45 protein-coding genes are annotated in these 50,865 nt (G+C 35.3%); 26 read left to right on the forward strand and 19 right to left on the reverse strand.

Going from position 1 to position 50,865, the window contains the following annotated elements; translation table 11 throughout:
• Positions 1–757 precede the first annotated feature (757 nt).
• Both scrK and FD26_RS05105 read right to left on the reverse strand, forming a co-directional pair.
• Positions 758–1,630 (reverse strand): fructokinase ScrK, encoded by an 873-nt coding sequence (gene scrK / locus FD26_RS05100; RefSeq protein WP_057867350.1) that lies wholly within the window; start codon positions 1,628–1,630, stop codon positions 758–760.
• Between the two features lie 95 nt (positions 1,631–1,725).
• Positions 1,726–2,202 (reverse strand): nucleoside deaminase, encoded by a 477-nt coding sequence (locus tag FD26_RS05105; RefSeq protein ID WP_057867351.1) that lies wholly within the window; start codon positions 2,200–2,202, stop codon positions 1,726–1,728.
• A 130-nt stretch (positions 2,203–2,332) separates the two neighbouring features.
• On the opposite strand from FD26_RS05105, the gene FD26_RS05110 reads away from it, so the two are divergent.
• A complete protein-coding gene (locus tag FD26_RS05110) occupies positions 2,333–2,596 on the forward strand; it encodes an MFS transporter (RefSeq protein ID WP_257787259.1) in 264 nt (87 codons plus the stop codon).
• 75 nt (positions 2,597–2,671) lie between these two features.
• Here the strand turns inward: FD26_RS05110 and FD26_RS05115 are convergent, their stop codons facing one another.
• From FD26_RS05115 to FD26_RS05125, 3 genes are all read right to left on the reverse strand, one after another.
• Positions 2,672–4,282, reverse strand: a complete 1,611-nt coding sequence (locus FD26_RS05115) for a putative polysaccharide biosynthesis protein (protein WP_057867353.1) — start codon at positions 4,280–4,282, stop codon at positions 2,672–2,674.
• Between the two features lie 48 nt (positions 4,283–4,330).
• Positions 4,331–4,702: a DUF1304 domain-containing protein gene (locus FD26_RS05120; protein WP_057867354.1), complete on the reverse strand. Its 372-nt coding sequence runs from the start codon at positions 4,700–4,702 to the stop codon at positions 4,331–4,333.
• 100 nt (positions 4,703–4,802) lie between these two features.
• Positions 4,803–5,114, reverse strand: a complete 312-nt coding sequence (locus tag FD26_RS05125; protein WP_057867355.1) for a nucleoside triphosphate pyrophosphohydrolase — start codon at positions 5,112–5,114, stop codon at positions 4,803–4,805.
• A gap of 150 nt (positions 5,115–5,264) precedes the next feature.
• Here FD26_RS05125 and FD26_RS05130 point away from each other — a divergent pair, with 150 nt between their 5' ends.
• Positions 5,265–5,618, forward strand: coding sequence for a hypothetical protein (locus FD26_RS05130; protein WP_057867356.1), 354 nt, complete (start codon positions 5,265–5,267; stop codon positions 5,616–5,618).
• Positions 5,619–5,747: 129 nt separating this feature from the next.
• Positions 5,748–7,226 (forward strand): IMP dehydrogenase, encoded by a 1,479-nt coding sequence (gene guaB / locus FD26_RS05135; protein ID WP_057867357.1) that lies wholly within the window; start codon positions 5,748–5,750, stop codon positions 7,224–7,226.
• A 98-nt stretch (positions 7,227–7,324) separates the two neighbouring features.
• On the opposite strand, the gene FD26_RS05140 is transcribed toward guaB, so the two are convergent.
• Together FD26_RS05140 and FD26_RS05145 are read right to left on the reverse strand one after the other, a co-directional pair.
• Positions 7,325–8,716 (reverse strand): amino acid permease, encoded by a 1,392-nt coding sequence (locus tag FD26_RS05140; RefSeq protein WP_057867358.1) that lies wholly within the window; start codon positions 8,714–8,716, stop codon positions 7,325–7,327.
• Positions 8,717–9,013: 297 nt separating this feature from the next.
• Positions 9,014–9,952 (reverse strand): AEC family transporter, encoded by a 939-nt coding sequence (locus FD26_RS05145; RefSeq protein WP_057867359.1) that lies wholly within the window; start codon positions 9,950–9,952, stop codon positions 9,014–9,016.
• A 205-nt stretch (positions 9,953–10,157) separates the two neighbouring features.
• Between FD26_RS05145 and FD26_RS05150 the strand changes: the two genes are divergently transcribed.
• Both FD26_RS05150 and FD26_RS05155 read left to right on the forward strand, forming a co-directional pair.
• Positions 10,158–11,576: an NAD-dependent succinate-semialdehyde dehydrogenase gene (locus FD26_RS05150; protein WP_057867360.1), complete on the forward strand. Its 1,419-nt coding sequence runs from the start codon at positions 10,158–10,160 to the stop codon at positions 11,574–11,576.
• A 96-nt stretch (positions 11,577–11,672) separates the two neighbouring features.
• Positions 11,673–12,320, forward strand: a complete 648-nt coding sequence (locus tag FD26_RS05155) for a nitroreductase family protein (RefSeq protein ID WP_057867361.1) — start codon at positions 11,673–11,675, stop codon at positions 12,318–12,320.
• Positions 12,321–12,787: 467 nt separating this feature from the next.
• Here FD26_RS05155 and FD26_RS05160 read toward each other — a convergent pair whose 3' ends face one another.
• Positions 12,788–14,176 (reverse strand): amino acid permease, encoded by a 1,389-nt coding sequence (locus tag FD26_RS05160; protein WP_057867362.1) that lies wholly within the window; start codon positions 14,174–14,176, stop codon positions 12,788–12,790.
• A 257-nt stretch (positions 14,177–14,433) separates the two neighbouring features.
• Here FD26_RS05160 and FD26_RS05165 point away from each other — a divergent pair, with 257 nt between their 5' ends.
• Entirely contained in the window at positions 14,434–15,327 is an 894-nt protein-coding gene (locus FD26_RS05165) for a helix-turn-helix domain-containing protein (protein ID WP_057867363.1), read from the forward strand.
• 74 nt (positions 15,328–15,401) lie between these two features.
• Here the strand turns inward: FD26_RS05165 and FD26_RS05170 are convergent, their stop codons facing one another.
• On the reverse strand, positions 15,402–18,839 hold the full coding sequence (locus FD26_RS05170; RefSeq protein WP_057867364.1) for a Cna B-type domain-containing protein: 3,438 nt from the start codon (positions 18,837–18,839) through the stop codon (positions 15,402–15,404).
• Positions 18,840–19,000: 161 nt separating this feature from the next.
• Between FD26_RS05170 and sufC the strand changes: the two genes are divergently transcribed.
• From sufC to FD26_RS05200, 6 genes are read left to right on the forward strand one after another with little or no spacing between them, the layout of a single operon-like run.
• Positions 19,001–19,795: a Fe-S cluster assembly ATPase SufC gene (sufC, locus tag FD26_RS05175; protein ID WP_057867365.1), complete on the forward strand. Its 795-nt coding sequence runs from the start codon at positions 19,001–19,003 to the stop codon at positions 19,793–19,795.
• An 11-nt stretch (positions 19,796–19,806) separates the two neighbouring features.
• The gene (gene sufD, locus FD26_RS05180) at positions 19,807–20,994 is read left to right on the forward strand and encodes a Fe-S cluster assembly protein SufD (protein ID WP_057867366.1); all 1,188 of its coding nucleotides are present in this window, start codon (positions 19,807–19,809) and stop codon (positions 20,992–20,994) included.
• On the forward strand, positions 20,966–22,195 hold the full coding sequence (locus FD26_RS05185; RefSeq protein WP_057867367.1) for a cysteine desulfurase: 1,230 nt from the start codon (positions 20,966–20,968) through the stop codon (positions 22,193–22,195). Before sufD ends, FD26_RS05185 begins: the two co-directional genes overlap by 29 nt.
• Entirely contained in the window at positions 22,192–22,635 is a 444-nt protein-coding gene (sufU, locus tag FD26_RS05190) for a Fe-S cluster assembly sulfur transfer protein SufU (RefSeq protein WP_057867368.1), read from the forward strand. The genes FD26_RS05185 and sufU overlap by 4 nt, the downstream gene beginning before the upstream one ends.
• Positions 22,632–24,023 carry a Fe-S cluster assembly protein SufB gene (gene sufB, locus FD26_RS05195; RefSeq protein WP_057867369.1) on the forward strand — a complete coding sequence of 464 codons (1,392 nt, stop codon included), beginning with the start codon at positions 22,632–22,634 and terminating at the stop codon, positions 24,021–24,023. Before sufU ends, sufB begins: the two co-directional genes overlap by 4 nt.
• 26 nt (positions 24,024–24,049) lie before the next feature.
• Complete coding sequence (locus FD26_RS05200) at positions 24,050–24,364, forward strand: metal-sulfur cluster assembly factor (protein WP_057867370.1); 315 nt, start codon at positions 24,050–24,052, stop codon at positions 24,362–24,364.
• 306 nt (positions 24,365–24,670) lie between these two features.
• On the opposite strand, the gene FD26_RS05205 is transcribed toward FD26_RS05200, so the two are convergent.
• The 3 genes from FD26_RS05205 to trpX are packed head-to-tail and all read right to left on the reverse strand — an operon-like array spanning position 24,671 to position 27,311.
• Complete coding sequence (locus FD26_RS05205) at positions 24,671–25,420, reverse strand: ABC transporter ATP-binding protein (RefSeq protein WP_057867371.1); 750 nt, start codon at positions 25,418–25,420, stop codon at positions 24,671–24,673.
• A complete protein-coding gene (locus tag FD26_RS05210) occupies positions 25,417–26,307 on the reverse strand; it encodes an ABC transporter permease (protein WP_057867372.1) in 891 nt (296 codons plus the stop codon). Before FD26_RS05210 ends, FD26_RS05205 begins: the two co-directional genes overlap by 4 nt.
• Entirely contained in the window at positions 26,304–27,311 is a 1,008-nt protein-coding gene (gene trpX / locus FD26_RS05215; protein WP_057867373.1) for a tryptophan ABC transporter substrate-binding protein, read from the reverse strand. The genes FD26_RS05210 and trpX overlap by 4 nt, the downstream gene beginning before the upstream one ends.
• Positions 27,312–27,690: 379 nt before the next feature.
• Here trpX and FD26_RS05220 point away from each other — a divergent pair, with 379 nt between their 5' ends.
• From FD26_RS05220 to FD26_RS05235, 4 genes are all read left to right on the forward strand, one after another.
• Positions 27,691–28,758: a YibE/F family protein gene (locus FD26_RS05220; protein WP_057867374.1), complete on the forward strand. Its 1,068-nt coding sequence runs from the start codon at positions 27,691–27,693 to the stop codon at positions 28,756–28,758.
• Positions 28,758–29,501, forward strand: a complete 744-nt coding sequence (locus FD26_RS05225) for a YibE/F family protein (RefSeq protein ID WP_057867375.1) — start codon at positions 28,758–28,760, stop codon at positions 29,499–29,501. Before FD26_RS05220 ends, FD26_RS05225 begins: the two co-directional genes overlap by 1 nt.
• A gap of 98 nt (positions 29,502–29,599) precedes the next feature.
• The gene (locus FD26_RS05230) at positions 29,600–31,273 is read left to right on the forward strand and encodes a glycoside hydrolase family 13 protein (RefSeq protein ID WP_057867376.1); all 1,674 of its coding nucleotides are present in this window, start codon (positions 29,600–29,602) and stop codon (positions 31,271–31,273) included.
• A 124-nt stretch (positions 31,274–31,397) separates the two neighbouring features.
• Positions 31,398–31,985 (forward strand): helix-turn-helix domain-containing protein, encoded by a 588-nt coding sequence (locus FD26_RS05235; RefSeq protein WP_057867377.1) that lies wholly within the window; start codon positions 31,398–31,400, stop codon positions 31,983–31,985.
• A 4-nt stretch (positions 31,986–31,989) separates the two neighbouring features.
• Here FD26_RS05235 and FD26_RS05240 read toward each other — a convergent pair whose 3' ends face one another.
• The 4 genes from FD26_RS05240 to FD26_RS05250 form a co-directional block, all read right to left on the reverse strand.
• On the reverse strand, positions 31,990–32,841 hold the full coding sequence (locus tag FD26_RS05240; protein ID WP_057867378.1) for an NFACT RNA binding domain-containing protein: 852 nt from the start codon (positions 32,839–32,841) through the stop codon (positions 31,990–31,992).
• 75 nt (positions 32,842–32,916) lie between these two features.
• A complete protein-coding gene (locus FD26_RS05245) occupies positions 32,917–33,417 on the reverse strand; it encodes an NAD(P)H-dependent oxidoreductase (protein ID WP_200953664.1) in 501 nt (166 codons plus the stop codon).
• Positions 33,360–33,554: an NAD(P)H-dependent oxidoreductase gene (locus FD26_RS11460; RefSeq protein ID WP_200953663.1), complete on the reverse strand. Its 195-nt coding sequence runs from the start codon at positions 33,552–33,554 to the stop codon at positions 33,360–33,362. The genes FD26_RS05245 and FD26_RS11460 overlap by 58 nt, the downstream gene beginning before the upstream one ends.
• Before the next feature lie 128 nt (positions 33,555–33,682).
• A complete protein-coding gene (locus FD26_RS05250) occupies positions 33,683–34,603 on the reverse strand; it encodes an aldo/keto reductase (protein ID WP_057867379.1) in 921 nt (306 codons plus the stop codon).
• Positions 34,604–34,927: 324 nt separating this feature from the next.
• Between FD26_RS05250 and FD26_RS05255 the strand changes: the two genes are divergently transcribed.
• Positions 34,928–35,362: a MaoC family dehydratase gene (locus tag FD26_RS05255; protein ID WP_057867380.1), complete on the forward strand. Its 435-nt coding sequence runs from the start codon at positions 34,928–34,930 to the stop codon at positions 35,360–35,362.
• An 89-nt stretch (positions 35,363–35,451) separates the two neighbouring features.
• On the opposite strand, the gene FD26_RS05260 is transcribed toward FD26_RS05255, so the two are convergent.
• Complete coding sequence (locus FD26_RS05260) at positions 35,452–36,258, reverse strand: enoyl-CoA hydratase-related protein (RefSeq protein WP_198033229.1); 807 nt, start codon at positions 36,256–36,258, stop codon at positions 35,452–35,454.
• A gap of 374 nt (positions 36,259–36,632) precedes the next feature.
• Here FD26_RS05260 and FD26_RS05265 point away from each other — a divergent pair, with 374 nt between their 5' ends.
• The 3 genes from FD26_RS05265 (at position 36,633) to FD26_RS05275 (ending at position 40,780) form a co-directional block, all read left to right on the forward strand.
• Complete coding sequence (locus FD26_RS05265) at positions 36,633–37,385, forward strand: MIP/aquaporin family protein (protein ID WP_057867381.1); 753 nt, start codon at positions 36,633–36,635, stop codon at positions 37,383–37,385.
• Positions 37,386–37,886: 501 nt separating this feature from the next.
• Positions 37,887–39,098 (forward strand): enoyl-ACP reductase FabV, encoded by a 1,212-nt coding sequence (gene fabV / locus FD26_RS05270; RefSeq protein WP_057867382.1) that lies wholly within the window; start codon positions 37,887–37,889, stop codon positions 39,096–39,098.
• Positions 39,099–39,184: 86 nt separating this feature from the next.
• Positions 39,185–40,780: an acyl CoA:acetate/3-ketoacid CoA transferase gene (locus FD26_RS05275; RefSeq protein WP_057867383.1), complete on the forward strand. Its 1,596-nt coding sequence runs from the start codon at positions 39,185–39,187 to the stop codon at positions 40,778–40,780.
• Between the two features lie 163 nt (positions 40,781–40,943).
• On the opposite strand, the gene FD26_RS05280 is transcribed toward FD26_RS05275, so the two are convergent.
• A complete protein-coding gene (locus FD26_RS05280; RefSeq protein ID WP_057867384.1) occupies positions 40,944–41,849 on the reverse strand; it encodes a LysR family transcriptional regulator in 906 nt (301 codons plus the stop codon).
• A 158-nt stretch (positions 41,850–42,007) separates the two neighbouring features.
• Between FD26_RS05280 and FD26_RS05285 the strand changes: the two genes are divergently transcribed.
• The 5 genes from FD26_RS05285 (at position 42,008) to FD26_RS05305 (ending at position 48,868) form a co-directional block, all read left to right on the forward strand.
• Positions 42,008–42,787 (forward strand): alpha/beta fold hydrolase, encoded by a 780-nt coding sequence (locus tag FD26_RS05285; RefSeq protein WP_057867385.1) that lies wholly within the window; start codon positions 42,008–42,010, stop codon positions 42,785–42,787.
• Between the two features lie 690 nt (positions 42,788–43,477).
• Positions 43,478–44,413 (forward strand): nitronate monooxygenase, encoded by a 936-nt coding sequence (locus FD26_RS05290; protein WP_057867386.1) that lies wholly within the window; start codon positions 43,478–43,480, stop codon positions 44,411–44,413.
• A gap of 127 nt (positions 44,414–44,540) precedes the next feature.
• Positions 44,541–46,040 (forward strand): glycerol kinase GlpK, encoded by a 1,500-nt coding sequence (glpK, locus tag FD26_RS05295; protein ID WP_057867387.1) that lies wholly within the window; start codon positions 44,541–44,543, stop codon positions 46,038–46,040.
• A gap of 56 nt (positions 46,041–46,096) precedes the next feature.
• A complete protein-coding gene (locus FD26_RS05300) occupies positions 46,097–47,875 on the forward strand; it encodes an FAD-dependent oxidoreductase (protein ID WP_057867388.1) in 1,779 nt (592 codons plus the stop codon).
• A 45-nt stretch (positions 47,876–47,920) separates the two neighbouring features.
• Positions 47,921–48,868: an FAD:protein FMN transferase gene (locus FD26_RS05305; protein ID WP_057867389.1), complete on the forward strand. Its 948-nt coding sequence runs from the start codon at positions 47,921–47,923 to the stop codon at positions 48,866–48,868.
• A 63-nt stretch (positions 48,869–48,931) separates the two neighbouring features.
• Here the strand turns inward: FD26_RS05305 and FD26_RS05310 are convergent, their stop codons facing one another.
• Positions 48,932–49,930 (reverse strand): LacI family DNA-binding transcriptional regulator, encoded by a 999-nt coding sequence (locus FD26_RS05310; protein WP_057867390.1) that lies wholly within the window; start codon positions 49,928–49,930, stop codon positions 48,932–48,934.
• Between the two features lie 185 nt (positions 49,931–50,115).
• On the opposite strand from FD26_RS05310, the gene FD26_RS05315 reads away from it, so the two are divergent.
• Positions 50,116–50,838 carry a PTS mannose/fructose/sorbose/N-acetylgalactosamine transporter subunit IIC gene (locus tag FD26_RS05315; protein ID WP_057867391.1) on the forward strand — a complete coding sequence of 241 codons (723 nt, stop codon included), beginning with the start codon at positions 50,116–50,118 and terminating at the stop codon, positions 50,836–50,838.
• The last annotated feature ends 27 nt before the right edge of the window (positions 50,839–50,865 follow it).

Below are 50,865 nucleotides of genomic sequence, written 5' to 3' on the forward strand. Positions count from 1 at the left end.
CTATCAACTCTATTTATCGTACAGCCTATGTTTACCTTGATGTCTCAAGAGATTAATTAGGGTTTGCCGATCAAAAGCATATTTGAAGAAGTTCTCGACAATATCTCGATAGTTAAGCCAAATGGCCGCAAATAACCCAGCAAGTATCAGGAGACCGATAGTGATAAAGAAAATTTTATGACGAAGTTTCATGGCAATACCTCAGAATTGGAGTTAATAATTCCAACTTATCATATTTGCGAGTAAAAGTAATTGAAAAGCTAGTAATAAACCTGATATCTTAAAGTTCTTGTTTAGAATGAGGTTAAGTCGATTTCATTTTTTATATTATGGCTCTTTCTCAAGTTTGGTTATGGCATAAGTATATTTAAATTCCCGTCCTCCACAAAAAGTGGGAATGCTGTTGGAACGCTATGGGCCGGTTCGAAAGTAATTATTTTACACTTCGTGCAAAATAATGGATTTCCAAACTCGGCCTCATTGTAACCGGCAAAGCTGGTAACAATGATTTCATAGCTGAATGCATTCCCACTTTTTGCTCCAGACTGAATCCTACTTTGTTCACTAACTATTATAAAATTTAAATAGCAGATAAAAACTGCCACTGTTAAGAAATTCAAGCATAAATGTATGCCTGGAATACCTAATAGTGACAGTTTTTTTAATTTAAAATTTTCATTTAGTATATAGAGATAAAATCTCTACATTGCAAATGCAAACTTGTTCAATGTTTCCGTTAAGTAAAACTATATCTTATTTAGTCTTGTAATTCACGAATAGCCAAGGCAAAATCGCCTAGAGTGGCTGAACCGTTGTTCTTAATTTCAGGCATGGTAATGTATTTATTCAATTCAGGTACGTTGATATAGTCGTTGAGCAAATCCTTAAATTGAGCACGAACTTTAACTAAGAATGGTTCGCTCACAACGCCGCCACCGAAGACAATTTTATCTGGGCGTAAAATCATAGTAACTTGAATAGCTGCTTGTGCCAAGTAATAAGCCATAATATCCCAAACGTGGTCTGTCAATGGAACGTCTTTGCCAGGTTTGCCAAGGCGAGCATCAAAAGTTGGACCGGCAACTAATCCTTCTAAACAATCACCGTGGAATGGACAGATACCTTTAAAATCAAGGTCATCTGGGTGACGTTTTAGGAAAGTATGTCCCATTTCAGGATGACCAAGGTCACCGATAAATTTTCCATTAGAAATTGCACCGGCACCCACACCTGTTCCAATTGTGTAGTAAACTAGTGAATCAATTTTTTCATTAGATAACGTTGACATAACGTATTCTCCGTAAGCAGAACCATTAACATCAGTTGTCCAAAACATTGGTATATCAAATTCCTTTTTCATTATGCCAATGAAATTTGTGTCTTTCCAACCAGGTTTAGGAGTGTTCGTTATATAACCATACTTAGGTGAATTTTTTCGTTGTTCGATTGGTCCAAAAGATGCGATACCTAAGGCTTCAATATCGAATTTTTTAAAGTAATCAATTGCTTTTTGTAGAGTTTCCTCTGGTGTAGTTGTAGGGAAATGAATGCTATCTTTGATCCGATAATCTTCATCGCCTACAGCACAAACAAATTTAGTTCCGCCTGCTTCAATACTTCCAACTAACAAAATAATCTCTCCTCATTTTCAAGTAATCGTTTTCAATGATTTACACAATACTATTTTTTGTTTTTCTCGTCAAATGAAGTTAAATTAATTTTGATTTAATAAATTGTATGTAATGAATCGTCTTTAAAGCCTTCAAATGCCTTAATTGTCATGTCTCGATCATGCTGTTCTAAATTGAGGACTTTTTTATTCTGTAAACCTTCATTGAGGTAATTGTAAATAAAGTCATCTCTAAAACCGATTTCTTTAGCATCTTTAGCAGTATTGCCGTAATAACAAGTTTTAATATTGGACCAAATGATTGCTCCTAAACACATTGGGCAAGGATAGGCATTAGTGTAGAGTTCACAGCCTGATAAATCATGTGTCCCTAATTTTTGACAGGCTTTTCTAATCGTAAATATTTCTCCGTGGGCGGTAGGATCATCATTTGCCAGGACATGATTTCTGCCTTGAGCAATAATTTGACCGTCTTTTACGATCACAGTACCAAAAGGTCCTCCTACTTGAGTACCAACATTCTTTTCTGCTTCATCAGCAGCAATTTTCATGAATCTTCTATCATATGACATATAAAACATCTCCAATATTGTCATTATAATGCAAAATATTACAAAAATCGTAACACAGGTGATTGATATCTAAAATAAATACTTTTGTGATCACAGGAAGTAGTGAATAATATAATCATATGAGTGTATTATTGGGGATTTTAAGATGGCAATTTGTATTACGGGAACTGGTCTGGTAAATGCTCCAATACTTATTGCCGCAATGTGGCTGGCTCATTCTTTTAAATTGCCCATTATGATTGTGGCAGTATTTAAGTACTTGGATACTAACTTTGAAGCGCGGCTTTCGTCGATTTTATATTTAGGTATAATAGTTATTATTTTCTCCGTTATAGCGGTGTTCGCTTTGAAAAAAGATAATTCCCAGATGGTTAAAAATACTACGATTGAATAATTTGGAGATAGAAAAAATCCATAGTGACTTGGTTTAAAAGTCATTATGGATTTTTTAGTTAACGAAAAGTTTCTATTAGTAAATTTTTGTGTCACGAATTTCTTTCAAAATCTTTAGAGAGCCATCTTTGTAGCTCATAAATCCGTAGACGGCTACACCGATCAAACCACAGATAATGATAACAATCATAGCACCAATCTTTGTAGCGTCGGAGATAACCTTGACGACCAGAAAGTCAGCTATGGAAACGACGATTAGCATAACAATACCATCTAAAAGGATCTTTAATAAACGCTTGCCTAGTTCTTTGTCAACAATATGGAATTGCTGATTAATTAGTCTAAAGGCGAAGTAGCTCATGACTAAGAAAGCTATAGTTGAGGCCGTTAGAGGTCCGTAAACACCTAAAGCCAAAGTTAATGGCAATTGTAGAACAATCTTGATTAAGTAGGCAATAACAAGGTAGAGCATTGATTTCTTCACATGATGGGTAACCTGTAAAATGTTTTCCAAAATCATGAAGGCACAATAGAAGAAGGCTTCAAAACAGGAAACAATCAATACTTTGGAACCTAGGGCACTTTGATTATAGAAAACAAACACTGTCCATAATTGACGACTAATCGCCATCATACCGAAAGTGGCAGGTAAGATTATGAAAACAGTGAATTGAACAATATTACGCATCAATTTTTGAATTTGAGAATTTTCTATTTTTCGACTGACCATAGCCGATAAGGCGGGAATAACTGAGGCCGAGACGGAGATAGCTAGTGAGACTAAGACCATAATTAATTTGTTAGCTTGGAAACCAAACATAGCATATAAGTCATCAATAGTTCTTTGACTGGCATGGAGAATCAATTCATAAATCCAAGTAAAAGTTGTCTGATCGAATAATTGGAGCACCGTCATGATAGTGTCGACTAATAAGAATGGAATGGCCGAACGCAACATTGATGAAAAACTAATTTCTGGACCGTTTTCTGGAAGATCCTTTGTAGTTTTGACATCTTCGATAGTAACAGAACGTCTGACTTTTATTCTAATCCAAATCAAGAATAGATAAGCTAAAGTGGCACCGATAAATGAGGCTAGAGTAGACTGATTAACTGCAGTCATGTAATTGCCCTTTTGAAGAATCATGATTGTATAAGTGGCATAAAGCATATAAGCTACTCGAGCAATCTGTTCAATAACTTGAGAAAAGGCTGAATATGAAATGAAAGCATAACCTTGAATGTAGCCACGTAAAATACCAAGAGCTGGAATGACTAACATAGCTACACTCAAATATTTAATTGGAGTTACCACTCGCATATCGCCAGCGGCTAAAACAATCGCTACATACTTTGCTCCAAAGAACATAATTCCGGCACAGACTAATCCAACTAAAGACATGTAGAAAGTATATTTTTTAAAGAGCTTCTCGCTTTGATCATATCGTCCCAAAGCATTATGGGCAGCGACTTCTTTAGAAATAGCTGATGGAATCCCCGCCGTAGCAATAATCAAAAAGAGATTGTAGATGTTATAGACTTTACCATATAAGGCATTAGCGGCTCCAACAGCTAATGGTCCAATCCAAATATTCCAAGGAATAATATAGACGACTGATAAAATACGTGACAGAATTCCGCTTAAAGAAATCCAAAGGGAACTTTTGAGTAATGAATCTTTTTTCATTTTGTTATCCATTCTTATAAAATTACTTATATTATAGAAGCTTTTGAATTAATGATAAAAAGCAATCACGAATATCAAAGCAATAAAAGCAGGTAATCCCTGTAGATAAAGGATCTTTTTGGTCGCAGTAACGGCACCATAAATTGCTACGATGATAATGTAGATCATCATCATAATTAGAATCAATTTTAAAGTGTTGCCAGTAAAAAATAAGATCATCATCAAAATTAATATACCAAGCATACCGTTATAGATACCTTGATTTGCTAAGGCTGTTTGAGCCTCTTTAGTTTTTACAAAATTAACGGGCATGTCAAAGGCATTGGCTTGGGCATCTGGTTTAGCAAACATTTCTAATCCAGCGATACCAATGTGTTCCAAAGCCACCAATGCAACTAAAAATAAAGTTAAAATTTGCATTATAATCTTCCTTCTATTAAAAGTATAAGTACCATATTAAACCGTTTTGAATTGTTGTACAAATTGAATTTTCAAACAAAAAAGAAGAATCATAATTATATTACGATTCTTCATCAGGTTTCAACATTACAAATTTTTGAGCAAATTTGCCTTTTTGATGAATTTTAGCTTGGCGGAGGCTGTCCATTTCTTCGTAAGTAATTGAAGCATCAGCAAGAATAGCTCTGATAACTTCCTCCAAATCACCCAGTTCTTCAACTAAATTAGCACGAGTTTTGGCAGTTTTAACTTCCTGAGCTTCTTCAGTAATTTTTTCGCGAAGTGATGAGCGATAATCTTCGTTTGAAAGGACTTCAAATTCAGCATCATTTGAAAGTACGTCGGGTATTTTATCCCGAACCAATTTCTTCATAATATAAATTCCCCCTAAAACGTCTGTAGAGAAATCTTACCATGAAGATAGCAATCCACCAAATTATAAATTAATAAGCGTCTTATTTGATAATAATAATATTATGATGATATGATTTTTTTAAATAAAATTATAAAAGTGTTGGTTATTATGAATCTATCAAATGTAGTTTTTACGGAATTGTATGGAGGAATACTATTAATATTAATAACTGGTATAATTGCGGTTTTATTTGTTAATGACTTTATTCGCAAAAGAATGGTACTGGAATGTAGGAAAGTATTAAGAAATAAAGAACGCATATTTAAAATAGCAGTTGATAATGAAACAGCTAATTATTTAATAAATAATAGTAATCAAGAACTCTATCGGGTTGATGAAAATATTTCTAAAAAAAATAATGTGATTAGGTACAAGTTATGCCTAAAAAAGAAAAGCTTCGATTTTTATTTAAAAAAAGAAAATTTATGGAATTATAAAGTTATAGCTATAAAGATGTATTGATAATCCTGTCACGCTGGTGGTAGGATTTTTTTATTTCACAAACTTTGATTGACTATTACGGAAAAATTAGATACCATGTTTATAAATTTTACCCACTAATAGGTAAAGAAAACATTTAGGAGGAATATCATGTCGGCATGGGATACAAAATTTGATAAAAAGGGATTCACATTTGATGATGTTTTATTAATACCAGCAGAGAGTCACGTTTTACCAAATGAAGTAGATTTATCAGTTCAATTGGCTAAAAATATTAAATTAAACACTCCAATTTTGAGTGCAAGTATGGATACAGTTACTGAAGCACCGATGGCTATTGCCATGGCTCGTCAAGGTGGATTGGGTGTTATTCACAAGAATATGAGCATTGAACAACAAGCTGATGAGGTATCAAAAGTTAAGCGTTCAGAAAATGGCGTTATTATTGATCCAATTTATTTAACAGCTGACGATAAGGTCAGTGAAGCTGAAAAATTAATGGGTACGTATCGCATCAGTGGCGTTCCGATTGTAACCAATACAACTGATTTAAAATTAGTTGGAATCATTACTAATCGTGACCTTCGTTTCATTACTGATTATTCAGTAAAAATTGGTCAAGTAATGACTAGCGAAGATTTGATTACTGCTCCAGTTGGTACATCCCTTAAAGAAGCCGAAGCTATTCTCCAAGATCATAAAATTGAAAAATTGCCTTTGATTGATAAGAATGGTCGTTTAGGCGGTTTGGTAACTATCAAGGATATTGAAAAAGTTAAAGAATTTCCCAATGCCGCAAAAGACAAGTATGGCCGTTTGTTAGTTGCAGCAGCTGTTGGTGTAACAAGTGATACTTTTGAACGCGCTGAAGCACTATTAAAAGCTGGTGCAGATGCAATTATCATTGATACAGCTCATGGACACTCTGCAGGAGTTTTGAGAAAGATTTCTCAGATTAGAGAACAATTCCCTGAAGCAACTTTAATTGCTGGTAATGTTGCTACTGCTGAAGGAACTAAAGCTTTATACGATGCTGGTGTTGATGTTGTTAAAGTTGGTATTGGACCTGGTTCAATTTGTACAACTAGAATCGTTGCCGGCGTGGGTGTTCCACAATTGACAGCTGTTTATGATGCTGCCAGTGTAGCTCATGAATATGGAAAAACTATCATTGCCGATGGTGGTATTAAATACTCTGGTGACATTGTGAAAGCTTTAGCTGGTGGTGGTAACGCCGTTATGCTAGGCTCAATGTTAGCCGGAACTGATGAAGCCCCTGGTCAATTTGAAATTTATCAAGGCCGTCGCTTTAAGACATATCGTGGAATGGGAAGCTTAGCTGCCATGTCTCATGGTTCATCTGATCGTTACTTCCAAAGTGGTGTTAATGAAGCTAATAAGTTAGTTCCCGAAGGTATTGAAGGACGTGTTGCTGCTAAAGGTGCTGTTGGCGACGTAATTTATCAATTGCTTGGTGGTTTACGTTCAGGAATGGGATATGTTGGTGCCCATGATTTGAAAGAACTTCAAGATGCTCAATTTGTTCAAATTTCTAATGCTGGTTTGAGAGAATCACATCCGCATGATGTTACAATTACTAAAGAAGCTCCTAATTACTCAGTTAAATAGATTTATTTCTAAAATAAAAAAGTGCAATATTCGTATTATGAATATTGCACTTTTTGCTGCAAATTTTTATTGATAAAACAGTTTTGTTACAGTTTTTTTTAATGATTTTCTTTGCTATGCCGATATCCATAACTAAAGTAGATTACTAATCCTATAGCGGTCCAGATAGCATACATTATCCAAGTGAAATTTTGTAATTGGGTCATTAAGTAGATACAAGCTACAAAAGATATTAATGGCAGAATTGGATATAGGGGAACTCTAAAGGCCGGCGTAAGATCACGGGTATTTTTACCATGACGTAAAAAGATAACGCCGATTGAAGTGACAGAAAAGGCTAAGAGGGTTCCGATGTTAACCAGTTCAGTGATTTTTTCAATGGGAATGACAGCTGCACAACTAGCAGCTATTAGACCAACTAAAATTGTGCTCCGAATAGGGACACCTTTAGAGCTGAGTTTCTTGAATTGATGTGGCAAAAGGCCGTCACGACTAAATGAAAAAATTAAACGAGTTCCACCATAAATGACGACTAACAGAACAGTCGTCATGCCCATAATGGCACCTAAGGAAACAATTCCAGAAATCCAATTTAAGTTCAACAAATTCAAAGCATGGGAAACTGGATCGGCAACATTTAGTTTTTTGTAATTAACAGCACCAACTAAAACTAAGGAAACTAAACTGTAGAGAACAGCAACGATCAATAAGGAGGCAATAATACCAATTGGCATATTTCTTTTAGGATTTCTTACCTCTTCGCTGGCTGAAGAAACCACGTCAAATCCCAGAAAAGCATAGAATGCCACGGCAGCACCACGACCAATTCCACCGACACCAAAAGGTAAAAAGGGATTATAGTTTTTTGGTTTAACATAAAAAATAGTTACGGCAACGAACAAAAGAATAACAAATATTTTAACATAAACCATGATGGTATTTACTTTCATTGACTCAGTCATGCCTTGTAGCAATAAAACGGTAGCGATAAAGACGATCACAAAAGCAACAATATCAAATCTACCGCCGGAATTGCCAGCAGTACCAGCTGCCGATTGAAGTTCTTTGGGAAGATAAATACCAAATCCTGCAAGCAGATTTCTAAAGTAAGCCGACCAACTGACAGCCGTAGATGAGGCCGCAAAAAGATATTCTGATATTAGCGACCAGCCAACGATCCAAGCAATTATTTCACCATAGACGGAATAAGAATAGGTATAGGCACTACCTGCTAGTGGTATCGTTGAAGAAAATTCAGAATAACAAAAGGCCGCACCGATACAGACAACCGCAGCTAAAAGATAAGTTAGAATAACACCCGGTCCAGCATAATTGGCAGCAATAATTCCCGGAGTAATAAAGATACCAGAGCCGACAATAACGCCAACGCCCATAATGACTAGATCCTTGGCAGAAAGAGTTCTCTGCAAAGTGGTTTTTTCATTTAGTAAATCGTTAACGATATCTTTCTTTCTGAAAAATGAAGGCATAGTGACACTTCCTGACTGTTTAAAGGATAATTTCTTTAATCATATTATAATAAAGTTAATCTTTTAAAACAGTGATTAGTCTTATATTATTTAAAAAATTCCGCCTTCCACAAAAACTGTTGTATTATTTTTCATTTTAAATAATTAGATACGAAAAAGGCTAATGACTTTTTATATTATAGTCATTAGCTCTTTTCGCGTAGAAGCCTATATTAAAACTAATATGCAAGTTTAAATCTAATAGCTCCAACAGATGCACCTTAATCTGGAGCGCAGTGGAAGATGGCAATAAAATAATTATTTGATTAAAACCATGATGATAGGAACGACGATCAAACTTAACAAGGTAGTTTCAGTTACCATAATTGCGGCATAATCAGAATCGGCATTGTATAAGCGAGCCACAACAGGAGCGTTAGTCATAACGGGCATAGCTGCTTGCACAATGAAGACTTGTCTCATTAATGGAGTAGCTGGAATAAAGAGGAATAAGGCAGCCATGAGTAATGGAGCACAGAGAAATCTTCCAAAGAGAATAGCCAAATTATCTTTATGGAAGGAGATGTTTTTAAGACCGGCGTTATAGATGGAAATACCGATAAAAATCATCGAAAGTGGAATGGTCAAATTTCCTAAATATTGAAAGTCAGACATTAAGAAGTTTGGCAGATGGATATGAAACATAACTAGGATTAAACCAATGATAAAACCCATTAGTGGTGGAGAAAAGACTTTTTTCAAAGTTGTTTTCAATTTGAAATGTCCTTTGATTTCGCCATCCATTTGAATCAGATAAGTTCCTAATGTCCAAAAGAATGTGGTGTTAGCCATGTAATAAACTAAAACGTAAGGCAAACTTTTTTCACCAAACAAAGCCATATTAACTGGTAATCCCACGAAAACGGTATTGGAATTGAAAAACATAGAAGAGAATAGTCCCTTATGTTTAGGATCAATTTTGAGTACTTTAATGAGAATAATCGAAACAAAAATAAGAATAGTCATTGAAAGAACAGGAATACCTAAATCTGGTAATAATTTTACTAATTTTTCGGCAGTAAAATCTTTGGTAATAGTTGAAATCATATAAGTTGGTAATGCCACTTGAGTAACCAATTTAGCAATCAATTGAGTTGATTTTTCAGAAAACCAACCTAAATAACTTAAACCATAACCCACGGCAATTAAACCAATGATAATCAAAATTCCTTGAATACTAGAGAAGAAAACACCCATAAAAATACACCCTTTATATAATATATATTCACTATGGTACTCTTTTTTGAAAAAAACTGAAAAGAGACCTATTATTTTTACTATTTTCAAAATAGGTACGACCCAATAGAAAAAATGGTCGAGTTTAAATTGTTGAAATTATTGAAGCATCTTTTTACAATGAGTTTTGTAGATAAAGCCTTTACATAATTGGAGGAATTTCGAAATGGCCTATAAAACAATCAATCCATATACAAATGAACTTGTTAAATCATATCCAGATGCTACTTCAGAACAAATAGAGCATGCATTGAAAACTGGAAATGAATTATATAAAAAGTGGCGTGATGAACCCGTTATAAGTCGTGCTGCAACCTTACACAAAATAGCTGAATTATTGAGGAAAAATGCTGATGAATTAGCTAAGATCGCTACTATAGATATGGGAAAGCTTTTATCTGAGGCTAAAGGAGAAGTTGAACTTTGTGCAATTATCGCTGACTATTATGCTGATAATGGGCCTGAGTTATTAAAACCAACTCCAATAACTAGTCGTAATACAGGTGATGCCGAAATTCTCCATCAAGCTACTGGTGTTTTGATGATGGTTGAGCCTTGGAATTTCCCTTATTATCAAATTATGCGTGTCTTTGCGCCAAACTTTATGGTTGGAAATCCAATGATTTTAAAACATGCTTCTAATACACCCGGTTCAGCAGCAGCTTTCGAAAAAATTGTTCAAGAAGCAGGTGCCCCAGAAGGAAGCTTGACCAATCTATTTGCTAGTTATGATCAAGTTAGTGAGATTATTGTCGATCCTAGAGTTCAAGGAGTTGCTTTGACTGGTTCTAAACGTGGCGGTCAATCTGTTGCTGAGACGGCTGGAAGAAACTTGAAGAAGAATTCAATGGAACTAGGTGGTTCCGACGCCTTTGTAGTTTTATCGGACGCTGATGTTGATAAGGCGGTTGATTTGGCATGGCGAGTAAGAATTTATAACGCTGGACAGGTCTGCACCTCTGCAAAAAGATTTATTGTTGCGGATAATTTATACGATGAATTTTTGAAGAAATTAAAAGCTAATTTTGAAAAGTTAGTGCCAGGAGATCCAATGGACCCTAAGACAACAATTGCTCCAATGAACTCCAAGCGAGCTAAAGAGAAGCTTCAAGGTCAAATTGATAAGGCAGTTGCTGGTGGCGCTAAGGTTTATTACGGCAATCAGCCAATCAATTTGCCAGGTCAGTTTATTCAACCAACCATTTTGACAGATATAACTTCTGATAATCCTGAATTTTATAATGAAATGTTTGGACCAGTAGCTCAAGTATTTAAAGTCGATTCAGACCAAGCAGCAATTGACTTGGCTAATGATTCTGAATTGGGTCTAGGAGGCATTGTTGTTTCAGCTGATCCTCAACATGGTAAAACTATTGCTGAGAAGATTGAAACTGGTATGGTTTTTGTTAATTCATTCTTGGTCTCACTACCTGAATTGCCATTTGGTGGCGTTAAAGGTTCAGGTTATGGTCGTGAAATGAGTCAATTAGGATTAACAGCTTTTACGAACGAAAAGTTGGTTGTAACAGCTCAAGAACCTGATTGGAATAATCCTGCCGGTGGATTAGCAATCTTTAAAAAATAAATATAATAGTTTGTGAAAACATTTACATAGAAACATCTCCGTGTTAAAGTTAATTCGATGTTAATCAAATCGAGCTTTATTTGGAGATGTTTTTTTATGGATGAAACTAAGAATATGGTAAATAACGATTTTAAAGATATTATGTTGAATCGACACTCATATCGTAACTTCAAAAAAGACGTAAAAATCTCTCGTGAAGAATTGTCAGAGATGTTAGAAGAGGCAATTACGGCACCCTCAGCTTGCAACTTGCAATCATGGCATTTTGTAGTCTGTGATGATGCTGAAGGCAAACAAAAAGCTCATTCAGTAGTCATGCCCTTTAATTATCCTCAAGTAGATAGTGCTTCAGCCATTATTTTTGTTTTGGGGGATACGCAGTCACATTATAAGTATCGCGATGTTTGGAATAAGGCTTGTGAAAATGGTCAAATCAGTCCTGAAGAACGGGATAAAGTCTTTAAGACATTCTTGCCATTGTATGAGCATGCTGATAGAAGCTTTCTTGAAAAAGATGCTACTATTGACGGCAGCATGGCTGCAATGCAGTTGCTTTTGACTGCTCGGGCTCATGGCTATGAAGCTAACCCAATGTCTGGTTATTATTTTGATAAAGTTGCTTCAACATTAGGACTAGATAGTGAGAGATACATTCCGATTACAGCTGTGGCAATAGGTAAACCTGAGAAAACTTACACTAAATCGGTTCGTTATAACGTTAAAGATGTTTCTGAATTTATATAGGTGAAATGAAAAGACCATAAATCCACTAAGCTGGTGTGGTTGAAATATGCAATCGTCCACAAAAAATCTGTGGGCCATTGGAACGTGGTGGACGCGACTTAGAGCTAAGTAGAATAATCACCACTGAGGGCCCACAGATTTTTTACTACCGATTAAATCCATGGTCCTAACATTATTGAACAAAATAGTAAATAAAAAAAACTGCCACTACTAAGAAATCCAAGCATAGATGTATGTCTGGAATACCTAATGGTGGCAGTTTTTATCTGCTATTTGAATTTTATAATACTAATTGAACAAAGTAGGAGTCAGTCTGGAGCAAAAAGTGGGAATGCGTTCAGCTATGAGACCATAGTTCCAACAGCATTCCCACTTTTTGTGGAGGACGGAAGTTTAAACATACTCACACTACAACCAAACTTGAGTAAGAGCCCTAAGTTTGAATTTACGATTTTTTTTAGTTGCAATTATTTTTTAACGGCAGTTTTACGGTTAGAGCGGTGTTCTTTAAAGAAATAAATTAATGTCATAATAACTAAGAAGACAACGCCAACTAGTAAGGAAACGGTAGTTTCAGGGTTCATGAACATAAATACTAAAATAATTAGTAAAGAAATAATAGCCAAGTAGTTACTAATTGGGAAGAGTGGCATTTTGAAAGGATGATTTTTCATCTTATCTTTGTTGATCTTTCTAAATCGTAGTTCACTCAAAAGGATAACGAACCATGGCACCATTCCAGGTAAAACACTAGAACTATAAACAATAACGAAAATATTGTTTGATGTGTGGAAAAAGACTGGTAATGAATAATTCAAAATTAAGCCTAGTAAGATACCTGTCGAAATTGCTAAAACAGGGATATAAGGAACATTATGTCTAGATAATTTAACGAAAGATTTAGGAAGGTGCTTTTCTAGACCTAGTGTGTATAACATACGACTAGAACTAAAGATACCAGAATTGCAACCAGACATGGCGGCAGTTAACATAACGAAATTAATAATTTCAGCCGCAAAAGTTATACCAACTTTAGCAAAGGTTTCTACAAAAGGAGAGCCAATTGTTCCTAATTTGTCCCATGGATAAATAGAAACGATAACAAAAATAGCACCAATGTAAAAAATTAAAATACGTCCAACAATAGAACGAATAGCTTTCACCATATTTTCTTGAGGATTCTCGGCTTCACCAGCAGTGATACCGATAACTTCAATACCTTGATAGGATGCTACAACGATAGATAGAGCAAAGATAAAGCCCTTTAATCCACCAGTGAAGAAACCTCCATGAGTCCAGAGATTACTGATACCGACTGGGTGACCGCCATTGCCAACTCCAAAAAAGATAACGAAGAAACCAAGAATAATCATCATAATAATTGTTAAAACTTTAATCAAGGCAAACCAGAACTCAAGCTCACCATAAGCTTTAACAGAAGTTAAATTGGCAACACACAGCGTTACAACGACCACAACACCTGCAATCCACTTCGGCATTGTGGGGAACCAAAATTCCAAGTAAGTTCCTACGGCAATAACTTCACTGATACCAACAACTAAGTATTGAAAAACATTGCTCCAAGCTGTCAGGTAACCAACTACCGGATGCAGATATTCAGTCGCATATTTAGCAAATGATCCTGTGGAAGGATCAACGTAAAGCATTTCCCCGAGAGCACGCATAACCATATAAAGGATTAAACCTGCTAAAGCATATGCTAGCAGAACGGAAGGTCCGGTCCATTTAATAGTTGAGGCTGATCCCATAAAGAGACCAACTCCAATTGTTCCTCCTAAGGCAATCATTTGCATTTGTCTTGAAGATAAACTTCGACTTAAATTGTCCTTTGCCATATCAATCCCGCCCTTGGTGTTCACTATTAGTGAACAGTTGTATTTTTAACATGGATTATATAATAACGCAGTCTGATGAAAATGTCATATTTTTTTTCAAATACTCAAAATTTATATATTTGTCGGGTTAATTTATAATAAAAAAAATTATATATCTTGATTCAATATAAATGTTAATATATATATTTACAAAGTATGATATAAATTAGATAATTGTATTGGTACCGGAACTGTTTTAATTTAACGAGGATAATACAATGGATGTAAATATTTTTATTGAACGGAGAAAAGCACTGAAGATATCTCAAGTGAAGTTATGCGAAGGGATTTGTACGCAATCAACATTAAGTAAGTTTGAGAATAACGGTCGAATTCCTTCATTAAGTATTCTTAATAAATTGTGTGGACGATTAGGCCTTTCAGTAGATGATCTATATAAAAATACTACAGCATCAACAACACATATGCGGACAGTTTTAGATCGAATTGAGAGTAAGCTAATGATGAAGGATTATCCTACAGTTAAAGAAAATTTGAATGAAATCAATAGCAATGAGATAAATAATGATGAATTAAAGATGCAATTTTATTATCAAAAGGGATTAGTAAATGTTTTAACTGATGAAAAAATAACTGATTCCTACTATTATTTTTCTCAAATTTTAGATGACTTGGATGATAAACATCAAACAATTTATACGTATCTTTCTTATGCTGGTTTAGGAACGGCTTATTTAAAGAACAATCAAAAAGAAAAAGCTCAATTTTATTTTGAGAAAATCTTGGATTATATTAATTATCATAAGGAAGAAACTTTTCAAAAGAAGAATGTTAATATTTATTTGAGAATTTTGACGATTGTTTATTATACGGCAGAGTTTTATATTGAAGATCACAATTATGAAATTAGTTCAGAATTGGTTAATAGAGGTATCAAACTCTGCTCTGAACAACATATAACCTACTATTTGCCACGTTTGAAACTGTCAGCAGCAAAAGTAGCTATTGGTCAAAATAAATCTAATAAGGTTGTTATAAATCTACTGACAGAATGCGCAGCTTTTGCCAGAATCAATCACAACAAAGCCATCGAGCTAGAGGCTAAGGCTTTGATAAAAGAGTATCAAGATCAAGTGAACAAGGAACATTAGATACATTTGATTAAAATGTATAACAAAAAGGGCAGTAATCCAGTTTTGGACTACTGCTCTTTTGTTGTGAACTATTAAGCATTTTTTCTTCTAAAGATAAATATTGAGGTGAGACCTAAAATAATAAATCCAATGATTGTATAAGCGATGTTAATTGCTTGGGCTCCAGTTTGAGGCAATCTATCGTAATTAGTATCAGGTGTACTTGGAACGAAAGGATTACTTGGGGGATTATCAGAGTTATTAGAGTTACTAGGATTACCAGGGTTAGCGGGTGTCTTAGAAGTATGAATGTTAGTAATAACAATATTATTACTATTGGTGATTTGACTAGTTGTATAGCCTGCAACACTATCTTCTTGAACTGTATAGTTATTGTTCTTATCAAGATTATTCCAAGTATATGACCAGTTATTTTGAGAATTTAAGGAAATAGCATCGCCAAATGCAACACCATTTTTAAATAGATGAACGATAACTTTATTTGGACGGATATTGTCTTCGTTATTATTATCATTCCAAATTTTTGTAACGTGAAGACTAGTTTTGTCGTTGGTTGGAGTAACTGGGGTCTTGGAAGTTTGGGTATTTGTAATAGTAAAATCGGTGTCGCTATTTTTAGTGATATTAGTTGAATAATTGCTTACGGAATCTTCAGAGATGGTATAGATTTTATCTTTATCAAGATCAGTAAAGGAACCTCGCCATTTATTATTAGCGTTTAAAATAACAGATTTGCCAGTATCTTTATTGTCAGCAAATAAATGAACAACAACTTTGTCAGGGCGAAGATTATCTTTATTGTTATTATCAGCCCAAACTTTATTAATGTTTAAATGAGTTTTGTCATCTGATGGAGTAACTGGTGTTTTAGGTGTGTGAGTATTTGTAATAGTAAAATCAGTGTCGCTGTTCTTAGTGATCTTAGTGGAATAGTTATTTACGGAATCTTCGTTGACTGTATAAGCTGGACCTTTATCAAGGTCAGTAAAGGAACCCTTCCAGCTATTGTCAGCAGTTAAAGTAACGGATTTGCCAGTATCTTTATTGTCAGCAAACAAATGAACAACAACTTTGTCAGGACGAAGATTATCTTTATTGTTATTATCATTCCAAATCTTCTGGACGTTTAAAGAAGTTTTGTCACCTGCTGGAGTAGTAGGGGTGTTGGTAATAGTTGCTTGAGTTTGACTGTCATTGTATGTGATGGCTGAAGTATATCCAGCAACTTTAATTTCTTTTACAGAATATTTTATGGCACCATTATCATCAGATTCTGGTAAATTTTCCCAAGTGTGAGACCAAGACGTCTTGTCACTCAAGGTAATTGGAGCACCAGAGGCAACGCCATTGGCTAAAAGTTGTACTTGAACATCAGGGTGATTTTTAACGGTATCATTATCGGCCCAAACTTTTGTGGCCTTAAAACTGGTTGTTTTATCATCGATATTATCCAAAGTATTAGTGATAGTTTCGTTCGTGCCATCAGCATCTATAGTATCTTTTTCGCTGTAGTCAGTGGGAACGGAAACTTCCTTGGCAGAGTACTTAATTTCTTTGTTCTTATCATCGTACTTAGGCAGTTTGTTAGTTGGATCAGCTGGTTTGGTAGGGTCTTCGTCCAAAACAGCACCAAATTTATGACTCCAGTGATTAGCCTCATTTAAAGTAACTGGTTCTCCAAGTGGTTTGTCACCCTCACCATTATCGTTGGCATAAAGTTGTACTTTAACTTCGGTTGGGCGATTCTTATTGTTGTTATCATTCCAATCCTTAGTGACGGTTAGGGATGTGGCTAGTTTGTTATAGATAGTTATATCAGTACGCGCACCATTACTGTTGTCTTTTTGAAGTTCGAAATATTCGGCAGGCATAGAAGACTTATTATCCGCTGTAGCAATACTTCCGGAGTAATACCAATGACCAGTCGGACTGACTGGAACGTTCTTAAAAATTCCTGACCAGTTATTAGAATCATCTAGAGTTAATTGTTTAATACTTGGGTCAATGCTCGATACATTATTATGCTTGTCATCGTACAAATTCACAAAAATTTGTTTGGGTCTATTTGGATTATTATTGTCGACCCAAACTTTCTTAACTTTCATATCTTTACGTATCGATTTAGAAATATTGGTTATATCATAGTTGGTCGAGTCTGATACAGAAACAAACCCGTCAATGGGAACTTCTTGAACGGTATATTTATACGCATTACCATTACTGTCGTATTTTGGTAAATTATTAAAAGCGTATGACCAATTACTGTCTGCGGTAACGGTTTGTTGAGCATAATGTGTAGCAGCGTTACCATTTTGAATTAGGTTGATAGTGACAGAATCAGGTAATTTAGTATCTGGGAGAACCTGCCATAATTTATGTCCCATAATGGAAGTGACTTGGTCACTTGTACGAGCGTCACTTCCTAAAGTTGTATAGGCTTGATTAACAGTGTAATTGGATATTTCATCCTTATTAGATAATAAATCACCGGTATTAGCGTATGAAGATAATTTATTATCAGTGTCAGTGATACTTGTGTAATATTCAATCATTGCTGGTTGAGTTAAAGTACCGAAATTGACAGTGAAACCATTAGCATCGGTAGTTGCTTTAAGATCGGAAAACTTATTGTCAGTTTTATCTTCAGTTAGAGTACCCGCAGTATAATCAGGTGTGGCAGAGTATATTGTTATTGGATGTTCAGCATCGTTTAAAAGCGCTTGATCATGACCAATAGTGTCTTTATAAATGGCATCATTAATTTTTTCACCTTTATAATTGACACGAACGACCCAGTGAATAGTATTTCCATGTATATCCTCGAAAGTTCCATTCTTACCAATAAGTTCTTTTGGATCAAGTGGCTGACCGGGGTCAGGGTTGACCGTAGAGCTGGTAGTTGAATCATTGTCATTGATTGCTTCTCCAGTTACATTCCAATCTATTGGGACTTTAGTATTTTGACTTACTTGAGTTGTATCCCAACGTGTACCAACATAAATAGAACCAGTAACAGTATCATTTTTTGATTTGTTAGCAGCGTATTTGTTAAAGACGACTGTTACTTGTCGCTTTGCTTTACTCAAACTTGCTGTACCAATTTGGTTACCACCAGCAAGTTCGGTAACTGGAACATTTTTTTGATCACCAGTTATTGTGAGCTGTTTTGGAACATCGAATGTCATGGTATCGCCTTCGTTGACACCACCAGTTGGAGTAGCAAATTCCCAATAAGCAGTAATATCTTCATAAAGATTAAAAGAGGATTGAGGTTTTTTATCCGCATTTAGTAGTTGAACTTTAGTAACCAGCTGACTTCCCCAGTCCTTTTTAGTAGTTGGAGTAGTTGCTGCTGTACCAGAACCTCCAGTAGAATCATCAGAATTCGCTTGAGAGGCAACAGGTGTATCTGTTCCCTCTGCAGCATTAACCACATTTATTGAACTAGTCATAAAAATAGATAGAACTATGATTAGCAGATTAAATATGTTATTTCCCTTTTTAAACATATTTAAATCCCCCCTAATTTATATAAAAAAAATTAAAAGTATATATATACCCGTCTATAATGATACTACTTTTATAGATATAGTTATATTTGCCAGGCAACCTTAAATTTTACGTTTACTGTATTATAATTGGGCTATTAGTCAGGTTTTGGAGGAGAATTATGTCCACATTAGAAGTAAAAGATCTTCATGTTGAGGTTGAAGATGAAGAGCGTAAGACAAAAAAAGAGATTCTTAAAGGCGTTAATTTAGAAATGAAAACAGGTGAGATTCATGCAATCATGGGTCCCAATGGGACTGGAAAATCGACGCTGTCTCAGACAATTATGGGACAAAAAAACTACCACGTTACTCAAGGGGATATCTTGCTAAATGGGGAAAGTATTCTCGAGATGCCCGTGGATGAACGTGCTCGCAAGGGGTTATTTTTAGCGATGCAATACCCTGCAGAGATTCAAGGTGTAACAAATGCTGAATTTTTAAGAGCTGCTATCAATGCACGTCGCTCTGAAAATAATCAAATTTCAGTAATGGATTTTCTGAAAGAATTAGATAAAAACTTAGAGATTTTAGATATGAGTCAATCAATGACTGAAAGATATCTTAATGAAGGCTTTTCTGGTGGTGAAAAGAAACGAAATGAAATTTTACAATTATTAATGATTAAACCTAATTTTGCACTACTTGATGAAATTGATTCTGGTTTGGATATTGATGCTCTAAAAGTTGTCTCCAAGGGTGTTAATTCTATGCGTGGAGATAATTTTGGGGCGTTAATTATTACTCACTACCAACGTTTGCTTAATTATATTAAGCCAGATGTGGTTCACGTGATGATGGGTGGTCGGATTGTGAAGACTGGTAAGGCTGATTTGGCTTTGAAGTTAGAGGATGAAGGCTATGCTGGTTTACGTGACGAACTAGGTTTAGATGTTAAATTGGTCGACGAAGATTAGGAGGTAGCGTAATGACACCAGATAAATTAGTGCAACTAGCTACTGAAAATAATGAACCTGATTGGTTTATTCAAAAAAGAATTGAAGCGTTGAAATTAATGGATGAGTTGGAATTTCCTAAGATGCAACGGTTTGATTATCATCGATGGCAATTAACTTCAGAAACTAGTCGAATAATTCGCAATAAATTTGAAGATTCACAAGATTATATTTTGATGGATATTTTTGAGGCAACTAAAAAATATCCAGATTTAATTAAAAAGTATTATATGAACAAAGTAATTAAATCAAATGAGAATAAGCTAACGGCATATCATACAGCCTTTTTAAATCAGGGGCTATTTCTTTATGTACCTAAAAATACCGTACTTGAAAAGCCAATTAAACTTAATTTACAACAAGATTCTGACAGTCCTTTTGTTTCTCATATTTTAATTCTGGCTGGAGAGAATACACAATTTTCATTCATCCAGAAAATGACGACAGTTGGCGATCAAAAAGCCGTTGCTAACTGTGTGGTAGAAATTGTTGCTCAGGCTAATAGTGTAGTTAAGTATGCCGCTGTCGATGAACTGGGAGATAATGTTACTTCATATTTAAGTCGCAGAGCTTATGTTGATCAAAATGCTTATGTCGATTGGTCAATTGGTTTGATGAATTCCGGTAATACGATTGCCGATTTTGATACAGATTTGTATGGCGAAGGTTCACATTCAGAAATCAAAGTCGTTGATATTACTTCCGGCCGTCAACAGGAGGGTGTTAATACGCGTGTGACAAATTATGGTAAACACTCAATTGGCAATATTAATCAGCGTGGAGTCATTATGGACCGTTCAAAATTAATTTTTAATGGAATCGGTCATATTATTCATGGTGCTTCAGGAGCTAATGCTGAACAGCAGAATCGTGTTTTGATGATGTCGAGTAAAGCCCACGGAGATGCCAATCCAATTTTATTGATTGATGAAAATGATGTTTTGGCAGGTCATGCTGCCAGCGTTGGTCAAGTTGATCAAAAGCAACTTTATTATTTGATGAGTCGTGGAATTGATAAGAAAACGGCTCAAAGAATGGTAATCAGAGGATTTTTAGGGGATGTTTTAGTTTCTATTCCATCACAAGAAATTCGAGAACAATTGATTCAAACAATCGAGAGGAAGTTGGAAAATGGACAGCAAATTTCAGAAAATTCGTAATGATTTTCCAATTCTCAATCAAAAAGTTAATGATGAATCTTTAGTATATTTAGATAATGCGGCTACTAGTCAAAAACCGCAGCAAGTGATTGATGCCTTAATCAATTATTATCAAAACGATAATGCTAATACTCGCCGTAGCGTGCATACTCTAGGTGAGAGAGCAACAGAAGAGTTTGAGGCTGCTCGAGAAAAGGTTCAGAAATTTATTAATGCTGAACAGTCGCGTGAAATAGTCTTTACTAAAGGGACAACTGATAGCTTGAATTTAATAGCAAGTACGTATGGTGAGGTAAATATTCAAGCTGGAGATGAAATTGTAATTTCCATTATGGAACATCACAGTAATTTAATACCTTGGCAGCAACTAGCATTGAGAAAAAAGGCCACTTTAAAATATATTGATATTACTTCCGATGGACAATTAGATATGCAAGATGCCCGGAAGAAAATTACTGACAAAACTAAAGTAGTTTCCATTGCCCATGTTAGCAATGTACTAGGCGTAACTAATGATTTAAAAGAAATAGCCAAATTAGCACATACTCATAACGCCATTATGGTTGCGGACGGAGCACAGGCAGTCCCTCATATGTCAGTTGATGTACAGGATCTTGATGTTGATTTTTATGCCTTTTCAAGTCATAAAATGATTGGTCCCATGGGCGTGGGCGTGCTTTATGGAAAGGCAAATTTATTGAAGCAAATGCCACCTTATCAGTTTGGTGGCGAAATGATTGATTTTGTAAATCAATATGATAGTACTTGGACTGAAATTCCTTGGAAATTTGAGGCAGGTACTCAAAATGTCGCTGGAGCAATTGGCTTAGGAAAAGCTGTTGATTATTTAAATAAAATTGGCATGCAAAATATTGCTAACTATGAACATAATTTAGTAAGTTATGTTCTACCAAAACTTCTAGAAATAGAGGGAATTACTGTCTATGGACCGCATGATAGTAATTATCATAACGGCGTTATATCATTTAATTTGCGGGGATTGCATCCACATGATTTGGCAACAGCTTTAGATATGGATGGCGTTGCTGTCAGAGCGGGACATCATTGCGCCCAGCCACTTATGAAAAAACTCGGAGTAGTTGCTACTGCACGGGCTAGTTTTTATTTTTATAATGATAAAAAAGATGCCTACATGTTAGTCAAGGCAATTTATGATGCAAAGGAGTTCTTTAAAATATGAGTTTAATGGGATTAAATAACCTATATCGTGAAGTTATATTAGATCATTCTGAGCATCCACATCATAAAAGACGTTTAGCTAATGCCACCCAGACGATTACTTTGAAAAATCCAACTTGTGGCGATGTGATTAATTTAGAAATAGAGCTGGATAATAATAGAATTAAGGATATCGGTTTTACTGGCGAAGGCTGCACCATTAGTCAATCTTCATCTAGCATGATGACAGATGCTGTATTGGGTAAGTCAGTTGTCGAGAGTTTAGAAATGGCACAGATCTTTTCTGATATGGTCATGGGTCAGAAACATCCGCAAGCCGATTTAGATAAACTTGGCGATGCAGCAATTTTATCAAGCGTGATGAAGTTTCCAGCTAGAATTAAGTGTGCCACCTTGTGTTGGTGGGCTTTGAGAAAATCATTAGGAGATGAAGAACGATGATTGATTTAAATAATTCCGATTATGAGTATGGATTTCATGATGATATTGAACCCAAATATTCGACCGGACGAGGATTAACTGAAGAGACAGTTAGACAAATTTCAGCGGAAAAAAATGAACCTCAATGGATGCTAGATTATCGTTTGAAATCATATAAACTTTATAAAAAGCTACCAATGCCTAATTTTGGACCAGATCTATCTAAACTAGATCTAAAAAATATGTTGTATTATCAAAAGATGACTGATAGAAAATATCGAGATTGGAATGATGTTCCCGATAAAATGAAAGAGACTTTCGATCGTTTAGGCGTTCCAGAAGCAGAACGGAAGTACTTAGGTGGATCTTCAGCTCAATATGAGTCAGAAGTCGTTTATCATAATATGCGTGACGAGTTTAAAAAATTGGGAATTCTTTTTACCGACACGGATACAGCTTTGAAAGATTATCCGGAATTGTTCAAAAAATGGTTCGGAAAATTGGTCAAGCCAGCCGATAATAAATTTGCGGCTTTGAATGGAGCTGTATGGTCAGGTGGATCTTTCATCTATGTACCTAAAAATGTTCGTTGCGACATTCCAATTCAATCATATTTCCGCTTGAATTCTGAAAACTCCGGTCAATTTGAACGAACTTTAATTATTGTTGATGAAGGAGCCAAAGTTGATTACGTTGAGGGCTGTACGGCTCCTAATTATTCTTCGGATAGCTTACACGCAGCAGTGGTAGAAGTTAATGTTCAAAAAGATGCATACTGTCGTTATACCACCATTCAAAATTGGTCTGACAACGTATATAGTTTGGAAACTAAACGAGCTGCAGCAGCAGAGAATGCAACAATGGAGTGGGTCGACGGTAACTTAGGATCGAAAGTAACAATGAAATATCCGAGCGTTTATTTAAATGGTGAAAATGCCAAAGGAACAATGTTGTCAATTGCTGTAGCAAGCAATGGAATTCATCAGGATTCCGGTGCTCGTATGATCCATAATGCTAAAAATACCTCTAGTTCGATTGTTTCCAAGTCAATTGCCCAAACTGGCGGTTCAGTTGATTATCGAGGAACAGTTAGATTTGGCAAACATTCCGATGGTTCAAAAGCCCACGTTGAGTGCGATACGATAATTATGGATGATCAGGCCTCTTCAGACACGATTCCTTACAATGAGATTGATAACGCCAACGTTTCGATGGAACATGAAGCTCGAGTATCTAAAATTTCTGAAGAACAATTGTATTATTTAATGAGTCGCGGTATTTCTGAAGCTAAGGCCACAGAGATGATTGTAATGGGCTTTGTAGAACCATTTACAAAGAAATTACCTATGGAATATGCAGTTGAATTGAATCGATTGATCAGTTATGAGATGGAAGGATCAATTGGGTAACATTCAAGAAAGGCGAGGATGATAAAATGACAAAAAAAGATCAAATTATGGACGCCTTAGAAAAAGTCATTGATCCGGAATTAAATATCGATATTGTTAATCTAGGCTTAATTTATGAAGTTGAAGTCGGAAATGGCAAGGCCGTTATAACGATGACACTAACTACTATGGGTTGTCCCTTGAGTGATATGTTGAATGATTCCATTAAAAAAGCTGTTGAATCTGTTGAAGGCATCAACAAATGTGAGATTCAATTAGTTTGGTATCCTATTTGGGATATTAGTAAAATGAGTCGCTATGCTCGAGTTTCATTGGGTATTCCTGAAGGCTTTGGTATTTAAAAGGGACGAAAAAGCGCTCAATTTGCTACAATTAATGGTGTAAAAATGTATCGCGTTGCAACTAACGAATGGGTTAAAGCAAGCGATATTAAGTAATCATATATTAATTTAGAAATTTTTATTATTGGAATAATTAAAAAGAGCGAGAGTATGATAGAACTCGTTAGTTTCCGAGGATTAACATAAAAGGCGCAATATTCATATTATGAATATTGCGCCTTTTCGCTGTTAAACAGAAGAAACTGAGTTCTGTTGCACGTTTATGATTAATAAAAAAGTTATGTCACAGCCCTGATTTTTTAGTCTTTAGAAGTATTGAAGCAAATCACTTTCAGTTAATTTATCTTTTTCTGTTTGATTCAAATCGAGAATAATTTCTCCTTTTTTCAAAACAATCAAACGATTCCCATATTTCATGGCATCGGATAAATCGTGAGTGATCATCATGCAAGTAAGCTGTTTTTCTAAAATTATACGATTGGTAAGTTCCATTAAATCTTTACTAGTTTGGGGATCCAGAGCAGCGGTATGTTCATCTAACAATAGTAATTCCGGACGTTGAATGATAGCCATTAAGAAACTCAAAGTTTGTCTTTGACCACCAGACAACTTATCGGTAAAGGTATTAAGACGTTTATCTAAAGTTGGTAGGTTAGAAATTAATTTTTCAAATTCAGGCATATTATCTTTTAATTTACGTAATCTCAATCGTCTAGGTAAGCCACGGCGTTTGGCTAAGAGCAAATTTTCAGCGACAGTCATTCGTGGGGCCGTACCGGATTTAGGATCTTGATAAACACGGCTAATGTGGCGGCTACGTTTCGCAAGGTTTTCGCTAGTTATGTCTTCGCCGTTCAATAGAATTTGTCCAGAGGTCAATTTATTGGTTCCGGTAATGGCATCAAGTAAAGTTGATTTACCAGCACCGTTAGTTCCCAAAACAACCAAAAAATCTTTGGGGTTAATTGTTAAGTTGATATCGTTCAAAATATTTAGCGTTTCATCATCGTTATAGATGGTTTTAACGGCATTTTTAATTTCTAGTAATGGTTTCATTTTGTTTTAACCCCGTTTCTGAGTACTTTTAAGAATTGTGCTCTGATAGTTGGTAAAGCTAAACAGAGGGCCAAGATAATGGCTGAAATGAGTTTCAGATCATTCGTATTAAAGCCTAATTGCAATACAATCATCAAGATTAAACGATAAACAATACTACCAATAACTACTGTGATTAGCCGAATGCTTAATGGCACATCCGGATAAATAACTTCACCAATGATGATGGCTGAGAGTCCAATAACGATTACTCCGATACCCATATTTACATCAGCAAAGCCGTTTTGTTGGGCGATTAAGCCACCGGTGACAGCGACAATTCCGTTGGAGACCATTAAACCAATGAATTTCATAACGGTAGTGTTGATACCGAGTGAAGCTGCCATGGTTTCATTATCACCAGTTGCGATAACAGCTTGTCCTTTTTCGGTATTTAAGAAAAGAATCAATAGGAAAATAATTATAGCGATAATAATAATTCCTAAAATAATTCCGTTAAAGTTAGTAGGAAGTTTATCTAATCCAAATTGGTTAAAGATATTAGCTGATTTAGTCAGCGACATATTAGCTTTACCCAGGATTCTTAAGTTAATTGAATAAAGTGCTGTCATGGTCAAAATTCCTGCCAATAAAATTGGAACATTTAATTTGGCATAGAGAAAGGCTGTAGCAAATCCAGCTAGACAACCGAATACGAAAGCAATTAAAAGTGAATAAATAGTTGAGTGACCACTTTGAATCAAGCTAACAGCAGTAACGGCACCCAAGGGAAAGCTACCTTCGACGGTCATGTCAGGAAAATCCAAAATTCTAAAAGTTATGAATAGCCCAATGGCCATAATGGACCAGATGAAACCTTGACTTATAGTAGATACGATTAAATTCATTTGATGATCTGTCCTTTCTTTTGAGCTTCTTTAACTAGTGAATCTGGAAATTGAATATTTAACTTTTGAGCCATCTTTTGATTAAGAATCAAGTGGCCTTTTTCCATAAAAGTTACCGGTGTAGTGGCAGTTTTTTCTTTGCCTTGGAGAATTCTAACGACATGTTCACCAGTTTTTTCACCTAATTCGTATTGACTTAAACCAATTGTGGCAAGCCCACCATCTTTTACCATTGTAGTAGCAGCTGGGAAGACAGCAATATTTTGTTTGGCAGCAATAGAGGAAAGAAGCTTCATACCTGAGGCAACGGTATTGTCAGTTGGTACATAGATAGTTTGAACATTTTCAGCAAGAGCAGTTCCGACTTGTTGAATATCATTAACAGAATTGATACTTGAAACTTTAACATTGATACCTTCTTTTTTGGCTAAAGTTTGCATCTTTTTCATTTGACTAGTAGCAGAGGCGTCACTAGAAGTGTAAATAATACCGATGGTTTTTAAATTAGGAATAACTTGTTTCATTAAATCGAGCTGGGCTTTTAAAGGTGCCTGGTCAGATACTCCGGTAATATTGCCACCGGGCTTTTTGTTATTACTAATAATTCCGGCGCCTTCAGGATCAGTAACAGCTCCCATGACGATTGGAATTTTATTAGTAGCATTTTTCAAAGATTGGACTGACGGTGTTGCAATACCAACAGCTACGTTAACGTTATCTTGAACAAATTGTTTACTGATAGTTCTTAAGTTGCTTTGATCCCCTTGAGCGTTTTGAAATTCGATTTTGACATTTTTGCCATCGACGTAGCCATTTTTCTTTAAAGTATCATCGATTCCCTTATTGATTTGATCAAGCGCAGGATGCGACATTAATTGTAAGACCCCAACCTTTGGGATGGCGTTCTGTTTTTGATTGTCGGCCCTTCCTGTGTAGAAGTAGGCAAAAATTAAGAACATTGCAAGTGCAATAAGTGTTACATAAAGTCTTCTCGTATGTTTCATCGTTATATTCCCCCAAAATAAAAAGGCAATCCCAGAGTGTGTGGGATTGCCTAAAAAATAAAATACCCACATGGTCAAATTTAAAAAAATTCATCCATGTGGGCTCTGAAATTATTATAGTTTAATAAGCCGATATGGATTCAATCCTCTTCAGACTGAATCCATATCGGACCAATCTGAGTTATCGGCTTTGCCAACGAATATTCACGATGTTTAGAGAGTTAATATTTTTCATAATGTTTTCTCCTAACAAATTGATGTCTCAAATATATTTCAATCGTTAAGGATTGTCAACCATTAATTTTTTATGCAAAAACTATTAATTATTTTCTGAAAAAACATATAATGTAGACATTGGCAGAAATGAGAGGAATTTTTTATGAAGAAAAATATTAAGATACTGCTGATTGTTGGAATGATGATAGCTATATTTAATGGCTTTACTTATTTTGACAGTTTTATGTATCATGATCCCATCGTTAAAGTTGAGACTGTCCGAAACTTACAGAAAAGTACTTCAACCGATGAATATAAAAATACTGATACCCAGATTACACAATTGGTTACCGGTAAATTAATCAACACAGATAAGCGAGGTAAACGAGTTAAGTTTAAAAATACTTATTATAGATCGCAACTGATTGATACGAAGTATTCGATGGGGCAGCAGGTAATACTTACCAAAAACTATTCGCCAAAGAATGTTAAACGAGACACAAGCATTGTTTTTACCTTAGGTTTAGTAGTTTTTTTACTATACTGCATGAAATTTGATCGTCGAAAATTATTTATCAGTATATTGATTAACGTTGTTATTTATTATGGATACATCAGTGTAATTATCAGAACACATAATAGTGTTTTATTGCCATTAGCCGTTATAACGGCACTACTGATATCTGCAACGGCGTTATTAGTGATTTTGGGGCCAACTTATCCAGCTTTAATGGCTTATTCTAGTACAGTTTTGGCTACTACCACAGCATTGTTGCTGAGTACATTTGTCCTCAGCCTTTCAGGATACAGTGGTATTCATTTGGAGCTAAATGATTTTGAATTGCAGCCATATTTAAGCGTATTTTTATCTCAAGTTATTTTTAGTGTTTTAGGAGTTATTTTAGATGAAACGATGGATATTTCATCATCTTTGATTGAAATGAAGAAGGAACTATCAGATGTGGCTGAGAATACTTTATTCAAGTCAGGTATTAACATTGGCCGTGAATTGATTGGACCGCTGATCAATATTTTGTTATTCATTGTTATTGCTGAAAATTTGAATGTAGTACTTTTATATTTGAGCAATGGCAATTCAATAGGTTATACGATGAATATGACTTTGAGTTTAGGAATAGCTCAATTATTAATCAGTGCGATTGGAATTGTTCTAACTGTACCAATTACTAGTTTTATTGCTAGTCGAGTAATAACAAGGAGGATGAAATAATGCTGTATCTATTTTTAACCTTCGTTGTTTTACTGTTAATGGTAACGGGAACGCGTGGTTTAACTTTATTGTTTGGTCTAGGAATCAATATCGTCTCAGTAATTGCCTTATTGATTTTGATTGCTGACGGATTTAATGTATTGATTACAACTGGGATTATTGCCATGGTTATTTTAGTTGTAGCAATTTATATGAATGTTGATAATGCAAATACAGCTAATACAGCTTTTAAAACTTCATTAATAATTATGCTGGTAATTCTGTTGATTACTATCCCATTAGAGTTTTGGGCTAGCGCCCAAGGGATGGGAATTGAAAACCAAGATGAGCTGGAAGGATTTTCATTGGCAGCTGGGTTATCTTATCCAGAATTAGCAATTTCCATTATCGTTATCAACAGTCTTGGTGTGATATCCGAAACAAGTGTTGCTATAACGAGCGGTTTAAATGAAATTGTTGAAAATAAACCAACCCTGACGCCTCAAGAAATCTTTGATGATGGATTCTCAGTAGGAAATAAAATTCTTAATACACAGACGAATACATTGCTGTTTAACTTTTTTGCGACTACTTTTCCATTGTTCTTTGTCATTCATTCATTAGGATATAAATTTTCTGAAATTTTGAACGATAAACTGGTAGTTTCTGAAGTTTTAACGACTTTAATCTGTACAATTGGAGTTATTTTAACAGTCCCTATCACTTCATATTTGGTTTATAGAAAGGCCAATAAAAAAATCTAGCAGTTGAATGTGACCGACAACAGTTTTTGTTGAAACCGTTGTCATAATTCAGAAAGCCTCCTAAAATGAAACTAACGGTTTCTAAGGGAGGCTTTTTTATGGCAAAAAATACTTGGTGGAAAAAATCAGTTGTTTATCAAGTTTATCCAAGAAGTTATCAAGATAGCAATGGTGATGGAATCGGGGATTTACCGGGCTTAACAAGTCGTTTGTCGTATATTAAGGATTTGGGGGCAGATGTAATATGGCTTAATCCAATCTATAAATCACCTGATAGAGATAATGGCTATGACATCAGTGATTATCGAAGCATTCAGCCAGCCTATGGTACTATGGACGATTTTGAAGAATTGCTGCAAAAGGCCCATGTTTTAGGATTAAAAATCATGATGGATTTAGTTGTCAATCATACATCCGATCAAAATAAGTGGTTCCAAGAAAGCAAGAAGTCAAAAGATAATCCTTATCGAGATTTTTATGTTTGGCGGGACCCAGTTGATGGGCACGAACCTAATAATTGGGGCTCTTATTTTAATGGTTCCACTTGGAAATTTGATAAGACAACGGGACAGTATTATTTACATTTATTTGCTGAAGGACAGCCCGATTTAAATTGGGAAAATCCTAAAGTTCGAGATGAAGTTTGGAAGATTATGCGTTATTGGCTAGATAAGGGTGTCGATAGTTTTAGAATGGATGTAATTAATTTGATTTCAAAACCTGCTGGTTTACCTGATGGTCAAAAAGCTCCTGGTGAAAAGTATGCCAATGTAGGTAAAGTAGTAGCTGACGGACCACGTTTAAATGAATTCTTACAAGAAATGAATCAAAAGGTTCTATCAAAATATGATGTGATGACTGTCGGCGAAATGCCTGATTCAACACCGAAAGATGCTATCAAATATACAGGTTTAGATTCGCATGAATTAAATATGGTTTTTCAGTTTGATCACGTGGGACTGGCAGGCAATCCTGATAAACGTTTAGGCAAGTGGAATGATAAACCGGTTAAGTTGGTAGAATTGAAACAATCTTTAAGCAAATGGGAAAAAGAACTAAACGGTAAGGGGTGGAATAGTCTTTACTGGAATAATCACGATCAGCCTCGTGCAGTCTCTCGTTTCGCAACTGATAATCCTAAGTATCGAGTTAAAGCTGCTAAAATGTTGGGAACAACTTTGCATATGATGCAAGGAACGCCTTATGTTTACGAGGGCGAAGAATTAGGTATGACCAATGTTCACTATACAAAACTCTCTCAATATGAAGATTTGGAATCATTGAATGCTTACAGAGAATTTGTCGAAGATGAAAAAATTATCGACAAAACATCGATGTTAAAATATTTAGCTGCCAAGTCACGAGATAACGCTAGAACTCCAATGCAGTGGGATGATAATAAAAACGCTGGTTTTACTAATGGAAAGCCATGGTTTGAACTGAATTCTAATTATCAAGAAATCAATGCGAGAGATCAAATTGAAGATAAAAATTCGGTATTTAGTTATTATAAAAAATTGATTGAATTGCGTCACAATAGTGATTTGATTATTTATGGAGATTACGAGTTATTAGATCTGGAAGATAGTCAAATCTTTGCTTATAAGCGACATTACAATAATCAATCATTGCTTGTTATTAGTAATTTTACCGATAAAAAGTTAACACGAGATTATGGTCAAAAGAAGGGCAATTTATTAATTAGCAATTATCCAGATGATCTTGATATGGAAATTCGTCCTTATGAAAGCAAGGTTTATTTATTTAGATAAATAAAATTTAATCGTTATAACGAAAAAAAACGCTGATTTTTCAGCGTTTTTTTAATGCTTAGAAACTTTGCTAGGCTTTTCAATTATACTGAATTAGTATCAACTCTAGAAAGAAGTGAAGATAATGAAATTTGGTGATCGGTTAAAAAAGGAGAGACAGAAGAAACAAATTACACAACAAAAAGTAGCGGATGAATTGAATGTTTCACGACAAACGATTTCTAGTTGGGAGACGGAAAACAGTTATCCAGATATAGAAAGTCTCTTACGAATAAGCGATTATTATCAAGTTTCTTTAGATACGCTTCTAAAGGAGGATACGGGTATGACTGAATATTTGAAAAAACAGGAAATTTTAAAGAGCATCAAACCGGTAATTCTAGTATTAACAGTAATTGATTTGATATTTCTTGGAGTTATCGGTATGGATTTTTTAGGAATAATCAAATTTAATTCATGGCTGAGTAGATTGCTTTTCGTTATGGGAATTTTGAATGTCATAGCATTAATTTTATTGGCTAGTTTTGGAAATAAGGTAAGTGGCAGAGTAACGAAAATTCAAAAACGAACGCCACTTTATTTAATAATAATGATCGTATCTATTATTTTAGCCATTGTTTTAGGCTATTTAGGTCAACTGGGAGTATCAGGGATTTTTGGTGGTATTGCCTTTGGTGTTGCAATTATTTTGATAATAAGCCATAAAAAATAAATGATTATTCAGCTGCTAATTTTTGAGCCAGTTGCCTATCAGGAGTTACTGTTAAAGTACTCGATTTACCTGTGAATAATACTAGTCCAGGTTTAGCGCCTTTGGATTTGAAGAGTTGGCTAACCTTGAGGACGTCAACTGGGACTTGTTTTAAGCCACGACCTTTACTGTAATAAGCAGTTAAATTAGCTGCTTCTCTAAGCGTTTGCTCACTAGGATTAGTGCTGTGAATGACCACGTGAGAACCAGCTAATTCGCTTACGTGCATCCAATAATAATCTTTTTTAGCGGTCAATGTTAAGTGGTCATTTTGAAGACTATTTTTTCCGACTTCTACTAAGATGTGATCAGTTGTGTAAAAACGTCTGGGATGAGCCGGTTCAGGGACTTTGGATGAATGGAGTACCTTTGTTTTTAAGGCGCCTTCTTCAATTAATTGTTGCTTTATTTGAACTAATTGAGTTTCATCTTTTGGGTTGAATGAATTTTGACGAGCTAATTCTTTTTCCAAAGTAGTTTCAGTTTCGTCAAGATGTTGTTTGATAGTAGCCAAACCACGCTTGTCACGATGGTATTGATGAAAATAGACTTCGGCGTTATCAATGACTGATTTTTTAATATCTAGATAAATTGTTATCTTCTGATCAGGCTGACGATAGTCGGGAAGGATGACGTATCCTTTACTTAAATCTATTTGGTTAGCGTAAGTTTTTAATAGGGTTCCTTTAACTTTTAAGATTTCAGGATCTTTGATCCTTTTAAAAGCTTTATTTAAAGATGATATTTGTTTTTGAGTATGATCAATTTGCCATTTCATGGCCTGACTAATTTGTTCAGGGTTTATTTCTGTGGACATTTTGCTCCTCATTTCTAATTTGTTAATCGTTATAACGATAATCTGGAAATTAAAAAAGAGTTCTAGTGTTGACGACTAGAACTCTTTACCAGCCATTTCGGCTTTAGCGTAGGCTTGGTCCAATATTTCAACAGCATGCATTGGGTCATGATCCATACCTTCAGCGAAAATACCTTGATAATCTTTGATACCCATCAGATTGAGCATCATTCTAAGGTACTTGTCGCCTAAATCTTCAACATGTTCGTTGGTATCACCGTTATGATAAATGCCACCGCTACTTTGTAAGTGGATGATTTTTTTATTATGGAGATCACCGACTGTTTTGCCAGTCTCATCGTAGTGGAAGGTTGCATGAGCTTGCATAACGATATCAATGTAACTTTTCATTTCAGCAGAGATAAAGAGATTGTACATTGGATTGACGAAAACATATTTGTCGGCATTAACAAATTCGTTGATCCACTTTTGACGAGCATCATTAAATCTTATTTCATCAGCATTTAGAGTACTCTTGGCTAAATTTTTATTGTAGATAGATATAGCACAATTTTGTTTAGCGGAAGGGGCATGTATTCAGAAACGTTGTGCATAATAATTTCATCCTGGGGATTCTTTTGGACATATGAATTTATAAAATGTTTATATAATTCATGTGTTGAAGAACCCTTGGCAGTTTCAGGATGGGCATAAATTACAAGTACTTTTGACATAGAAAATTCCTCTTTCTCACAATTTACCTATATTATAAACCCAAATAATTTTCTGCTGAACAAAACATTAAAAAACAATGTGGTAATCAATTGGATGATTACTACATTGTTTTTTCGATTCATTAACTTTAAGGAAGATCATTGCCAGCGGCGAAGTAAATATCGTACCATTCTTGTTTAGTGAGATCTATATCTCCACCTTTAGCACTGTCGGCAATATGTTCAGGATTCATAGTACCGATGATGACCTGAATATTAGCTGGATGTCTAAGAATCCAAGCGGTAGCGATAGCATTCTTACTTACTTTATATTTGTCAGCTAATTCTTGTAACTTTTGATTTAGTTCTGGGAATTTATCATTATTGATAAATGTTCCAGCAAACATACCGTATTGGAATGGCGACCAGGCTTGAATCGTTACGCCCATACGTCTAGAAAATTCAATAATACCACCGTCATGATTGATGGAACGGGGATCAGTCATATTAGTATGCATTCCAAAGTCAATCATACCTGTATGCATGATGCTGAATTGTAATTGATTGATCATTAATCTCTGATCTACAGATTCTTGGACTAACTGATATTGTTGGGGATTAAAGTTAGAAACACCAAAATGGCGAACCTTACCATCTTTTTGGAGCTCATCAAAGGCTTCGGCAACTTCATCTAGCTCCATTAAAGGATCGGGGCGATGCAATAAAAATGAATCTAGGTAATCAACTCCTAAACGTTTTAAAGAGCCATCAACAGCGTCAATTAAATGTTGCTTGGAAAAGTCATATCTTTGACCAGAAATAATGCCACCTTTGGACTGAATATAGAGATCCTCTCTTTTAACAGCAGTTTTTTTGAGTGCTTCACCGAAAACTTTTTCTGAATCTCCATCTCCATAGATATCGGCTGAATCTATGTAATTAATGCCACTGTCATATGCAGTATCAATAGCTTTAGCAGCCTTATCTGGGGTTAGACTGTTCATTCGCATAATACCAAGGGCAACTGCAGAAGCTTGCCAGTTAGTTTCGCCTATGTAAAGTTGTTTCATAAAAATACCTCCAATAATTAAGTATCATATTAATTATTGGAGGTAATTAGAGATAAGTCAATGAAAAAGAACACGCTTACAGCAATTTAATGTTAATTATTGAGCAATATATAAGAAGAAATAGATATGAGAGTATTGTTTATAAAAAATAGTCAATCTATTAATTATTTGATTAAAACAAGTGATTTTATATACCCTAGATTGTATATATATTTTTTAGTTATACAACCTATAAAAAATTAGTATTGTCAACGAAAACGATTTCAAGTTATGCTGAGAATTGAAGAATGTGAATTAAAATACATTGTTTGGGAGGCCATACTGATGGAAGAATATAAGATAATTTACGAGGGTGAATTAAAAGAAGGTATGAGTGGTTCTATTTCCAAAAGAATTACGGAAGAGGACGTCGATACTTTTGCCAAAGTTACTGGAGATTATAATCCCATGCATGTCGATGAGGAATTTGCTGAAAAAACACAATTTCACAAAAGAATTGCCCATGGAATGCTTTCGGCAGGAATGATATCAGCATGTTTAGGTAATAAAATGCCAGGGCCTGGTGCTATTTATCTTAATCAGACTTTAAAATTCGAAAAACCAGTTTATTTTGGAGACGTATTGGTTGCTACTGTAAAAGTAGAAAATATTGAACAAAAGGCCCATTTCCAAATTGCTACATTATCAACTATTGTGACAAATCAGAATGGTGAAGTAGTCACAGAAGGTAAGGCCCAGATAATGCCAGCTAAGCATTAAATAATTTATAAAAAAAGTACCTCGACTGATCTTAAATATAGACCAATCGAGGTACTTATTTGTTACATGAATATTATATGGTTGAGGGTTTATTTGCCACTGAATTTAGCGTGACGTTTTTCTAAGAATGCTGTCATACCTTCAGTTTGATCTTCAGTAGCAAAGGTTTGAGCCCACATTTGTGTTTCAAAGTCGATAGCTGTATCCAATGGTAAGTCAGCTGCACGATCGATGACATATTTAGCCATACCAACAGCGATTAGACCATTCTTCATAATTGTTCCAGCAATTGCTTTAGCTTTGTCCATTAATTCTTCAGGAGCAGTAATTTCGTCAGCAATACCAACACGGTATGCTTCATCAGCATCGATCATTGTACCTGTAGCAATCATTTCTTTAGCTTTGCCACGGCCTACAAGACGAGTTAGACGTTGAGTACCACCGAATCCAGGAACAATACCTAGAGTAACTTCTGGTTGACCAAATTTAGCCTTGTTAGAAACAATACGCATGTCACATGATGAGGCTAATTCAAGTCCACCACCGAGACAATATCCATTAACGGCAGCAATTGTAAATTGTTTTAGATTTTCAATTTTACCGAATGAATTATGAGCTAGTTTTGAAAGTGCAGCGGCTTCAATAGGATTCATATCTCTCATTTGAGAAATATCTGCGCCAGCAACGAATGCCTTTGCGCCTGAACCTGTAACAATCAAAACTTTAATGGCATCTTCATTATTCTTTACTACGTCTAGTGCATCGCCAATGTCTGTTAATGTAGCTGAGTTCAAAGCATTAAGTGATTTAGGACGATTAATAGTTAAAGTAGCAACACCATCTTCAGCTTCTAGTAATACGTTTTCGAAATCTTTCATACCTGTTAATTCTGTCATGTTAGTAACATCCCTTCAAAAGTAGTTACCAGCAAGTACTTTCGAAATTCATATTAGAGTTAAATTTTTAAAATGCAAATTTTCGTTCAAGAAAGTAAAAAGTAAAAAGCCTTGAATACAGTATTTACTCTCGACAAAAAAAATTTTTTATGAGTAGAAGTTTGTGAAAAGATTACATCTTCAAATAATGTAAACGCTATCACGATGGTGATTTAGAGCACATATAACATATAGTTATGAAAAGTATGAATAAATATCAATATTTACGTAGCAAATTTTCTCCGTTATAGTTCAATTTGCTAAGTTGATTCGCCATGAAATGATTAAAGTATTGATCTATATTTTGACTTAGTAAAAAATTGGGGGTGTTTTAAATGAGCGGAACATGGGATGCTCGTTTTGCGGCTGAATTCTTTGGAACTATGATATTGGTATTATTCGGAAATGGTGCGGTTGCGAACTCATTTCTAAAAGACACAACAGGTAATGGAGAGAATGGACAAGCTAATGGTGGTTGGATCTTTATTGCCGTAGGTTACGGTTTAGGTGTAATGATTCCTGCAATGATGTTTGGTTCAATTTCGGGAAATCATTTAAATCCTGCCATCACAATTGCTCAAGCGGCAGCGGGAATTTTTCCTTGGGCAAAAGTTGCGCCATATGTTATTTTTCAATTTTTAGGGGCCATGGTTGGACAATTATTAGTCTTAGTTATTTATTGGCCTTATTACAAGAGGACTCGAGATGAGGGGGCAATATTTGCAACCTTCTCAACCGGCGATACTGCTGGAAGTACTATGAATGGTTTTTGGACTGAAGCAATTGGTACAGGAATTTTAACATTTGCTGCGATGGGACTATATCGTGGAATGTTCTTTAAACAAAGCATTGATATTGCTAATATCGGTGTAGGTTTAGTGATTACAACATTAGTCATGTCAGTTGGTGGACCAACAGGTCCAGCGTTGAATCCGGCCCGTGATTTAGGACCAAGAATTGTCCATGCATTAATGCCAGTACCTAATAAAGGAAATTCTAATTGGAATTATAGTTGGGTTCCAGTAGTGGCTCCAATAGCTGGAGCAGTGATTGGAATTTTTATTTATAAAATGTTCTTTGGATTATAAACTTCTATGGATAAGAACCTTAAGCAATAGAAAATCAGTACGACAATCATCTCAAATGATTATCGTACTGATTTTTTTATAGAAATTTGATACAACAAATGATTTTAAATTTACAAGAGTATTCTAAATAGTCAAATTTAAGATTATAAATAATCGATAAAATAGCAATATTTTATAACATGCAATATCTTGTTGTCTATTTAAAGCCTAACGGGCTGCGATTACTGATAGATCAGGATTATAACTGAATGTTATACGCTTGATAAACAAGTAATATTGGTTTGCTATATTGTAAAGGCTTACATTAGCAAGTGAAGATAGTTATAGATATCACAATGTGATTTAGCTATCGAGGTTTTCAATTCAAATGAGCGGAATCATTTTAAGTTATCAAAAAACATTTGAAAACTCAAACGCCAGCGAGTACTTTCAATCAAATGTTAAAAGATAATAATTGACTTCATTCATTCAATTAATTTATTAACAAAGGTGGAGTTGAATATGTCAGATACTATGGTAAAAATCACTGAAAAGCTCAAAGGAAATGTCGCTCGTTCAGTTAATCCAGAGGGTTGTCGTCAGGAAATACTTAATCAAATCGCCTATGTACAAGGCAAAGGTCATTATGAGGGTGCCAAAAAGGCTTTGATTATTGGGGGGTCATCAAGTTATGGACTTGCTAGTCGAATTACAACAGCTTTTGGTCAAGGAGCTGACACAATCGGAGTATCCTTCGAACGACCACCACGTGATGAAAATATGCTCGGAACTGCCGGTTGGTATAACAACATTTACTTCCGTCAGGAAGCTGAAAAAGCAGGACTGATTGGTAAAAACTTCATTGGGGATGCATTTGCTCAAGATATGAAGGATCAAGTCATTCAGTATATTAAAGATAGTTTTGGTGGCAAGATCGATTTACTAGTCTACTCAGTTGCTGCACCCAAGCGGACTAATCCTGATAACCCGGATGAAACATGGCGCTCAGTTATCAAGAGTGTGGGAAAGCCTGTTACTGGTGAAAACATTAATCTTGAAGAGAATAAATTATTTGAGCAAACTGTTGAACCAGCTACAGACGATGAAGTTGAAGCTACTAAGCATGTTATGGGTGGCGAAGATTGGGAGATTTGGGTTGACGAATTGAAACAAGCCGGCGTATTGGCAGACGGTTTCAAGACAATTCTTTACTCCTACATTGGACCTAAGAGTACCTATGATTTTTACCATGAAGGAACTTTGGGAGCTGCAAAAGATGCTGCTGAAGAATCATCGCATAAAATTCAAGACAAGATCAAGGATATTGATGGTGAAGCTCTAATTTCTGTATCTCGTGCCGTTACTACAAAGGCATCTGTTGTTATTCCTATTTTCCCAATGTATTGTATTGCACTTTATAAAGTTGAAGAAGAGACAGGAACACATGAGACACCAATTATGCATAAGGATCGATTATTCCGTGACATGGTTTATGGGAGCCGTCGCGAAATAGATGATCGAGGTCGTTTGCGTCCTGATGCTTGGGAACAACGCAAAGATATCCAAGAAAAAGTTTCTGAATTAATGACAAAGATCACTCCTGAAAACTTTAATAGTTCACTAACTGGCTACGCTGAATTTAGAAGAGAATTCATGCAGTTAAATGGCTTTGAAGTTCCTGGCGCTGACATTGACGCTGTTGATTTGGATGAATTAATGAAATTGAGACCATAATATTTTTTCGAATAGCATCTTACCTATAACTTTCAAAGCAGTAGGTAGTTGTGATCGATGAGTAAGAAAAGGATGGGGTGTTTTTAATGACTGTACAATTTATTAACAGTGAAAAGGCTGCAGAGCTTATTCCTGATAATGCAACCATTGCTTTGGAAGGATTCTTAGGTTCAGATGTTGCTGAGGAAATTCTGGAAAATATTCGTAAGAGATATGATAAAGAAGGGCATCCAAAGAGCCTAGAAGTATGGCATGCATCAGGTATTGGCGATGGCAAAGAGAGAGGTACAAATAACTTTGCTGCTAAAGGATTATTAAGAAGATTAGTTGGTGGACATTGGGCATTAGCACCACAACTAGAACCACTAGTTGCCGAAAACGACTTTGAAGCTTATAACTTCCCTCAAGGAGTTATGTCCCAAATCTTCCGTGATTCAGCTGCTCATAAGCCTATTCAAATTAGTCGAGTTGGCCTTGGAACATTCGTCGATCCAGACATTGAGGGTGGAAAGCTAAATGAAGCCGCCAAAAAAGACGATTTGGTTTCAAAGATGAAGATTCATGGTGAAGATTACTTAGCCTATGAAGTACCAAAGCCTAATATCGCTATTTTACGTGGTACGTATGCTGATGAAGACGGTAATATTACATTCGATGATGAACCTTTGACACTAGAATCAACTTCGATTGCTATGGCTGCACATAATAATGGCGGTAAGGTTTTCGTTCAGGTTAAACGTGTCTTGAAGAAAGGTTCAATGAAACCTAAAGATATTAGAATTCCTGGATTATTAGTTGATTATGTTGTAGAAACTTCAGACGTAACAATGACACAACAAAGTACTGATACACAATTTAATCCTGATTATGTCAATCAAGCTGTCGTTAAGGCAGCCGGTGCCATTAACGTACCTTTGGATGCTAAGAAAGTTATCGCAAGACGTGCCGCAATGTATAAGAATGAAAATGACAATATTGTTAATTACGGTATCGGTAAATATCCAGAAACAGTTTCTTTGATCTTAAAAGAAGAAGGAGCTGCTGAAAATATTACTACAACTGTTGAGCCCGGAACATTTGGTGGTGTACCAATGGGAGGCGGTGACTTTGGCTGTGCTATCTCACCTGAATCCACAATTGATCAACCATATATGTTTGACTTTTATGATGGTGGCGGTATTGATATTACCTTCTTAGGTTTAGCTGAATTGGATAAACTAGGAAATATTAATGTTTCTAAATTTGGACCTAAGATTGCCGGTACAGGTGGCTTTGTTAATATTACACAAAATACGCCAACTGTTGTCTTTACAGGAACCTTTACTGCCGGTGGTTTAAAAGAAGAAATTAAAGATGGCAAATTACATATTCTTCAAGAAGGTAAATTCAATAAACTTGTTGAAAATGTGGAACAGATTACATTCTCAGGTCCTGTTTCTCACGAAAACAAGCAAAATGTTTACTATATTACAGAACGTGCTGTCTTCCAGTTGGTTGACGGTGGTATTGAGTTGATTGAAATTGCTCCAGGAATGGATCTACAAAAAGATATTTTGGATCATATGGACTTCAAGCCACAAATTAGTGATGATTTGCGTTATATGGATCCACGTATCTTTGCGGAACCATTAATGGGTAACGTAACCAATCATCCTGGTGAAAAAGTGGCACTAACTGTCTAAGAATAAGTTGGTAAAAGTTAAATAAATGTAAGACGATCAAGCAACTTTTTCTGCCGAACTAAACGCAGAGTATTAAAAAGGCCGGTGCGGTGACCATTAAAAATGGTTTCCACACTGGTCTTTTTGGATGAAAGAGGGAATCTTAGTTTTTACTGAAAAAAGATTACTTATTTTGCAATTCTTTAAAGTAATCAATAAACCAATTTTGTGTATATTTAATAGCGGCATTTTGATAGACATCTTTTAAATTACACAGGCTGATACTCCATGGAAATTTGGGGTCAAAGTCGCGATGCTCAATATTTGTACCAGCATAATTTTCACCAATTGGAGAAGCGATAATGCCGACAGTATCGTCCATTTCTTGACAGATGTTCAAAATCAAATCCCAAGAACTAGTTTTGAAAAAGTAATTGGGACTGAGGTCCTTTTGTGAAAATTTTTGGTTGGTTTGAAAAGTAACCATAAAGCTATCGTCCAAAGTAACGATTTTTTCTTTAGCAACTTCTTCAAAGGGAATAGGTCCTTTGATTTTATTGAAACGGTGATTTTTATTGAACCAAACGGCGACGGAATCATTGTAAATGATTTTTTCCTGGATTGATGGATATGTGGCTGGTGAAACTAGGACAGCTAGATCAATTTCTTGAAGAATAAGTTTCTTTTGAAGTTCATAGGCACCTTTTTCAACGATTTGTAAATCAATTTGCGGATTCTCTTGAATGAATTTAGGGATGGCACGATTGAAAACAGTAGAGATGATAACTGGGGCAATCCCAATCTTAACAGTACCTCGTTTTAGATCCGAACGTTCATGGATACTTTTAAGTAAATCATTGTAATCTTGACTGATAGTTCTGCCATGTTTGATTAAATCTTCGCCGGTGGGAGTAAGACCAGTGATCCGACCCTTGCCACGAGTGAAAATCTGAATCTGTTCCACATTTTCTAATTCACTGATAAGTTTACTCAATGCCGGCTGAGAGACATTAAGCACTCTAGCACTTTTAGTAAGATTGAAATCGTTATCCACGATCGTAATTAAATATTGAATTTGATGAATGTCCATATTTAGTTCCTCCCTTTAGTAACTGTCTATTTGTAAGTGGTATAGACATGTAACCGCTTACAATTATGGCGATAATATAGCATAAAAATATAGTAGAAGTTGCGTATATCCAAACTATTCAAATAAATTAAAATCAAAGAAAGTATGAGGTAGTTAAAATGCAATTCATAACAAGCGATGGAGTAAGGCTGGAATATGACGATGTGGGCCAAGGTGAACCAATTCTAATTATGACGGGGTATGCTGGCTACAAAGAAATTTGGCGTTCTCAAGTAGAGCTATTAAGTAAAAAGTACCGAGTTATTAATCTTGATCGTAGAAATCATGGTCGGTCAGAGACAACAACTAAAGGATTAAGGATGAGCCGCCAAGGAAAAGATGTTGCTGAATTATTAGATTATTTAAGAATAAATAAGATCAATATGATGGGTAACTCAATGGGTGCAGCGACGATCTGGGCTTATTGTTCATTGTATGGCGATAAGCGAATTGACAAGATTATAAGTGTGGACCAATCACCTAAAATGATTTCAGATGAAACTTGGCCTTATGGATTATTAGATTTGAATTGGGACAACTTTCCTAATGAAGCTGAAAAAATGTATCAAGTACACACGACCTATCGAAATATTGATGATGAAACGTATAAGTTAGTTAAGACAGTTCAAAACGGAAAAAAATTTGATTATGATTTGAATCGTCCATTATTGTTTGATCATGCATTTCAGGATTGGCGGGATGTGATCAAAGACGTGAAAGCTCCAATATTATTCTTGTCAGGAAAAGAAAGTCCCTTCTGGTCTCCAAAACATGCTAAAGCCTCAGCTGAAATTTGTCAGAATGGAACAGCGATTATCGTTCCAGATTCAGGACACATTATAATGTCCGAACAACAGGAATTATTTAACACCATCATGATGGATTTCTTAGAGCAATAATCCATGAAAATTGTTTTTATATATTCAAACGACTACATCTAAATTATACGATTATTTACATGTAAAATGAGATTCAATATATATACTAATAAAAAACTATAATTTGATATTGAAGACTAATTAATGTAATCGAATGATTTTTTGATAAAATAGACCGATAAGAGTTATATATAGTGTCTATAACTAACAGTTATCGTTAAAATGCCAAAAATCATAAATAAATATTGAATATAATGCAGCATAAAGCAAAATACTTGTTTTATCTTATGATAAAGAAAAAAAGACTTTACTGTTTATCATATTATCCATAATCATAAGTTATATGTCTTAGAAAGCCTTTTGTATCAGTGATTACGGCTATAAAAAATCACTAAAACTTAGCGAAAAGCAGAAAACGCTTACAAAATCAAAATTTAAAAAAAGCTGTCATATCGGCTTTTTTAATAATTTAATAAATAGAAAAAATTTGAAGGTAATTTGCAATTAACGTAATCGATTGTATTATAAATTGTAGGAGCGCTCGAGAGATAGAGAAATGTTTTTCATAAGTAATCGTTTGCATTAATAAAATTATTGTAAGCGTAAATTGATTTTCAATAATTAGCCTAGGTAATGAAAATTAAATTTGACTTCATGAATTTCATTTATGGATTTGGTTTATCAATTTAAATTTATTGGAGGATGTTAAAAATGAATGAGGTATGTAAACTTTTAGGAATCAAGTACCCAGTTGTACAAGGAGCTATGCAAGAAGTTGCCACTGCTGAATTAGCAGCTGCTGTATCAAATGGTGGGGGACTTGGTATTATTGCAGCCGGTGGTAAGACACCTGAACAAGTGAGAGCAGAAATTCAAAAGGCTAAGAAATTAACCAAGAATACATTCGCCGTTAACTTGATGTTGATGGATCCTAACACACCAGAAGTTGTCAAAGTTGTTATTGATGAAGGTGTCAAGGTTGTCACAACTGGTGCAGGTACACCAAAGCCATATATGAAAGATTTGAAGGCTGCTGGAATTAAAGTTTGTCCTGTTATTCCTAACGTTAAAATTGCTAAGAAGATGGAAGAAATGGGCGCTGATGCTGTTATCGCCGAAGGTATGGAAGGTGGAGGTCACATTGGTGTGTTAACTTCACAAACTCTTTGGCCACAAATTGCTGATGCCGTTTCAATTCCATTGATCGCAGCTGGTGGTATTGGTGATGGACGTGGAGTTGTTAATGCCTTTGTTGCCGGTGCTAAAGGTGTTCAATGTGGAACAATCTTCTCAATTGCAAAAGAAAGTCCTGTTGGAGATAACTGGAGAAAGTTAGTTATTGATGCTACTGATACATCTACAGTTGTTGCTGGTGCCACAATCAAAGATGCTTCACGTATTATTAAAAACAACATTGCTAATAAACTAACTGAACTTGAATTGGATCAAGTATCACGTGATGAATTCAACTCAGTTATGAACGAAGGATTGAGAAATGCCGTTCAAAAAGATGATGTTGAAGATGGCTTGGTATTTAGTGGACAAATTTCAGGCTTAATTAAGGAATCATTACCTGCTGGAGAAATCGTAAAGAAATTAATGGATGAAGCACAAGAAGTTCTTAATAAAAAAATTGAATTAGCATAGTTAGATTTAGATTTATGTTAGGAGTTAATAAAAATTAACTTAGTATTTGTTATCAGAGATGGTAGCAATTGTGGGACTACTAAGATAGTCACACCTCTTTCGTAAATCCATATATGGAGAGGTTAAAATGACAGAAAAAAAATATATTTTATCAATCGATGAAGGTACGACGAGTACTCGGGCAGTAATTTTTGATCATGAAGGAAACAAAGTAATAGATTCTCAAAAGGAATTTACACAATATTTCCCAGAACCAGGTTGGGTCGAGCATGATGCTAATGAAATTTGGAATTGTGTACTATCGACAATTGCCGATGCATTTATTGAATCAGGAGTTAAACCTAGTCAAATTAGTGGTATCGGAATTACTAATCAACGTGAAACAAGTATTATTTGGGATAAAGAAACAGGTTTACCTATTTATAATGCGGTTGTTTGGCAATCACGACAGAGTTCAAAGATTGCTAATCAATTAATTGAGAAAGGCTACAAAGATCAAATCCATGAAAAAACTGGTTTGATTGTAGATGCTTATTTCTCAGCAACGAAGATTCGTTGGATCTTAGATCAAGTTCCAGGTGCACAGGAAAGAGCCGAAAAGGGCGAATTATTATTTGGAACTATTGATACGTGGCTAGTTTGGAAACTTACAGGTGGAGTGCAACATGTGACTGATTATTCTAATGCCAGTCGAACAATGTTATTTAACATTCATGACTTGGATTGGGACGAAGACATTTTAAAGATGCTAAATATCCCTAAGGTCATGCTGCCTGAAGTAAAATCTAACTCTGAAATTTATGGACATACTGCAAATTATCATTTTTATGGTAGTGAAGTGCCTATATCTGGTATGGCCGGTGACCAACAAGCTTCATTGTTTGGACAATTGGCGTTTGAACCAGGAATGGTCAAGAACACATATGGTACAGGTGCTTTCGTTGTGATGAATACCGGTGATACTCCAAAATTATCAGCTAACAACTTATTAACAACGATAGGCTACTGTGTAGATGGAAAGATGCATTATGCACTAGAAGGTAGTATTTACGTGGCAGGTTCAGCTATTCAGTGGTTACGTGACGGAATGAGGTTATTTGAACACGCTTCAGAATCACAAGCAGCTGCTGAAAAATCGACTAATGAAAATGAGGTTTATGTAGTACCTGCATTTACGGGACTAGGTGCTCCATATTGGGACTCAGATGTAAGAGGCTCAGTCTTTGGCCTAACTCGTGGAACAACCAGAGAAGATTTTATTAAAGCAACCTTGCAGTCATTGGCCTATCAAAGTCGTGATGTAATCGACACAATGAAATTAGATTCCGGCATCGATATTGCCAAACTAAAAGTTGATGGCGGTGCCGCAAATAACGATTATTTGATGCAATTCCAAGCTGATATTTTGAATACTGAAATTGATCGTTCAGCTAACTTAGAGACAACCGCTTTAGGAGCAGCATTCTTAGCAGGTTTGAGTGTCGGCTATTGGAAGAGTGTTGATGATTTAAAGAATATTCATGCAACAGGCAAGATATTTAAACCAGCTATGGGTGCAGATGAACGTGAACACCTTTACACAGGTTGGCAAAGTGCAATTAAAGCTGCACAAAGTTTTAAAAATTAAAATGCATTACAGATGATCAAATTGATTATCTTTTGCGTAGTAACGAGGGACGAACTATGACATTTTCAATTAAAAGTAGAGCAGAAGAAATAAAAAAACTAAAAACTAGAAGACTTGATTTACTAATCATTGGTGGAGGTATTACCGGAGCAGGTGTTGCTCTACAAGCCAGTGCTGCTGGCATGAGAACAGCTTTGATTGATATGCAAGACTTTGGAGCTGGTACATCATCCAGATCAACACGACTAGTTCATGGTGGAATCAGATATCTCAAGAGTTTCGACGTTGAGGTTGTTTCTGATACGGTTCAAGAACGTGCAGTTATCCAACATGTTGCACCACACGTAACTAGACCGGATCCAATGTTGCTACCAATATACGACGAACCAGGAACAACTTTCTCAATGTTTTCAGTAAAGGTAGCTATGGATCTTTACGATCGTTTAGCTGGAATAAATGAATCAGAACATTTGAAAAAGTATGCTAACTATACCTTGGATAAAGATCAAGTTTTGAAGCTAGAGCCACAATTGAATCCTGAGAATTTAGCAGGTGGTGGCATTTATCTAGATTACTTGAACAATGATTCACGTTTAGTTATTGAAAACATTAAAAAGGCCCATGAATTGGGTGGTCTAATGGTTAGTCGTATGAAAGCCGTTAAGGTTATTCATAATCAATTCGGCAATGCATGTGGTGTAACTGTTAAAGATATGCTTAGTGGCGAAGAATTTGATGTCAAAGCTAAGATTGTACTCAATGCTTCAGGTCCATGGTCAGACTTTGTTAAAGACTTGGATGACAAGCATGATAAAGCTAAGACACAAATGCGTCCAACCAAAGGTGTACATTTAGTTGTTGATCAATCTAAGCTAAATGTTCCTAAGCCAACATACTTCGGTTCAGGTACTAATGATGGTCGAATGATCTTTACTATTCCAAGAGACGGCAAGACTTACTTTGGTACAACAGATACTGACTTTAAGGGCGACTTAACTCATCCTAAAGTTGAACAAAGTGACGTAGACTATTTGCTTAAGATCATCAATAAAAAGTATCCAGAAGCTCACATTACATTAGATGATGTTGAATCTAGTTGGGCTGGTGTCAGACCACTTGTTGCCGAAGAACCTGCTCCGGTTGATGATAAAAAAGAAGAGGAAAAACCAGATGTAGTTTCTGGTGCTAGTGATTCGGGAAGTCATAAATTAACAGCTTCTCAAGTTTCTAGAGGAAGTTCTTTGAAACGTGCTGATGATGGCTTAATTACCTTAGCTGGTGGTAAGTTGACTGACTATCGTAAGATGGCTGACGGTGCTATGAAGATGATTATTGAAATCATGAACTCACAGTATGCCCGTGATTATAAGCCAGTTGATTCAGCTAATATCAAAGTTTCCGGTGGTGATTTTGATTCAGATCATGCTGAAGAAGAATTGAAGAAATACGCACAAGAGGCAGTTGCTGCAGGGGTAGATCCTGTTGGCGCTGAAAAGATGGCCAACATTTTTGGTTCAAATACTGAAGCTGTGATTGCTGATGCCAAAAATGTCAAAGCTATTCCGGGATTGAGCTTGGCAGAAACATTGAGTTTACATTATTCAATGGAAAATGAAATGACTCTAACCCCAGAAGATTATCTCTTCCGTCGTACGAACAATCTATTGTTCAATCATGATGAAATTAAGAGCATCAAAGATGGCGTTATTAGTGAAATGGCCAGATATTATGATTGGTCTGACGATCAAATCAAAGATTACACCGAAAAAACTAACGAATTGATCAGTGAAGCAGAATTGGATTATTTAAAGGACGCTAAAACAGTTCAAGCATAAAAAGTTAGTTACTGAATAAGAAATTTTGCGATTGGGAGTTTTACTATGTCGAATTTTACTAATACCTATCACGCATTAGGTACAGAGATAAAATTAACCGTATTTCAAGAAGGGCAAGTACCAGCTCTTGATAAAGCATATGATTTGATTCAATATTGTGAGGATTTGTTGACTGTTAATCGAACCAAATCAGAAATTATGTCGATAAATCAGGCTTCTGGTAAATATGCTGTGCCAGTATCACAGATTAGTTATGATCTGGTAAAAGAAGCAGTAAGAGTAAGCCAAGAGAATCATGGCTTTAACGCAGCTATTGGACCGTTAGTAAAATTATGGCATATAGGATTTTCAGACGCAGAGGTTCCTAGTGAAAATGAGATAGATCATCGTTTAAAACTAACCAATCCTGGACGGATTATGTTAAATGATCGAGAGAGATCAGTCTACTTATTGGATGAAGGAATGGAATTGGATTTAGGCGGCATTGCCAAGGGATATATTGCTGATGCTATAAAAAAGCTATGGCTAGAAAATGGCATTGATCAAGGAATCATCGATTTAGGAGGGAATGTTCTCCTAGTGGGTAAGAGTGATCATGAAAGCGGACTTTGGAATGTTGGTGTACAATCGCCATTCGATACCAGGGATGATTATTTAGGTGTTTTAAAGACAATGGATTATTCCATAGTTACTTCTGGAATATACGAAAGATTTTTGAATAAAAAAGGACACAGCTATCATCATATTATGGATCCTAAAACAGGCTATCCAGTAAAAACAGATTTACTGGGTGTCACCGTAGTCAGTCCGCGATCGATTGATGGCGAGATATGGTCAAGTTTAGGGTTTTATAATAACTACGCAGGTACTTTAAAATTATTAGATAATAATTCAATAGGTTTGATTTTTGTTTACAAAGATAGAACTATTCGCTTAACTGATAACTTAAAAAAGAAGTTTACGCTTACAGATACATCTTTTACATTGGTTTAGCGGGTAATTAAAAAAAGAAGCTAGAAAATCCCAAGTGTATTGGGATTTTTTAGCTTCTTTTAATTAAGACAATTTCTTGCTACTTTCTCTTAAAGTTAATGTAGTTCCGATGGTAAGTTTTACTGAATGTTTTAAACTTTTATCTTTAATTTTCAATAGTAAGTCAACAGCATCACTGCCCATTTCCTGTTTATCTACTTCAATAGTGCTGAGGCTGGGTGAAAGATAGTTATCAATTGCAGAACCATTGAATCCTACAATACTAACCCGATCAGGGATGCTTATGTGTTGTTCTTCTAAGGCTCTTATTGCACCAACAGCTAGTTCATCACTGGCAATGAAAAAAGCAGTTGGTAAATTTCTTCCAAGCTTTTTAATTGCCTTATTCATTAAGGCATAACCACTATCAATGTTAAATGGTCCTTTAAAAATATAATTTTGGTTGAAGAGATTACTAATTGACATATATTTAATAAAAGCCATTTCCCTAGGATCATAAAGCTTTTGGTTATCCGTGGTTTCTTCTTGTCCAGCTATCATACCAATCTTAGAATGTTTGTTTTTTGTAAAGTGATTAATAATTTTAAATACGGAACTATCAAAATCCGTAGTCACACAACTTACTTCATAACGCATCGTATCTGAATCTACAACTACTATTGGAACATCCAAAGATTTTAATTGTTTAATTTGGTCCGGGCTATATTTACCAATAGCAACAATGCCATCAGTATTTTTAATATTATCAAATTCTTCAAAAGAAAAAATATTCTTTATTTTGTAGTTATTTTCACGTAAACGTTTTTCAACGCCCCAACGAATGGAAAGATAGTAAAGATCATTAATTTCCTGTTCCCTTGTATACCACTGGATAACTGAAATAGTTCCAATGGCAGTTGGAATTTTCTTTTTATATTTTGTGTAATTTAAGGAATCTGCAACGTCAAATATTTTTTTTCTAGTTTCAGAGCTGACTTGGAGTTTTTGATCGTTGTTTAGAACTCTAGAAACAGTCGCATTCGAAACACCAGCTGCTTTGGCTATATCGTTAATAGTACTCATAATGAACACACACCTAATCAATTAATGATAATAGAAATATTAGTTTAGTTTTAGTAGATATTCAAATATTTTTACTTAACATTTCTTTTTTTTACTAAATTTTTATTGATTTTTAGTAATATTTGCGATATAAATTTAAGCGAAAGGTAAACGCTTTCATACATATGAATTTGGAGGATTGGAAAATGGCATCTAATATTTCTGTTATACAAATTATTTTATTGACTGTTTTAGCGACCTTATGTGCGTTAGATGCGTATATGTTTGCAGGTTTTCAACTAAGTAAACCTATTATTGCCGGGTTCCTTGCCGGAATTATTATGGGTGATATGAAAACTGGTTTAGTTGTTGGGGCAACCTTACAATTAATGGTTCTTGGAATTGGTACTTTCGGTGGTGCTTCAATACCTGATTTTGCTTCGGGAGCAATTATTGGTACTGCACTGGGAGTTGTAAGTGGAAAAGGTATTGAATTTGCAATTGGTGTTTCAGTTCCCGTTGGTTTGTTATTAGTTCAATTGGATATTTTAGCAAGATTTATTGCTATTTACTTTACACATAGAGCTGATAGACATGTTGAACGTGGCGAGTACAACAAGATGAGTATGGATGCGTGGTTAACCTTAATTCCATATGGTCTTTCTCGTGCTTTACCAGTTGGTTTATCTCTAGCCTTTGGTAATAGTGTTGTAAAGCTTGTTCTAGACTATGCTCCTGATTGGTTGATGGGTGGCTTGAAGTTAGCTGGAGCTGTTCTTCCAGTTGTTGGTATCGCTATTCTATTGCATTACTTACCAATTAAGAAATTTGCCCCATATTTAATTGCTGGTTATTTCCTAGCAGCATACTTGAAGATTCCAATGATGGGAATTGCGATTGTCGGTGTTATTGCTGCAATGATCTATTAGAGAGCGTAAAATATCTTGTGTAAATGC

Origin of the sequence: Companilactobacillus crustorum JCM 15951, from assembly GCF_001434585.1 — a bacterium.
Lineage (GTDB): Bacteria > Bacillota > Bacilli > Lactobacillales > Lactobacillaceae > Companilactobacillus > Companilactobacillus crustorum.

Excerpts from the sequence above, each read along its gene's own strand:
- FD26_RS05170 (WP_057867364.1), bottom strand. The coding sequence starts at position 18,839 with ATGTTTAAAAAGGGAAATAACATATTTAATCTGCTAATCATAGTTCTA.
- FD26_RS05260 (WP_198033229.1), bottom strand. The coding sequence starts at position 36,258 with ATGACAGAATTAACAGGTATGAAAGATTTCGAAAACGTATTACTAGAA.
- FD26_RS05155 (WP_057867361.1), top strand. The coding sequence starts at position 11,673 with ATGGATGAAACTAAGAATATGGTAAATAACGATTTTAAAGATATTATG.
- FD26_RS05240 (WP_057867378.1), bottom strand. The coding sequence starts at position 32,841 with ATGTCCACAGAAATAAACCCTGAACAAATTAGTCAGGCCATGAAATGG.
- FD26_RS05290 (WP_057867386.1), top strand. The coding sequence starts at position 43,478 with ATGAATGAGGTATGTAAACTTTTAGGAATCAAGTACCCAGTTGTACAA.
- FD26_RS05105 (WP_057867351.1), bottom strand. The coding sequence starts at position 2,202 with ATGTCATATGATAGAAGATTCATGAAAATTGCTGCTGATGAAGCAGAA.
- FD26_RS05315 (WP_057867391.1), top strand. The coding sequence starts at position 50,116 with ATGGCATCTAATATTTCTGTTATACAAATTATTTTATTGACTGTTTTA.
- FD26_RS05185 (WP_057867367.1), top strand. The coding sequence starts at position 20,966 with ATGGACAGCAAATTTCAGAAAATTCGTAATGATTTTCCAATTCTCAAT.
- FD26_RS05125 (WP_057867355.1), bottom strand. The coding sequence starts at position 5,114 with ATGAAGAAATTGGTTCGGGATAAAATACCCGACGTACTTTCAAATGAT.
- FD26_RS05200 (WP_057867370.1), top strand. The coding sequence starts at position 24,050 with ATGACAAAAAAAGATCAAATTATGGACGCCTTAGAAAAAGTCATTGAT.
- FD26_RS05210 (WP_057867372.1), bottom strand. The coding sequence starts at position 26,307 with ATGAATTTAATCGTATCTACTATAAGTCAAGGTTTCATCTGGTCCATT.
- FD26_RS05140 (WP_057867358.1), bottom strand. The coding sequence starts at position 8,716 with ATGCCTTCATTTTTCAGAAAGAAAGATATCGTTAACGATTTACTAAAT.
- FD26_RS05150 (WP_057867360.1), top strand. The coding sequence starts at position 10,158 with ATGGCCTATAAAACAATCAATCCATATACAAATGAACTTGTTAAATCA.
- FD26_RS05205 (WP_057867371.1), bottom strand. The coding sequence starts at position 25,420 with ATGAAACCATTACTAGAAATTAAAAATGCCGTTAAAACCATCTATAAC.
- FD26_RS05220 (WP_057867374.1), top strand. The coding sequence starts at position 27,691 with ATGAAGAAAAATATTAAGATACTGCTGATTGTTGGAATGATGATAGCT.
- guaB (WP_057867357.1), top strand. The coding sequence starts at position 5,748 with ATGTCGGCATGGGATACAAAATTTGATAAAAAGGGATTCACATTTGAT.
- FD26_RS05160 (WP_057867362.1), bottom strand. The coding sequence starts at position 14,176 with ATGGCAAAGGACAATTTAAGTCGAAGTTTATCTTCAAGACAAATGCAA.
- sufD (WP_057867366.1), top strand. The coding sequence starts at position 19,807 with ATGACACCAGATAAATTAGTGCAACTAGCTACTGAAAATAATGAACCT.
- FD26_RS05300 (WP_057867388.1), top strand. The coding sequence starts at position 46,097 with ATGACATTTTCAATTAAAAGTAGAGCAGAAGAAATAAAAAAACTAAAA.
- trpX (WP_057867373.1), bottom strand. The coding sequence starts at position 27,311 with ATGAAACATACGAGAAGACTTTATGTAACACTTATTGCACTTGCAATG.
- FD26_RS05255 (WP_057867380.1), top strand. The coding sequence starts at position 34,928 with ATGGAAGAATATAAGATAATTTACGAGGGTGAATTAAAAGAAGGTATG.
- FD26_RS05130 (WP_057867356.1), top strand. The coding sequence starts at position 5,265 with ATGAATCTATCAAATGTAGTTTTTACGGAATTGTATGGAGGAATACTA.
- FD26_RS05280 (WP_057867384.1), bottom strand. The coding sequence starts at position 41,849 with ATGGACATTCATCAAATTCAATATTTAATTACGATCGTGGATAACGAT.
- fabV (WP_057867382.1), top strand. The coding sequence starts at position 37,887 with ATGTCAGATACTATGGTAAAAATCACTGAAAAGCTCAAAGGAAATGTC.
- FD26_RS05145 (WP_057867359.1), bottom strand. The coding sequence starts at position 9,952 with ATGGGTGTTTTCTTCTCTAGTATTCAAGGAATTTTGATTATCATTGGT.
- FD26_RS05250 (WP_057867379.1), bottom strand. The coding sequence starts at position 34,603 with ATGAAACAACTTTACATAGGCGAAACTAACTGGCAAGCTTCTGCAGTT.
- FD26_RS05235 (WP_057867377.1), top strand. The coding sequence starts at position 31,398 with ATGAAATTTGGTGATCGGTTAAAAAAGGAGAGACAGAAGAAACAAATT.
- FD26_RS05230 (WP_057867376.1), top strand. The coding sequence starts at position 29,600 with ATGGCAAAAAATACTTGGTGGAAAAAATCAGTTGTTTATCAAGTTTAT.
- sufC (WP_057867365.1), top strand. The coding sequence starts at position 19,001 with ATGTCCACATTAGAAGTAAAAGATCTTCATGTTGAGGTTGAAGATGAA.
- glpK (WP_057867387.1), top strand. The coding sequence starts at position 44,541 with ATGACAGAAAAAAAATATATTTTATCAATCGATGAAGGTACGACGAGT.
- FD26_RS05165 (WP_057867363.1), top strand. The coding sequence starts at position 14,434 with ATGGATGTAAATATTTTTATTGAACGGAGAAAAGCACTGAAGATATCT.
- FD26_RS05305 (WP_057867389.1), top strand. The coding sequence starts at position 47,921 with ATGTCGAATTTTACTAATACCTATCACGCATTAGGTACAGAGATAAAA.
- FD26_RS05285 (WP_057867385.1), top strand. The coding sequence starts at position 42,008 with ATGCAATTCATAACAAGCGATGGAGTAAGGCTGGAATATGACGATGTG.
- sufB (WP_057867369.1), top strand. The coding sequence starts at position 22,632 with ATGATTGATTTAAATAATTCCGATTATGAGTATGGATTTCATGATGAT.
- FD26_RS05310 (WP_057867390.1), bottom strand. The coding sequence starts at position 49,930 with ATGAGTACTATTAACGATATAGCCAAAGCAGCTGGTGTTTCGAATGCG.
- FD26_RS05265 (WP_057867381.1), top strand. The coding sequence starts at position 36,633 with ATGAGCGGAACATGGGATGCTCGTTTTGCGGCTGAATTCTTTGGAACT.
- FD26_RS05225 (WP_057867375.1), top strand. The coding sequence starts at position 28,758 with ATGCTGTATCTATTTTTAACCTTCGTTGTTTTACTGTTAATGGTAACG.
- FD26_RS11460 (WP_200953663.1), bottom strand. The coding sequence starts at position 33,554 with ATGTCAAAAGTACTTGTAATTTATGCCCATCCTGAAACTGCCAAGGGT.
- sufU (WP_057867368.1), top strand. The coding sequence starts at position 22,192 with ATGAGTTTAATGGGATTAAATAACCTATATCGTGAAGTTATATTAGAT.
- FD26_RS05120 (WP_057867354.1), bottom strand. The coding sequence starts at position 4,702 with ATGCAAATTTTAACTTTATTTTTAGTTGCATTGGTGGCTTTGGAACAC.
- FD26_RS05275 (WP_057867383.1), top strand. The coding sequence starts at position 39,185 with ATGACTGTACAATTTATTAACAGTGAAAAGGCTGCAGAGCTTATTCCT.
- FD26_RS05115 (WP_057867353.1), bottom strand. The coding sequence starts at position 4,282 with ATGAAAAAAGATTCATTACTCAAAAGTTCCCTTTGGATTTCTTTAAGC.